We start from the raw sequence: 54,580 nt of genomic DNA on the forward strand, positions 1-54,580 counted from the left end.
GGATACGTCTCCGACGACTACTTCGAGGGCAACAAAGAAGACATCGACACTGGACTTCTCCGCTACATCGAGGGCAAACTCAAGCCCGACATTCCGGAGGACACCTACATGTCCTTCTACCCGATGTCGAAGCGTCGCGGCGAGACGCACAACTGGTACGACCTGCCGTTCGACGAGCGCCGTGAACTCATGTCTACGCACGGCGACACGGGTCGCAAGTACGCCGGGAAAATCAAGCAAGTCATCGCCTCGTCGGTCGGGTTCGACGACTGGGAGTGGGGTGTCACCCTCTTCGGCGACGATCCGACGGACATCAAGGACATCGTCTACGAGATGCGCTTCGACGAAGTGTCGAGTCTCTACGGCGAGTTCGACCGGTTCTACGTCGGCCGACGCTTCCCGCCGTCGGACCTCGGCGCGTTCCTCGCGGGTGACGCCGTCCCGACCAGCGAGTTCGGAGACGAGTCGCACCACCACGCCCACGCACACGAGGAAGGTGGTCACCACCACGGCGACGGAAGCCACCACGGTGAAGGCGGCCACCACGACCACGAAGACAGCGACACTGACGACGAGAGCACGGACGAGGACATCCGCGGGCAACTCGAAGAGCTGAACATCTACGCGGGCAAGCCGCACGGCGAAGACGTCTACGCGACGGTGCTGTACTCCGAAGCGGACGCCGACGAGTTGTTCGACGAAGTCGACGGCCTGCGCGGGAACTTCGACCACTACCCGACGCACGTCAAGACGGCCGTCTACGAGGCCAACGAGCGCGGCCGAACCGCCGTCGTCTCCATCTGGGAGACGGCATCGGCCGCCGAAACGGCCGCTGGGTTCCTCTCGGAACTCCCCGGCATCGTCGAACGCGCCGGCGAAGAGTCCGGGTTCGGGACGATGGGGATGTTCTACACGGTCAAGCCCGACTCCCGCGAAGACTTCGTCGAGAAGTTCGGCGTCGTCGGTGGCCTCCTCGACGACATGGAGGGTCACTTCGATACGGACCTGATGGTCAACCTCGAAGACGAGAACGACATGTTCATCGCCAGTCAGTGGCGCTCGCAGGAAGACGCCATGGGCTTCTTCCGGTCTGACGCCTTCCGCGACACGGTACAGTGGGGCCGTGACGTGCTGGCGGACCGACCGCGACACGTCTTCTTGGCGTAGAGATAGTACCGCGAAAACCGAACTACGATTCTTTCTTCTGTCCTATGCGAGAGCGGCGCGGACCTCTCGCAACTTCGGGCGGAACTTGTCCGTCCCGAGGAGGTACGCAAAGTAGAGCACCGCTGTCCCCATGACGAGTGACCACGCGCCGAATCCGAGGTCTCCGTGCTGGACGGTTAGCAGTGCGAACCGCTCGATGTACGCGCCGACGACGGAGAGGACAGCACTCCCAATACCGAAGACGAGCAGTTCGAGCAGGTCGGGTAGAAGTTCGACGAATGACGGTCGCATTACCTGCCTCCACATCACCGGTCGTTGTGTCTCTTTTGGTCCGGCTACGCTTCCTCGCGTTCCAGGTCGGTGTCGCGCTGTGCGGCGTATTCGCGCGCAGATTCGACCGTCTCGGTCTCTAGCAGTCGCTGGATTTTCGTCTCGAACTCAGCGTCGGTCAACTCACCGCCAGCATAGCGCTCGCGAAGCGTGTGGAGTGCGGCCTCCGGATCGACGTCTTCCACTGGAGCAGATTGCTCGGTGCCTTCCCACGAAACTCTCCCGGAGAGGTAATCCATCGCGTACGAGTACCCGAGGCCGAGAACGGCACCGACGAGGAACATCCCGACGAAGGCGGGGAACGGGTTTACACTGTTCGAAACTGCGAGTGTGGCCCCGACGACACCGATGACGATTGCGAACTGCCACGGGTGGTCGTGGACGAACCCACTCACCCCCCGCTCACGAAGAGTGTCGAGCGAATTCATATACAACCGTTGTCAGGAACGCAAAAAGCAGTTCTGGATGTGAGTGGCGTGTCAGCGGTGGTTGGGAACTGGGTGAATCAACGCCAGACTGTCGGTTGTCGGTAGTTATCGCCCGCGACGAACGTAGTCTGCGACACCGAAGACGCCGGTGAGGAGGGTCGCAACTATCCATCGCCCGGCGTCGTCACCGCGTTTCTTCGCGTCGAGGCTGACTAGCCACGCGAGGACGACGTGTGCAACTGCCGTGAGACCGAGGAACGTCCCGAGTCGCACGATTAGGCTTCGTTGCGTGCGCCTTCGGCGACGCGCTTGTCGAGGCCAGCGTCGCGAATGTCGTCGCCGCCGACGGACGAACGGAGCGAGTCCATGCCGTCGAAGCGGTCGATGCCGAAGTTGTCGGCGTAGAGGTCGGCGACGCGCTGCATCTCCTCGTCGGAGAGTTTCGGCACGTCGGATGCGGCGGCCCACTCGGTGATGTCGTCTTTGGTGCGGAAGGTGGGCGTGACTGCCGCCGTGGCGTCGAAACCGAGGAGCCACGCGATGGAGGCCTGCGCCATAGACCGTTCACCGTCGCGTTCGAGGAAGCGCAGGGTTTCGAGTTTCTCCCAGCCAGTCTCGTACCATTCGTCGGGGCGGAAGCCACGGTGGTCGCCCGCACCGAGTTCCGTCTCGGGGCGAACCTGCTCGTTCAGGAGACCCGACGAGTGTGGGACGCGAGCGATGAGGCTCGTTTCCGACCCGGTTTCGTCGATGGTGTCGAGGAAGTGGTTTCCGACCTCCTGCTCGAACATGTTCCAGACGATTTGGAGTGCGTCGAACTCCTCGGTGATGGCCATGTCACCTTCAGCGAGCCAGCCGATAGAGGGGCCGAGTGCCCAGCCAGTGGCCTCGATGAGACCTTCTTCTTTCAGTTCGTCCAGCGTTTCGAGGACGTCGGGTGTGACTTCCTCGACGTTCGCGTTGTGAAGTTGGAGCAGGTCGATGGACTCCATGCCGAGTCGCTCGAGGCTCTTTTCGGTCGCCTCGCGGACCCACTCCCCGGTGATGACCTTGGGGAGTTCGCCGTGGCCCGCCTGCGGGTTGTTGTAGAAGTCGTAGCCGATTTTCGTCGCGACAGTGACTTCGTCGCGGTAGTCTGCGAGCGCCTCGCCGACGACTTCCTCGGAGTGACCCATGCCGTACACGTCTCCAGTGTCGAAGAACGTGATTCCCTGGTCGATGGCGTGGTGAATCATCTCGATGGAGTCGTCGTCGGAGCGGTCGCCCCACCAGTCGGTCCCGACGACCCACGCACCGAAGCCAACCTCGCTGACTTCGATACCGGAGGTCCCGAGTTCGCGGTAGTGCATGGGCGGCCATTAGAATCCCGATGACTTATTGGGTGTGTTTCGTTCCCGCAAGCGAGTGCGCCCGCCACCGTTTGATTTTGTGTGGTTTTGCCCGGGTTCGAACGAAACCGCAGATTCATGACCGGCGAATACCAACTGCGCCGACAATGGATGACCTTTCCGTCCGCGTTGGGTTCGTCGTGGTGACTGAACTCACGGACGAACAGCGAGCAGCACGGGACTGGGCGAGGTCGATTTCGACGGTCGAGACTGTCTCGCTCGACGCTATCGCTGATGGAGCAATCGACCTCTCTGCGTTCGACGTGGTCTGGTGGCACTGCGAGTCGCATCTCGACGCCGAACGCCGCGAACTCGCCGCTGACTGCGCCGACGCGTTCGACACCTATCTCCGAGACGGCGGCGGTGTTCTCCTCACGCTGAACGCCCTCTCTGCGGTCGACGTGCTGGGTATCGACCCCGTCGCGCCCGACGCGGTTGGCACCGAAACGTCACCGCATCCCACTGGACTGTTGACCAAGTCGATTCACGCCGACCACCCGCTGTTCGAGGGGTTCGACACGCTCGGCGTCCACATGCAACCGCCCGAATCACCGCGTCCGTTCGCTCGCTACGACCAGATTCTCCCGGCAGAAGGGCAGATTCTGGCGAGCATCATTCACGGTGACGACTATCTCGTCGACCTCAACTCGGTCGTCGAATGGCAGCGTGGCGACGGCGCAGTGTACGGTATCGGTGCCGAGGTGTCGTTCCTCTCGCACCACGGCCACGACTTCGAGACGATGGGGTCGAACGAGCACGTGTTGCGAAACGCACTCGCGTTGCTTGGTGGCGACCCACACCGCCGTCCGACGTTCACGGACCGGCCGACCGACCCCGACGGATTCGCGGCGATGCGCGAACGCCTCGGCGACGACCACCATCGCCCCCGGTACCATCTCGCCGGCCCGGCCCACTGGGTGAACGACCCGAACGGTGTCATCCAGTACGACGGCACGTACCACATGTTCTACCAGTACAACCCCGGGGGCCCGTTCCACGGGTCGATTCACTGGGGCCACGCGACGAGCGAGGACCTGATTCACTGGGAGGACCAGCCTGTCGCACTCACTCCGGACCCCGACGGACCGGACCGAGATGGCTGTTGGTCCGGCTGTGCTGTCGTCGACGACGACGGGACGCCGACGATTCTCTACACTGGTGGGCGGGACCATCACCAACTCCCGTGTCTGGCGACGACGACCGACCCGATGCTTCGGTCGTGGGAGAAGGCCGAAGACAACCCAATCATCGAGTCAGCGCCCGCCGACATCGACATCCTCGGCACCGACGACTGGGCCGCCGAATTCCGTGACCACGCCGTCTGGAAAGTCGGTGACGACTGGTACCAACTCATCGGCTCTGCCATCGCCCACGTCGGGGGTGTCGCCCTTCTCTATCGGTCCACTGACCTCCGTGAGTGGGAGTACGTCGGCCCACTTCACTCCGGAACCGAAGGCCACGGAACCGTCTGGGAGTGCCCCGAACTCCTCGAATTCGACGAATATGACCTCCTCCACGTCTCGAACTACGACGACGTTCGGTACTTCGTCGGAACCACCGACCTCGACGCGCCCGACTTCGACGTTGACCACGAGGGACTGCTGGACTACGGCGAGTTCTACGCGCCGCAATCGACCGTCGCAGACGATGGCCGGGCGCTCTCGTGGGGGTGGGTCAAAGAGGGACGCGGCGTCAACTCGCAGTGGCAGGCTGGATGGTCTGGCATGCTCTCGCTCCCGCGAGAACTCTCAGTCGACGCGGAGGGAACACTCCACCAGCGTCCAGCACGCGAACTGGAGACGCTCCGTGGTCGCCACGTCTCGCTCGCCGACCAGTCGCTCGACGCCGGTGTCCGAACCACGCTCCCGCTCTCGGGCAACGCGTACGAACTCGATTTCGAGGTAACCGTCGACGACGGCGGTGTGTTCGAACTCGGCCTGTTCGAGTCGCCGACGAGGCTGGAGCGGACCGTGGTCCGATACGACGGTGACCGAGTCTCGGTCGACAGAGAACACAGCAGTCGCAACCACGACGTGCACCGCGACCCGCGTTCGATGCCCATCGAGGACGACTCACTGTCGCTTCGTGTCTTCGTCGATGGCTCCATCCTCGAACTGTTCGCGAACGAGAACCGCTGTCTCACGACGCGTGTCTATCCCACTCGGTCTGACGCAGACGGCGTCACTGTCGCCGCAGGAAGAGAGACAGATGAGGGGTCGGTCGAACTGTCGAACTTCGATGCGTGGGAACTCGACGCAGCGTTCGACGCCCGAAAACGAGCGTGAGTGGCGGCGTCGACTGCCGTGGGTCGAAGACCGACAGGTGAGTGACGAGGGTCGCCGAACTCGTGACGAGCGTCGCCGAACTCTAGTAGTATTCGCCGCCGCCGTCGCCGTCGCGGTCAGCCTGTTCCCACCACGATTCTGGGAGTGCTTCACGCGGAAGCGGCAGGTGTCCGTGGTCCAGCGTTCCCACGATGTCTGTCTCGGGACCGTCGAGTCCGAGACGGACAGTCGGGGCGAGTGTGCCGCCGAAGCGTCGCATCTGTTCTTCGGGTGGAAGCAAGGACACGTCGTCGAGGTTCGGCCGGTTGTAGTCGAAGTAGTTGAAGAAGGACGTGACGAGGAGTTCGTCGCCGTGGTCGTAGACGAGCCACGAGTACGACTGGAAGGGCGCATTTTCTGGGTTGGTCAGAACCATTCCGTGGCCGTTGAGCGGTTCGTACTCGCCGGTCAGGTCGTCGGCGACGAAACCATAGAGGGCGTCGTAGCCTTCCAGTCCGGGTGCGAAAGTGTGGACGTGACTGGAGATGAAGAGATAGTAGGTGCCGTCGCGGACGACGAAATGTGGGCGTTCGAGTTCCTGGTTGACGCAAACCGCGTCCAGCAGTGGTGGCCGCAGTTCGAACGCAGTCGGGTCACCCGACGGTGAGTGAGCGATTCCGATGCTGCCGTTGAACTCCTCCCAGACCGGGTCGTCGCACGCACCAGTTCCTTCGGGGACGGGCGTGTTCGCTTCGAAGAGCAGGTACGTCTCGCCGGACTCCGGGTCCTCGAAGAACCACGGGTCGCGGAAGGTGTATATCATCCCCCGCGATTGGTCTTCGCGCTCGTACCAGTCGCCGTCAGGGGTGAGGATGACGCGGTGGTCCCACGGGCCGTCGATTCGGAGTTCCGAGTCGTCGGTGTGGACGGTTCCGCCCGTCGCGAGGGCGATTCGCTGGGTGTACGTCAGTTCCTCGGCGTCGTCGTCACCGGCAGCGGTGTAGTAGAAGTATATCTCGCCGTCGTCACCGTCTGGGTCGTACATCGCCGACCCCGCCCACTGGCGTTGTCCGAGTGTACCGCCATCGAAGACACGCCCACCGGTCGTCCAGTTCTCGCCGTCGGTCGAGTAGAAATACCGGATGGTCGCAACGTCGTGGCGCTTCCCCGGAAGGAGGTCAGACGGAGACGTGAGTGCGAAGATAACGCGACAGCCGTCGATTTCTGCGACCGAACCGTCTCGATCGCGGAGCAACCACGTATCCCAGATGTGGAGTTCTTCGTCGAGTCGTTCGTCTGGTGGGTAGATGATTGGCGCGACGTTCGAGTCGTCGCGGCGGAGTCCCTCGGCGTGGGCCCGCGTCCATGCCGGGGTGTCTCGTGTGAATCCGTCACTCATAGATTGATGATTTTGCTCGGGTGGGATATGTCTCACCATTTTGCGCCGATTGTTACTACTGAGGTAGTAGTTGGATGCCATCGCTCTAAAACCCAGCTAAAATTGCCGTTTCACCGACTGTTCCGGGCGATTCACAACCGAACCCATTTGAACGCCGACAGTGAACGAAGTGGTAATGACGAAGGTCCACGTTTCGCTTCCGGACGATGCTGAGGAGGGCCTCCAGGCCTTCATCGACGACGTAGACGAACGTCTCTCTTCGGAAGAAGACACGTGTCAGGTCGTCCAGGAGACGCTCATCGACCTCTTCGGTGACCGAGAAGCGTGGGAGCGATGGCAAGATGGCGAACCCGTTTCGCCGGCCGAGCGAGTTCGACTGCAGGGCTACGACCCGTGTAACGCCACGCTCGAAGCCGAGTATTACGCGGAGAAAGACGCCGAGAAATTCAAGCGGTCGAAGTATCTCCAGTGGCTCTGGCGGCAGTTCGACACGACGCCCATGGCGGATAACGTCGATTTCGCGCTTCGGTTCCGACAGATGCTCGCCACTCACCTCTTCGAGGATGCAGGCGACAACCTCCGAATATTCAAAGACGTCACGTTCTCGTACGGCCACAACATCACCGTCGGCGACAACACCGTCATCCACGACAACGTCCACCTCGACGACCGGGGAAAACTCACGATTGGCAACCGTGTCTCCATCTCTGACGACGCACACATCTACAGTCACGCCCACGACGTCGTCGACCAGACCGAAGTCCGAAACTACCACACGAAAATCGGCGACGACGCCCGAATCACGTTCGCTGCGATGGTGAACGCTGGCACCCACATCGGCGAGAACGCCATCGTCGGCGCTCGGTCGATCGTTCAGGGCGACGTTCCGGCACACCACATCGCCGTCGGCGCACCCGCAAAGAGTGTGAAGATCAAACCCGGATTCGAAGAGGTCGCAGACCCCCTCGAAGCCGGTGACGAACGACTGGCCGACGAACGTGAGATCCCGTACGACCTTCCGGAGGACATCGACGTGTTCGACGAGTTTGGCCGGGACGTTGGTGGACCGGTCAAACCACATCGGTCGCGGTAGTCTCGGCAGTTCTCTCTCGGCGTTCGCCGCTTCTCTCAGGGCATTCGCTTCCATTGTTCGAACGCCGCTATCGACGACGGCGTCCAACTGACAGTGCCGACACACCCGGGACGTGGGCCGTGACGGGGGTGATTACTCTGTAATTTGACCGAAGAAACGATATAGCATGCTAACGTAGTTCATTGTGTGATGGACGTCTGGGGTTGGATCGTCATTTACGCCCTCGGGTTGACCTTACTCCAGCTACTGGTCTATCGATATCTCGTCAACGGTGGAGAACCGACGATGGGTGATGGAGTCGGTCGAGACTCCGACCGAATGGACCGATACGTCCACCCCGAAATCGCGTCCTCGTTCGAGGACCGTTCTCGAACCAGTGTCCAGGTCACACCGACGGGCGAGCGCATCTGCCCCGAGTGTGGTGCCACGAACGAGGCCGATACGACGTTCGACCTCTGTTGGAACTGCACGCGACGGCTGCACTGACCGAGGCCGTGTCCATTTTACGGTCCCCCGCTAATCGTTGAGTAGCATGGCCGAAAACAGTGAGCTCCACGACGAACTCGACGCGCTCGCACGCGAGCTCGAGCAGGCGATTCTCGAATTCGACGCGGTGCTCGAGCGTCACGCGTTGGTTCGACAGCGGAACCAGAGCCTCGCGTTCGATCCGAACTCAGTCGAGTTCGACGACGTACAAGAGTTGTTTTTCTAACAGTCGTCTCCCGACTTCCGTGACCCACCGTCGGTTATCCGAGCGAGTATTCTGAAAAAACCATTCGCAGTCTATGCGGATGCTTCGATGTTCTTTGCGACGACGTCCATCGTCTTCTTGAACTCGTCTTTCGGGCTAAATTCGACGAGTTCAGTCCCGGCCTCCATCGAGACGAGGTGACCTGGGGCTAAGTGATAGGCTTCGCCTGCTTCGACTGTCTCTTCGTGGTCTGCGTAGTTGACGGTCATCCGTCCTTCGAGGATGTATCCCCAGTGTGGACATTGACATCGGTCGTCTGGAAGGCCTTTCATCAACGGCGTGGTATCGAACGCAGTCTCGAAAGACTCGATGTCGACGTGCATCTCTCCCCACTCGACTTCTCGAATGGCTATTCCTTCAGCCTCGAATGCCGGCTCCAACGTCGATAGGTTGGCGTGCTGTTCCATTGGTTCTGCGGCCATGTTACATTCTCCACTTATAAGTATGTTGGTCGTGGATTTATTGCTTTCTTTGCGAGCGTTTGTGGATACATAGACACTACTGTCCGCTCTCAGTAGTTGATTCACGATTTTCACCCTCTCGGGAACGTGTCTACCTGACGAGTAACACGCAGAGCGGTTGTTCGGACGTTGTCTCGGTAGAAATGCGCCGACCGGGTGTTCACTGAACGACGTGAAGTGAACGTTGACGAGACTGTGTCTCGTCAGGAATTGAACCCCAGTCGCTCCCTCTCGGTCGCTCCTTGATTCAATTCCCTCCGGGTCGCATACACCCTCGACAGAGGCGAGCAACACGCAAAGCGGTTGCTCGCTCGTCGTCTCGGTAGAAATGCGCCGACCGGGAATTGAACCCGGGCTTCGAGCTTGGGAAGCTCGTGTCCTACCACTGGACCATCGGCGCTCGTTGCACTCGCTTCGTGCATCACACCGCTTCGCGCTGTGATACATCGGCGCGCTACGCTTCGCTTGCGCCCCGGGGCTGACGTCACTTCGTTCCGTCACCCATCGGCGCTCACTACGTTCGCCTCGTGCGTTGCCTCACTGCGTTCGCCAACACATCGGCGCTCTTTCGAAGCAAAAATCCGTAGACTGCGGGGGCACTTGAACGTAGCGTTTCACTAGACTGTCGTCTCTCGAAACTGGACGCTCGTCCACTCTCTTTCACTAACGAGTGACTATTTGGCGTCTCAGTTCTAATCGAGTTTCAATGACTGATATTGACGTTCTCTCGGAGGGCGCGCCACTCGACCTCCGGCTCTCGGACGCCGAACTCGACGCCCACCGCGACCACATCACGTCGTTCATCCGCGACACCGTCGACGCAGCAGGGGCTGACGGTGCGGTGCTTGGTCTCTCCGGCGGCATCGACTCGACACTCACCGCATTCCTCGCCGTCGAGGCCCTCGGCGAAGACGGGCTTCACGGCCTCGTCATGCCGAGTGTCGCGAATGCCGAAGATATGATGAGCGACGCAGAGGGTGTCGCCGAGATGCTCGGTATCGAGTACGATGTCGTCGAGATTCAGCCCATCGCGAAGAAGATCTTCGACACGTTCCCCGAAGCGGCGAACGACCGCATGGCCGCCGGAAACGTCTACGTCCGCACTCGCGGCGTCCTCAACTACTTCGTCGCGAACCACGAGAACCGCATCGTCCTCGGAACCGGAAACCGGGCAGAGGCGATGACGGGCTACTTCACGAAGTACGGTGACCAGGCTGTCGACTGCAACCCTATCGGCAACCTCTACAAGCAACAGGTCCGCCAACTGGCCGCTCACGTCGGCGTCCCCGAAGACCTCGTCATGCAAACGCCCTCCGCAGAGATGTGGAGTGGTCAGACAGACGAGACCGAACTCGGACTCACCTACGACGTTCTCGACGCTGTTCTCGCGCTCCACGTCGATGGTCCACTTTCGAAGTCTGCAACCGTTCGCCACCTCGACGTGACCGAAGCACAGGTCGACCGCGTCGTCGAACTCTACGAACGAAGTGCGCACAAGCGGTCGATGCCGCCCGCACCGGCCGAACTAGATCTGTAGTTACTCGGTTCGCGACGACGCGATGTCGTCGACGTTTGCGTCGTGAAGTGCGGCGAACCCGTCGGCCTCTGCACGCAAGCGAGTCTCGTCGTCCCGCTGGTCGCGAAGCCGTTCTTTGATGATTCGGAGCGACTGGTGGTCGTTGTCCGCCATCGACGTAGCGACTTCGGAGGGGTCGTTGACGATTCGTGAGACGAGTCCCATCTGGAGTGCTTCTTCGGCATCGACGACGCGACCCGAGAGAGAAAACTCCAGTGCGTGTCCCTCACCGACGATGCGTGGCAATCGGACGGTTCCGCCCCACGCACCGAAGAGTCCAATCCGGACACCTGGTTCGCCAAGTGTGGCCCGTGGCGTTGCGACTCGGACGTCGCAGGCGAGCGCGAGTTCGACGCCGCCGCCGCGGGCTGCTCCGTCGATGCCGGCGACGACGACAGAATCAGTGTTTTCGATGGTGTCTGCGACGCGTTGTCCCTGTCGGGCGAACCCCCCTGGGTCGGAGAGTTCTGCGACGCTGTCGAGGTCAGCGCCAGCGCAGAATGCGGGGCCGCTCCCGCGGAGGAGGACGACCGGTGCGTCTGCCTCCTCGATTGCTCGCTCTAGCTCGTCGAGGTCTGCCGGTCTGAGCGCGTTTCGTCGTTCTGGTCGGTCGATAGTCACGACCAGAAGGTCACCATCGTCTGTCGTCCGTATCATATCCACGTTGTGCCGTGGTTTTCCAAAGGTCTTTGGCCTCCCAACCGTAAGTCTCGGCCGATGGACGACGCCGTGCGAGCCCGTGAGGCTGCGCGTGAGGCCCTGTCGGATATCGAACCCGATGCCCTACGCGCGGCGCTGGACGAACGCCTCGACGCCGCCTCGCTGACACCGGCGGTGCTCACGTTCGTGAGCGCGCGGGCTGTCGAACCCAACGTCGACCTGAACAGCATGGCACCGCGTGCCGCCGGAGTGCAACTCATCTACGAAGGGCTTCGACTCACTCGACTGCTCGCTCGCGACGAACCGTGGAGACACCTCGACTCGTCCGAGGACGACACCGACGCCGACCTCGATATCCTCGCCGCAGACGTTCTCGTCTCGCGTGGCTTCTATCTCCTCGCTCGGACCGAGGCAGCGGACCACGCCGTCGAGACAGTTCGTGCCTTTGGACGCGACCAGACGCGACTCCGAACCGCACCAGAAGGTGAGCGTGCTGTCCTCGACAGCAACCTCGAAGTGAATATCTGCACCCTCGCAGTCGTCGCTGGAACGACCGCCGTGGGGTCGCTGCCACCAACCGCACTCGTCGAGTACGCGGCCGGATTGGCGAAGACTCAGGACGGTGACCTGCCACCCGCCGCAGAGACGGTTTCCGAAGCGACTGTCGAGCGTATCGCAGCACTCTATCAAGGGGGCGGTGGAGACGACCCGGTCACCTCGACTGCAGACCGCTAATCGACATACGCTACCACGGTTCTGCCCCGTTCCGAATCGAAACCCCTAAAGAGTAACCCGGACAACCAAGGAATGCCTGCCTGGGTAGCTTAGCGGTAAAGCGCGTCCTTGGTAAGGACGAGAGCCCGGGTTCAAATCCCGGCCTAGGCTTGACAGGTTTCCTTCATATCCCACATTCACCTTCCGTAGCGGTGGGTATCTTCTGCCTGCGAAAGCGCAGCACGAGCGCCAGCGGCGCGAGTGCGAGAACGTGGAGGTGGGCGGGAGTGGAGGGTGGGAGTCAACGCGCAGCCCGCTCTGCGGGCGAGCATGGGTGGGTAAAGGCCGCGAGCCGCGCGGCGCGGCTCGTCGGAAACGTGATTTCGCACACTCCTATCCGGGGTGGCCGCGATGAGCACGGCCCCGGACACCCACGCTCTCGGCTCCCGTAGACTAAGTGTCCGCGACGGTGGAAACGCCACGCTCGCCCGTCCTTCCGCCGGTCAGGAGACGTTCGGGGAAACACTCGACCCCGAGGAACTGCCGCTGACGGGAGAAGTCGAGTACCGTTCCGTCAGCGAAGCCAACAACGCTCGAATCGGGTCGGTTACTGACGGCATCGACGCCCTTCACGAATACATCGAGAACAAGAAGAACGCGACGCTGGTGCTGCATGAGCGCGAGAGCGACGAAGTTCGCGTTCTGCCATACAACCACCGATGGACTGAGCAGTACCGGACGATGATGTACGCGAAGCTCAAGGGCGCAGAGCGGGAACTGAATCGGATATTCGGGGAAGGACCGACCCCGGTGACGATGCTCTCGCTCACTGCTCACCAGCGCGACGAGAATGGCGACCCGCGACCACCGGGTGAGGTGCTGGCCGATCTCCTCGACGGGTGGGACAAGTTCCGGCGGGTACTCAACCGAGCCACCGAGGGCTGGCGGACGGAATACATCCGGGTCGTTGAACCGCACAAATCGGGCTATCCCCACCTTCACGTCGCGGTTTTCGGGAAAGCCGATTATTCCCTCACCGAGAAAGTCCATGACCTGTGGGTGGAAAAATACGACATCGGTGGGGCCGAAGCCCACGAAAACGCCGTGTCAGTCGCTCGGGGCCGTTCCGCGCAGGTACGGAACCCTGCCGCGTATCTGATGAAGTACCTCGGGAAAACTACCGTGCGGGAGACTGGGGAACAGCAGCAGATACCCGGATACGAGGCGTTCGCGGCGCTTCTGTGGGTGACGGGAAAGCGGCAGTTCTCAGCGTCTGCCGCGCTCTCTGAGGCGATGAAATCACCGGCGTCGGAAGGAAGCGTCGAAGGAACGTGGGAGTTCGTCGGCGTCGGATACGGTCTGAACCCCGGTAGCTACTCGGGGGACGACGCAGAGCGGTTGATGAGACATCTAGTTGGTTCCGTGTGGGAACCACCACCGGCTGCAGCAGTCATGACCGGACCGCGTCAAACGTCTATTATCGGCGGTGTTTGACTCCTGTAGCCCATTAGTTAGTAGAACAATTTACAGTACGACTCAATAAGCTACCCACAATCTGTCAAGAATGCCGTGCTGAATATAGAGGCTGAGTTCAGCACGAGGTGATGGTGTGTTACTCGTTCAGATTACGGCATCTCTGTGTGGCTTATCGGGTATTTCCATCTGCGACAGCCTGCTGGATAATTGCGGTTACTCCGATGAGAATGAGGACGATTCCTGCGAGTGTGAGACTTCCCCAGATGACCAGTTCTTGAAGGACTTGACTAGCTCGCCGTGCGAGGCTGGCCGGGGTAAACAACTGTACGGCACGAGTCCCCCCAAGAGTCGTGACGGCGAGACCAACCACAACGAACGCATATCGCTTGATGTACTCTCGGGTTATGGCAGTCCGAATTGGGAGTGTTGATTGAGCGGAGGACATTTCATTTGAGGAAGGTGTAGTGACACATAACTATTCCTCTGTATCTATCTCATCCGACGCCCAGTAGCGACGACACCGTAGCTACTCCCAACAGCAATCGAGATACCGCCAAGCACGGTGAGTAGGGGGAAGTAGTGGGTGTTACAGCCGTCACTCCAGACGAGGTAGAACCAGTGTATCCCTTTGAGGATGAACTTCGACGAGTCGGCACACTGAGCGAGGGTCATCCCCGGTGGGGTGATGAGATACCCCAGCGGAATCAACACGACCCCGAGGATGACCCCGAGTGCCGCCTTCCGCCAGTAATTCATATTCCGTGACACTGCTCGGGCTGGGAAATACGTTTCGAACAGTTGAGATATGCTCCCTCTGTATCGACCGCTCCAATCGAACCGTTTAGACCGCTCGCTCGTGACCGACTCGCGCTATGTATTCAGCACGCACGCTGAGATCTATCACTAATTGAGGATTTCATCAGTGCCACTTGCACCATTATTGCTTCGACAATTGGGGTTTGATTCTCGGAATGAGTTTCGGAATTATGTCGGCTTGAGTGGCCCATCACACCTCCGCCGTACTGCGATTCCTGATTTTCCATCACAACTCCGCCGTCATGCGGTTTCTGCGATTCGTGCTAGTTGCCATTATTCCAAATCCGAAATCGCAAGACGGCGGCCTTGTGTTTAGCCGCTTATTATCCCCCGGATTCTAAAGAATTCCCGTATGGCAGAACCAGTACGCTGCGACATCTGCGGCGAAACGCTCGACCCCCGTGGTCTCCCCGGTCACCTCCGGTTCGCTCACGGCGAAGAAGTTGCATCAACTGACGGTGGGTCGGTTCCTGCAAACAGGGAGCTGACCGACGCCGAGGTTCTCGATGCCGTTCCAGAAGCCATGCAGGAGGGGAACGCGATCACTTTCCGCAACGAGATTCGCGTCACCGACGCGCAGGCGAAGCGAGAGTTGGTGGAGGCGTTGAAGGAGCGCATCCGGGCGCAGAACACGGTGGAACTCTGATAAACGGGTGACTCAACGACATTAGCAAAAGTACGGGAGAATTGGCCCGCACCTCCTCATCACGGGCTTCTCCCGCCGACAGCAAAGGCGTTACGCCCACCGCTAGTCGGACGGTAATCGCCAACCTCCACATCGAGGACGTAGACGCAACGTGCTGCGGTGCGCTCGGCTGCCGCCGGGAGAGTCCGCTGCTTCGGGTGCGCTATCCTTCGATGGGAAAGCGGGTCGTCTGTAAATCTCACGCTATCGGCCTCTGCTTGCGGCTCTTGCGTGAGGAGAGTGACAATGATGAATAACGAAATGGAGATGACGGAGTACGTCTCGGAGAATCGTGAATTCCTCGCCCGTGTACTCGCTCACGGTGGCGAGGAGGCCCAAGGGTACGCTCTCGCGGCGCTCGCAAACGGTGGCGACGTGAAGGACATCGAGGAGATACAACGGCTGCTTGACGACCTCAAAGAGCGCGTCGGGGAATGACGCTATTAGCCGGACAACGTCTCCACGAACTGCTTTGCGTCCTCGTAGAGTTCGGGGTCGTCCTCGAAAATCGTCGTGAGGTATCTCGCCCGTCGGAAGTCGTCGAGGACGGATGGATTCTGCTGGGAGATGCGGAGAACCGCGTCCCGGAGTTCACGCTGCTCCGCGCGAATGTTCGCCACCGCGTCATAATCGAGCGACTGACCGCACCAGACGCACACGTCCTCGTGGCGCGGCGTTTCCTTGTCGCACCGGGGACAGGTGAGGGGGCCGATTGGTTCGGGTTCCTCGGTTTCGACCTCCTGTCCGTGGAGCCTCGCGTACTGGTCGTCTGCGTCACCGCCGAACCGCGCGATGTAGTGTGCCGTCGCGTCGCTCCCGCGTTTCCGTCCCTGCCGATCTTCGATGAACGCCTGACTCATCCCTCGACGCGCGAGGTACGTGGCGTTCGATTTGCGGAAGTTAGTGGGCGTGACGGGCTTGTCCACGCTTACACGCCGTGCGGCGTCCTTGAAGCAATCCAGAAATCGCCTGTAGGTCAACGGCTCCGGCTTCGAGAGCTTCGACCACAATGGCGCGTCACGGTCGTCGGTGTCGGGGTGATCGCTGAGCCACCGACGGAGGTAGGGCACGCTCGGCACGAGTGTCACCGACCGCTGACCCGTCTTCCCATCCACGAAGACCTGCAGGCCGTGGCGGTGGTCGTTCACGTCACCGACGGTGAGTTCCTTGAGTTCACCACTGCGTGCCCCTGCGTCGAACGCGACGGCGATGAGTGCAGCGTCGCGGGAGTTGCGCGACTCATCGATCATCGGGAGCACGTCAGTCTCCCACTCAAGCATCTCGGCTGGATTCGGAACCGGGTCGTGGCTGTTACTAGTTCCTGTCGGAACCCACACGATGCTCTCGGGTTTCCCCTCCTCGTCGGTGACGTGTTCGCCGAACATCCGGAGAGCCGTCCGGTAGTCGTGCTTGGTGTATTCGTTGTCGTATTCGGTCTTTATCCACGAGACGATACGTTCGGTTGCTTCTCGGTCGGTAAGCGCGTCCGCGAGACCACCGACGTTCTCGGACATGATGGTGCAGTGACGGACGAGCTTTTCGCGGCGGTAGTCGCCGTATTGCGAGTCGAGAAGGTCGAGACGACGGCTGAACTCCAGCAGCAGTTCGCGGTCGGAGTCACCGATGTCGCCCGAGTCGCGGATGCGCTTTTCGAGCGCCACGATGTTTTTGGCGGGATCGCTCATGGCGATACCATTATGTTTAGCCGTGAGATTATGAAGGTCGTGTTCACATCCCTGCCTAGGCTTTTTCTGAAACTAACTTCCTGAGCGATTCGTCTCCCCGGATTACGACACCATCGACCTACCGTCGAACTCAGGATTATACAGTCGAGAGACATCGGTTCAACCATTCGACCACACAACCTACCTGAAAAGTAACCGAACTCACAGAACATTCGGACAGTATTCCCCAAGTAACATTTTCTATATCGTCCCACGAAACGTATCTTCATCTGGTGGTGAAAATGGCCGTACAAATAACACCAGAGCGCACAGCACTACTGATAACCGACCCACAGGTAGACTTCCTGAAACCGGAGAGCGTCGTCTGGGACCACGTCGGTGAGACAGTCGAAGAGAACAACGTCGTCGACAACCTCGTCAAACTCCGCGATGCAGCACGCGAGGGTGGCATCAAGGTATTCTACTCGCCGCATTACTACGAAGCGGACGAGTACGAGAGTTGGCAGCACCTGAACACCATCGACGGGATGATGTTCGAAACTCGGATGTTCGACCGCGCGGGTTCGGGGAGCGCATTCGTCCCGGAACTGCAACCGGACGACAACACGTTCGTTTGCGCACCGCACAAGCAACTGAGCGGGTTCTGGAGTAACGACATCAACACACAACTCCGCCAGCGCGGGATCGACACCATCGTGCTCGCGGGCATGAGCGCGAACCTCTGTGTCGAGTCACACCTCCGCGACGCAGTCGAGGCAGGATTCGAGGTACTGGTGGTCACCGATGCAACCGCCGCCGCTGGGAAGGAGGCACTCCAGGCCGCCTACACCAACTACGGGTTCATCGCGCACGAGACTGCAACGACCGAGGAAGTCATGCCGAGACTCGCCCGCAAGGAACCCGCTCCAGCGGACGACTAACCGGACTGAAACAGGCCCCTCCCCCTCACCATTCTATGCGTTGACTTCACACGCCGAAACGAATTACCTGTTGGGTGACTAACTACTATTCATGACTTTCACTCGGAGAGACTGGTTACGGACCGTCGGGTCAGTGGGTATCGCTGTCGCTGTTGCAGGATGTTCGTCGGGGTCACAAGGGGGCGGTGGCGGCCAAGCTGATGAGACTGACACACCAGAACCCACCGAGACAGCGACCCAGACACCGACCGAAACGCCGACAGAAACGACAACTGAAACGGAGACACCCTCCGCAGACATCGGCGACTCTGACGAGACAGAGACCACCGAGAAGGGAAAGAACGCCGCCGCAACCGAAGAAAAAGGGACCGTGGCGACAGACAAACAGACGGACGGACTCACGTTCACTGACCACTATCACTACACGATGAACGGTGTGCAAGGTGTCGCCGGAACAGTCGCCAACGAGACTGACACGGAGTTCGAGTCGGTGACTGTCCACGCAACAGTGGATCCCGGTGATGCCGGTCCGTACTCGAGAACGCTCAAGTGGTCACTCCCCCCCGGTGAAACGCAGCGGTTCCAGTTCAAATTCGGCGACGACGCTCCCGAGACCATCGACACGTACACGATCTGGGCGACTGGTGAGAAGTAACTAAGCGTCGAATATTCCTCCTCCAAGTGATTCCACTCGTCCGACATCAAGTAGGTCGAAACATGTGGACTGAGTAGGGTCGACGAGACTGGTTAGGGTCACTGTGTGTTGGCCCCTCGAAACGCTTACGCGTGTTCTGGTCTGTGGCCAGTTTCCGGTGACTGGTCTGTGCCACCAGCGAAGTCTTTTGTGAGTTCTGGGCGGCGGACGTTCCGATTCGTGCGGAATACGTTTTCGGGGTCGTAGCGCTCTTTGACAGCGAGCAGTCGCTCGAAGTTATCACCGTAGGTGGCCTGCACGCGTTCGTCATCCTCGTCCATCGTCTGGAAATTGATGTAGTTCCCCCCTGTCGAGAAGGGGCGGAACTCCGCCCAGGCGTCGCGAACCCACTGTTTGTACTCGTCCCCGTTGGGGTCTGACGGTTCCCACATCCCAGCAGCGCCGTAGGCGAAGTGAGCGTCACGGTTGCCGACAACACCGTCGTCTGCGTCGTGGTCGTTGAGCGCGCCACCGATGTGGGCGATGACCATCTGCGCACCCGGGATGGGGCAGTCCAGCGCCAGTTTCTGCATGGTTTCGAGGAGGTCGTCGCTCAGTTCGGCGGCGAACTCGGTCTTCCAGTAGTAGTGGTTCCCCTTGGGTTGTGTCGCGTCGAGGTACGACTGAAGTTGCGTGTACGGTTGCGCTTGGAGCAGGTCTACGACCGGGTCGCCCAGCGCCCGAATCGGAGCGAGGGCCTCGTCTGTGTCGTCGAGGTCACCCGAATAGCAGATGGCCATCGCACAGATGTGTTTCCCGTGCCACTCTGGTGGGACGAACGGCGCTGCCGGTGCCCGCCGTAACAGCAGGAAAGCCGTCAGTTCCTGTGGCCCGTTGGCCGTTATCTCCTGATACGTTGCGGCGACTTCCTCGGCGCGGTCGAACGGCCAGGCGATGAGGCCGCCGTAGACGGTCGGACCGACTTCGTGGAGGCGATAGGTGAACGAGGTGACGACACCGAGATTGGCACCGGCACCTCTGACGCCCCAGAAGAGGTCGGGATCCGACTCTCGACTCGCCAGACGGACTTCGCCGTCGGCGGTGACGATTTCGACCGACTCGAGGTTGTCTACCGCCCACCCGAACCGACGGGTCAGGTAGCCGAATCCCCCGCCGAGCGTCAGGCCGGCGATACCCGTCTCGGAGACGAAGCCGAGTGGTGTGACGAGTCCATGCAGTTGCGTCTCGCGGTCTACGTCGCCGAGAATACACCCGCCCTGGGCCGTCACAGTTCGCGCCTCGGGGTCGACGATGACGCCACGAAGCGACGACATGTCGATGGTCAGGCCGCCGTCGGCAAGTGCCGTACCGGCGATGTTGTGTCCGCCACCGCGGATTGAGAGAAGCAGGTCGTGCTCGCGGGCAAAGTTCACCGCGGCGACGACGTCGGCGGTGCCGGTCGGTTGGACGACGAGTGCCGGTGTCTTTTCGACCATACCGTTCCAGATGAGTGTTGCATCTGCGTACCCCTCGTCTTCAGGGGTGAGTACTGAGCCACGCAGTTGTTGGCTGAACGATTCGAGCGCATCCTCGGACAGTGTCGTGGTCGCGCCGTCCCGTGTAATGAGTGTTGTTTCTGTCATGATCTATTCTCCTGTAGTCGGTCTGATTGGCGACTCTACAATCGTGTTAGTACGTCGCCAGCTAGCATAATGCACTATTATTTTGTTACGGACAGACTGGTCTTCTGATGGGTCAACGTCCTCTCGCTACGGGACGGGGTCTGAAGACGTGAGAACCAGGTCTACTTCGACCAGAAAATGGGGAACGATTGGCGTTACGAGTTCAGGAGCTCATGTTGACCGGTTCGACGATGAGCGTCCGGGGTCCGACGAGGGCCTTTGCCTCACCCTGTCCGTCGACGTTCTGGGTGATGAGGGCCTTGAGTTCGATGGTGTGTTCGCCCTGTCCGACGTTGGCGATGTACCAGTTGAAGCCGTTCGCGCTGCGGGTTCGGAGGAACAGTTCGATTTGCGCTTCGAGGTTCTCGAAGTCGCTCGTCTTCATGCCGAAGTCGCGGTTGCTGAAGACGACTGAGCCATCGTTTGCACGGCTGTACGAGCCATCACCACCAGTGAAATCGTTTCCGAGCGTACCATCGTCGAATGCTGGGTAGGGTACTGGTTCACCATCGAGTTCGACCCAGCACTCGACACCGGCCGAGGCCACGGACTCGTCGTTGCCTTTGGTCTTGATTTCTGTGTAGAGGCCAACTTCAGCCGTCGCACTAATGATGAGGTCGGTGTTGGTCGAAGTCTTGAAGCTGCCACTCGAGAGAAGCACAGCGTCCGATTGCGTTGCCTTCTGCGCCTTGCTAATCTCTGCGAGAGATGCATCCGCTAGATAGACCTTGTTCGCACCCGAGGCGGCGACTGCCGACGAGGAGCCGAGTCCGCCGAGGGCGAGGAGTCCGAGGCCTGCTGCCCCACCCTTGAGTGCGGTGCGGCGGTCGATTTTGAGTCTGTCGTCTGTTTCTGCGTCGTGTTGTTTCGTCATGGTTTTTCCACTGACACCACAGCCGTTCGCAGTTTTTCGGCGTCTGCTGACTTCCACGGTGGTCAAGTGCTGCGGCCAGTGCCTTTCAGGTTGGTGGGATTACACTTTGTTATGGTTGGATTTCCTGAATGTTTTGAAAGTTAGACTGTCACAAATTCCTGTTATTCGTAGTATACTGATAGTCAACTTTTCCTGAATTTCGGGAGTTGCTAGTCGCTACATTCACGCCAATAGCGTCACCAACACGAACACTCACGCACATTCAGTCGCACTCGCACTACCACTCTCTACGTATGCCAGTGTCGACTGTGTCGAGACGCCACTCAGAGACATCGACTCTCGACTGCGTGGGCGGGCAACGACGAGACGTAGAGAAAAAGCGAGAATCTACCTGTTGGCTCAGTCGAGTTGCTGCAGTCGAGCAATTCGTTTTTCCATCGGTGGGTGCGAGGCGAATAGACGCGCCAGCAGTCCGCTGCTCTGGCCGAAGATACAGAGCGCGCTCACGCTATCGTTGATTGCCGTCCGCTCGACTTGCTCGTTGACGTGTCCTATCTTCGCGAGCGCACTCGCGAGTGCGTCTGGGTTTCCAGTGTACTGGGCAGCGTCTTCGTCGGCGGCGTACTCTCTGACGCGCGAGATGACGAGGACGAAGATGGTGACGAACATCTGTGCGATGATGCTCGCAATCCAGCCGAGAATCCAGCCGACGATTCCGCCGATTGCTTCGTTGACGACGAAGTAGACGCCCCAGCCGAACAGCATGGCGATGCTCTGGCCGAGAACCATCGGAATGACGTCTCGATTCTTCAGGTGGGCGAGTTCGTGTGCGATGACGCCTTCGAGTTCGTCGTCGTCGAGTACCTGCATGAGTTCGGTTCCGAGGACGACGACGCCACTTCCTTGCCGACCGACGGCGAACGCGTTTGGCGCGCCCATCGGTGCGTACATGAGCTTCGGTTTCGGAATCCCCATCTCGTCACAGAGCGTCTCGACGGTCCGATGCACGTCTGCAAACTCGTCTTCGGGGAGTTCTTCGGCATCGATACTCCTGAGTGCGAGCCATTTCCCGAGTTTGTACTGGACACCGGCGAACAACAACGTCAGTACGACGACTGTGACGGCTGACCCGAGAAATTCCCACACTGCCGTCGCGATGAGCATGTAAAACGCGAAGAGAATCGTCCCGGAGACGGCCATTCTGAGCTTGAGTCCGGCGTGTCTCATATCAGCACGTAACACTGTTTGTTGTCTTAACAGTTTGGGGACAGTATCAACTGTGACACATCTCGATTTCGCCAGCCACGACAGACATTTACAGGCAGGGTCTGTCACGACTCGTATGGCACGGGTCTCGCTTCGGGCACATCCAACACGCTGGCGATGGGTACTCTGGGCCCTCCTCGCACTCGGGTTTCTCCTCGTCAGTTTCCATCGCGTGACGACCGCTGTTCTGGCAGACGACCTCTCACGAGCGTTCGACACGACGGGTGCAGAACTCGGATTCCTCCACGCGTCGTTCTTCTACATCTACGCTGGCTTGCAGTTACCGTCCGGAATTCTCGTCGACCGTATGGGGTCGCGCCGAGTCGCTGCCGCCGGTCTCGCTGTGATGTCGCTCGGCGTGTTCGGGTTCGCGCTCGCGCCGACGTACGGGATTTCGTTCGCCTCGCGGGCAGTGTTGGGCCTCGGTGGGAGCGTCCTCTACACGGCGACGTTACGATTCCTTGCGAACTGGTATCGCCCCGACGAGTTCGCCACGATGACCGGGTGGACGATTGCTGCGGCGGGGATGGGTGGTGTTCTCGCGACGACACCGCTGGCGATTGCCATCGACACCGCTGACTGGCGGTCGGTCCTTCTGGCCATCGGCGTCGGCGGTGTGGGTCTCGCCATCGTGACGTTCTTCGTCGTCTGTGACCGCCCGAGCGACGCCGGGTTCGCTCCCATGGACGGCGTCACCCCTTCCGCGACGAACATCGAATTTTCGACCGTCGTCACGAACACCAAACGAGTGTTGCGAGAGGGAGAGACGTGGCTGATGGGGACGATGATGTTTCTCGTCTTGGGGGTGAACTTCACGGTTCTCGGGCTGTGGGGCGTCCCGTACATCTCGGACCTCTACAACGTGACTGTCCGGACGGCGTCGATGTTCGTCTTCGTAGGCAACGTCGGGTTCTTGCTGGGGTCACCGCTCATGGGAACGCTCTCTGACCGACTGGGTCACCGAACCGAGATTATCCTCGGGTCGTGTGTCGTCTTCACGCTCGCGTACAGTCTCATCTTCCTGTTCGTGACGCCGCCGTTGCTCGTCGCTGGCGGGTTGCTCTTCGCCGCCCTGTTCGTCATGGGGGGCGTCCTCATCGCGTTCACCGTCGCCAAAGAACGACACGCTGCGACGGCGAGTGCGACTGCGACTGGTGCGATAAACAGCATGGGATACTTCGGTGCCGCCGTCTTCCCCGCAGTGATGGGATACGCGCTCGACACGTACTGGACCGGCGAGACCGTCGCCGGCGCCCGCGTCTACACCCCCGCAGGCTACCGCGTCGCGTTCGGCATCGCAACCGCCGCGGGCGTCGTCGCGGTCGTCTGCGCGTACCTTCTCCACCGGCGAGAGTCTCGCCCCGATGCGACACCGACAGGGCACGCCGATCCGACTGACTGACCACGGCGTTTCATTCGAGACGCACCTTCTCGGCTACTCTTCACCGGTGCAATGCTGTAGACCTGCCAGTTTCGCAACCGTCTCCGAAATCACTGTCTCGCGGATGTCCAGTGCCGACAGAACTGTTCGTGCTTCTGCTGGCGTCAACCCATAGCAGTCGAAGACGGCAGCATCGAGTTCTTGCTGCGTCGCCGCCAGCGCGTTGTCTATCTTCACGATGTCTCTCGGCGTTTCGTCTCTGTTCATCGCCTCCTCAGCCAGTCCGTCGCTCCACTCGTCGTCGACGTCGGCCGAGTCTTCGGTGTCGTGCATCGTCTTGACCGCGTCTTCGACGCATGCTCGCTCCCCGACTGGGACGGCCGTCTTCTGCAGGACGTGGTGGAGATGGTCGACTTTGGCTCTCGACTCGAAGAGCGCCGTCAGTGCGAGGTAGACCGCCTGTTGCAGTGTCCGAGTCGGGAACTCGACCCACAGAAGTTCGTGTTCGACGCCCCCATCGATACCGTAGATAACGATCGTCGGCTCGTCGTCTGAGCCGACGAACTCGAACGCCGAAAACTCCCGTTCCAGCACGTCTGCGTCGCGCTGAGGGTCCACTGACGAGGTGGCGGTCCACCGTTCTTCTTCATCCTCATCACCCGCACAATGGGTTACCACGTCAGCTTCGGACAGTATCGCCCCGAGACGTTGCGTCTCTGTGGCCACGTGTGCTGTGTGCTCGGTCCAGATTCGACGTATTCGGTGGCGTCTCGCCGTGAGACGCTCTGCTGTCCGGACGACCGGCGTGAGTTCTGTCGTCCCTTCGATAGGGAGGGTGCGAAGCTGCGACAACGACACTCTCGGGAACAGGTCTTGTCCCATCTTCTCGCCCGTGACGAGCGAGGTCAGATACGCCAATCGACTGTTCAGCAGTCCGAGCACGTGTTCGTAGTCGTACGTGTTGTCGGTCAACACGACCGAAATCACCGACTTGGGAAACAGCAGTCGGTCCGTCGAACGCGTGGCTATCAACCCCGTCTCACGCTTCGACGGGACTTCCCGGACGAGGAGTTTCTCGCCGTCGAGAAACCACCGTGGTGGAATGCGGAAGAACTCGGCTTCGGTGTCGACGTACCGGTGTTTCGACCGGTCGAGATGATATCTGGTGAGCGCGTCCCCCCGGGTATCTTCGGCGTAGGAATCGCTCACTTGTGTCTCCGAATGGAACTGCTCGTTCCTGATTTGCGCCTCCGTGTGAAGCGTTCGGTGGTAGAGTTGGTAGCCGACGGTCAGGTCGGCTATCTCGCCCAATTCGACCATGTCTTCGCCCATCTTCGTGCTAATCGCGCTCTCGGCCGTCCCGACGTACGGATTGACGTGATACGCCGGCGGGCCAACGTCCGCCGACCGAATCGTCCGCGTCTCGCTGAACGCTCCGGACGCCTCGATATCACCCACGCGAATCAGTGCCTCGTTCAATCCCTCTGACTCCTTTGTTGTCGGTGGCGCGTTCGTCTCGACGATGACGGCGATGCTGTTCTGTCCGACGCCAGTAAACGCCGTCTCTGGGACGAACGCGATTTTCTCTAGCCGAGCGGTAGACAGCATGACGCGACGCAACTCCCGGGCACCGGGAATAGACAGCCACGTATTCGGCGTGACCATCCCAAGCCGTCCGGTCGTCACCGCGAACGACCGTTCGAGGAAGTACCGATAGAGGTCTGGTTGCCCGGCGTGGTAGTCGTACGTCTGCTGGAGGAACTGTGTGGTGGCGTCCGCCCCGTCGGTTACCCACGGAGGATTGCCGACGACGCAGTCGAATCCCTCGCCCTCACCGAGGACGTGCCAGAACTGCAGCGGCCAGTAGAACGGTGTCGTCTCGTCGACGACGGACGACGGCAATCGGTTCGATTCGAGAAACGTCTCGAACGCTACGTCGAGGCCCTGCCGTATTTTCGACGTTACTTCTTCCGCCCGTCTGAGTGGGGTCGGGTCGTCTGGTGTGTCGAGAAACGTCGTGCGGGCCACACAAACCGTCTGCATCTCGCCTTCGTATCGTTCTCGAAGGTGAGTTCGAACCTGCTCGTCGGGGAGTCCGACGAGCGCATCTCCCCACCCGAGATTCGCGTCCAGCGCAGGGAAGACGCAGTCGCTGGTCAGTGGGTCGTCGCTGGAGGTGATATGTGAGTCGTGCTCGATGGCTTCGAGCCAGATATTGAGTTTCGCAACGGTGAGGGCGTGCCGGTCGAGGTCAATTCCGTGGAGGTGTCGCAGGACGATTCGAGCAGCCACCGACCCCTCCCGATGCGCGGTACAGTGTTCGTCTTCAGTGTACCCGAGCATCCGCTGGAGCGTTTCGAGGCGTTCGATTGCGTCGTCGCCTGCCGAACTCGTCTGTGACGATTCGTCCGAACACTCTCGTCGTGGCTGCTGTTCGTCCGAACACTCTCGTCGTGACTGCCGTTCGTCGTCGAGTACCTCGTACAGGCGGTCGTATTCGTCGCGGATGGTGTCGTACGCTGCGACGAGAAACGACCCCGTCCCACAGGCGGGGTCCAGCACGCTGAACTCGGTGAACGCTGCTGTTGCGTCCTCGGCGTCGTCCCACGACTCGTCCGCGACTGCCGTTTCTACCCGGGTCGAGAGTCGTCGTATCTGCACGCCGACTGTGTCCTCGACGACAGACTCCGAGACGTAGTTCGGTGTGTAGTAGATTCCTCGCCCCTCGCGTCCATCGGCCAGATACTGCTCGTAGATTCGGCCGAAGATATCCGCGTCGATCTGTGTGTAGTCGTAGTCCGTGACTCCCGGCCCTGCCGGTCTGTCTCGCGTTTCGACACCGAGAACCCTCCGAAGCGTCTGATACAACGCCGCCGTGTTCGACTCGACGAGTTCGATGTCTGCGGCGTCGAATCGCGTGATGACTCCTGCGTCGGGGTGTGAATCGACCCAGGCGTCTACGTCCGCGAAGAACGCATCGAGTGCTGCTCGTTCTCCGTCGTTTTCTCGAGCGGTTTCGTGTTTCAGCCACGTGTCTCGAATCCAGTCGGCGTCGGCGACACCGTACGAACTGAGCGTCTGGATGTAGACGAACGTGCTGAGAAGTGCGGCGGCCCTGCCTCTCTGTCTCCGGTCTTCGTCGTCGGTGGCACTGACGTCATCGGTGGCGCTAACGGCGGCGACGTCCGTCACCCATCGGTCGAACTGGTCGAACAAATCCGGCTTCACCGTCAGTCTCCCGCACGTCCGCCGCGTGGTCCAGTCTCGGTGGAGCGTCTCGAATCGGGTGTCGAGCGGTCCACCCGAGGTGCGTGGTGGTCCGGTGAAGAACTCATGACTCACACCTCTGGTGCACGACTGATTAATCGTGTGGTCAGTTCCGGACGACGGTGCTCGAATCGGTCGAAAACGTCAGCTCGGGTCGTACTGGGCCAGCACGAACGGAAACTCGCTTCCGATTTCGTCGTCGACGACGAACTCCCCGACGACCTCGAACCCAACCCGATCCAGCATCTCGTACGTCTCTTCGATGCTCGGGAAACTCCACTGCATCTCGACGCCGGTGTCGAGCCAGTCGGGATTCGACCCTTCCCACGCGTCGCCGCCGACAGTCGCGAGGAGATAGCCACGGGGGCTGAGCACCCGTGCGAACTCCGAAATCACCTGCTCGTGTTCGTCTACCGGGATGTGGATGAGCGAGTAGAAGGCGCAGATGCCATCGAACGAGTCACGCACGAAGGGAAGTGCGGTCATGTCGCCCTGAACGAGCGTCGCCCCCCTGACGTTCGTTCGCGCGAGTCGCAACTGCGAGGCGGAGAAGTCGAGACCGACGGTGTCGAACTCCGAAGCCAACGTGTTCATCACTGGGACACCCTGTCCACATCCTGCATCGAGGACGCGATCTCGTGGGTCGAGGCGGTCGGTGAGTTCGGTAAGCACCCACTCTGGGTCGTCGTTTCGCCTGTCGAAGTACTCCTCGGCGAGGGAATCGTATCCGTCTCGGACCGTTCGTCGTTGCTCTGTCATCGAAAAGCCAAGTCACGTTCAGACGCGACGCCAGCGGGTAAATGTCTTCTCCCGAGCAGCAACGCTCGACGGAGTCTGTCGGTGGCGTAAAAACGTGGAAAACGCGTCTGTCTACCGAAGGTCCCGAACGAAGCGTTCGGGGACGTGGTCGACGAGGTGGTCGGGAATCGCCGCCACGAGCCGTTCCGCAATCGTGACCATCGGTTTGCGCAGGAGTACGTAGACGCCAGAGACGGCGACTGCACCGATGACGACTGTCTGGACCATGCCGTCGAAGACGACGACGGGCGGGACGGCGAACGCGAGGGCCAACGCGAGATCTTCGGGGGACCCATCGTATCGGACCCAGCGCTTCGGCGCAAGCCAGCGACCGTTCCAGTGGTCGTAGACTGCGCGCTCAGAGGTGCCAAGCCACGGTTTGAGTTCGAGGCCGCCGCCGAAGATGTCGGACGCCGAGTGCAGCGCCGCAGCACTGATGAACAGCGCCACGGCGAGCGTCGTCGTCGTCGGGTTCAACGCGGCGATTGCGACTGCCGGCACAGCGAGTGCGCTGAAGTACACTGGGAAGTGAAGCGTCTTTCTGTGACCAGCGTAGAGGTCAAAGTCAGGAAACAGGCCGCCGAGTGCGGCCGCGAGAACCGGCAGTATGCCGGCCTCAGGGACCAACGCCCACACTGCGGTGCCGAGGGCGACACCCGCGAGGGCGTGTGTGGTGGCCATCATCGAAGGTGCGTATGTAATCTGGAGGAAAAACGATGTCGGTAGTCGTGCTAGCACGAGTCACTGTGTCGTTCACCACGCACACACCCGTCCGACTGTCGCGGGGGCTATCTTTTAGCCACCGGGTGTGTATATGTGTACCATGAAGTTCGTTATCGTGGGATACGGTCGCGTCGGGTCACGAACTGCTCGCGTCCTTCGCGAGGAGGGCCACGACGTCACTGTCGTCGACAACAACGACAAGAAAGTAGACCGCGCACTCGATGAGGGATTCGAGGCGATTTTCGGCGACGGCGGGACCGAGAGCGTCCTCAAATCGGCAGGTATCGAAACTGCCGACGCCGTCGGTGGTCTCACTGGCGACCCGAACATCAACTTCGCCGCCTGCATGCTCGGAAAGGAGTTCGGCTGTCGCTCGGTCATGCGAATTAGCGAAGATTACCGGCAGGAGATTTACGAGCGCTACGCCGACGACGTCGACGAAATCGTCTACCCAGAGCGCCTCGGCGCGGCCGGTGCCAAGACGGCCCTCCTCGGTGGTGACTTCAACGCCCTCGGCGACCTGACCGACCAACTCCGTCTCGCGACGTTCAACGTCCCCGAAGATGCGCCAATCGTCGGCGAACACGTCGCAAGCATCGACCTCGGTGCTGACGGCCGAGTGTACGCACACGGACGACAGCGAGAACCGATGACGATTCCGCTTCCGGGGACAGTCGTCGAACCGGGTGACCAACTCGCACTCCTCACCGAGCGTGACGCCCTCGACCGCGTGCGCTCGGCGTTGCTTGGGTGACCGACGGAGTTCGAGATACTGGACGACTTCTTCGACTTCTTTCTGAGACGAGAGACGACGCCACACGAGAGACGACGCCACAGGTCACGCGCGTGTCGCAGAAAAGTCCGACGCCCTGGTGGTGACGCCGAACGCCGTGCCGGGGGAGCCAGAACGGCTATGGTGGTGTGCCGGGCGCGCGGGTGGGAGGATGGGAACTGAGGCCGAATGTGCGCGCCCAGACGACGGATATGTAGCATGGACTATAAACCTGTGTCAGACAGGAGTCGCACGCTGCTGCTCCAGCCCCTGTTCGTGACGTGTCTCTGGGATGGCTCCGGTCTGGTGTCACCCGCTAGTAGACGAGTTTTCCTTCGATGAATCGCCGGACTCGGTCGTCAGATGGCGCGTCGAACACGCGGTCTGTCGGCCCCGATTCGATACAGGTTCCATCGAGGAGGACGGCCGTCCGGTCGGAGACTCGTTGTGCCTGCTGCATGTCGTGGGTGGCCAACGCGACGGCGATACCCCGGTCTCTCGCTTCACGCATCGCAGACTCGATGGCCGCGGTGTTTCGCGGGTCGAGGTTCGACGTGGGTTCGTCCAGAAGCAACACGTCCGGGTCGGGTGCGAGTGCGCGGGCGATGGCGACTCGCTGTGCTTCACCGGCAGACAGTGACCGAGCATCCCGGTCGAGTTTGTCGCGCATACCAACCGTCTCTAACGCGCGCTCGACCGTTGGTGAGGGGTCTGTGTCCCCAAACACGTCCCCGACGGTTCGGCGGAGCCGCGCCCGCCACGACTGCCGAACCCGAAGTCCGTACGAGACGTTGTCAGCGACAGACGACGAGAACAGACTCCGGGTCTGGAAGCCCATCCCGATGCGGCGTCTGGCGGCGAGTCGTTGCTCGTCGGGCATCGCCCACACGTCCTCGCCACCGAATTCGACCGTTCCAGCGTTCGGTCGCTCGAACAGCGCGAGCAGTCGAAAGAGCGTAGTTTTTCCCGTCCCTGACGGGCCGACGACGGCCAATATCTCGCCGGGTTCGACGGCTATCGAGACATCTTCTAGGATTGCGCCGTCACCGTACCCGTGAGTGAGTCCTCGGGCTGTGAGGCTCGTCTGGGTCGTCGTTCGCTCGCCGCCCGGCGACTGACCGACGGAGTGGTTGCTGTCGGTCATCGGTACTCACCACCGGGTGTTCTGTCACGGAATCGTGCGCCGAGCGCGTTCACGAAGAGCACGAGTGCGAGCAGGATGACACCGAGCGCGATACCCGTCTCGATGTTCCCCTTCCTCGCTTCGACGGTAATCGCCGTCGTGAGCGTCCGCGTGAACGAGATGTCGTCAGAGAAGACGATGTTGCCGCCGACGATGAGCACTGACCCGACTTCGCTGATGGCTCGACCATAGGCGGCCAGGAGGGCGGTTACGATGCCGTACCGCGCTTCACGGATGACGAGCAGTCCCACGTCGGCAGGGGTGGCGCCCGTCGCGAAGGCGGCGTCTCTGAGGTCCTGTGGGACCGACTGAATCGCAGACAGTGCGACACTCACGAGGACAGGGAGCGCGAGAACTGTCTGTGAGAGAATCATCGCCTCGGGCGTAAACAGGAGTTCGAACTCACCGAGTGGCCCGGACCGCGAGAGCAACAAGAGGACGATGAGTCCGACGACGACGCTGGGAAACCCCATCCCCGTCGAGATGATGGAGGTGACGATGGACTTGCCACGGAAGTCACGGAACCCGACGGCGAGGGCCGCAGGTAAGCCGATTGCGGCGCTGAGGAAGACTGCCACCGTACTCACGTAGAGTGAGACGAACGTGATGCTGACGAGATAGGTCAGGTTCAGGTCGCCAAGGCCTAACACGAGCGAAGGTGGGTGCGGACTGGACTAAAAGTCCTCGGGGACGTTCTCATCGACCCACTGCTCGAACTGTGCGTCCGAGACAGACGCCGACGTGTTGCCGCCGTCGTACTCCGCTGGGACGTACTGGTCGAACTGCGGCGACTCAGACAGCGCGTTCGGGAAGAACAACTGCGACCCGTCGACGGTGTAGTTGCTGATCATCTCTTGGCCCTCGGGACTCGTCAGGAACCCGGCGTAGGCCATCGCCAGCGGGTAGTTCACGTCGGGGTACTTCGCCGGATTCACCGGGATGACGCCGTAGGGGTTCTTCAGGATGGCCGGTCCGCCTTCGAGCGGCCCCTGAACGAGAATCTGGAGGTCGATGTTGCTCTTCGTGGCGAGATACGTCCCGCGGTCCGAGAGCGTGTACGCACCGGACTGGTCTGCCTGCACGAGTGTGTCGCCCATGCCCTTGCCAATCTCGCGGTACCATTTTCCAGCGGGCGAGACACCTGCGGCCTCCCAGACGAGCAGTTCTTTCTTGTTCGTCCCGCTGTCGTCACCGCGTGAGACGAACGTCGAGTCAGATTCAGCGATGGCCGCGAAGGCGTCGGTGGCGCTGGACACTCCCTGTATTCCAGCGGGGTCGTCTGCCGGGCCGACGATGACGAAATCGTTGAACATCACGTCGCGTCGGTTGACGCCGTAGCCGTCTTTGAGGAACTGGTCTTCGGCACCTCGCGCGTGGACGAGAATCACGTCGGCGTCGCCATTTCTGGCCGTCTCAATCGCTGCGCCCGTCCCCTGCGGGATGGTCTTCACACGAGCGTTGAACTTCTCTTCGAATACGGGATTGAGGGCGTCGAGGAGGCCCGTGTCGTAGGTACTCGTCGTGGTTGCGAGCGTCAACTCCTGTTTCGTGCCGCTCGAACCGCCGTCCGAGTCTCCACCGGACGCAGTCGTCTCGCCTCCGTCCGCCTGCGCTGGGTTCGAATCACCTGTACAGCCACTCAGTCCAAAGATTGCACCGACGCCGGCCGCTTGCAAGAAGCGTCGTCGCTGAATCGCCATGCTACCCTCCTATGGCGAGTGAAAGTTAACTGTTTCTCACTTGGTGTAATTGATTATGGTTTCATATCAACCACATGTTGTTAATTTGAATCTGGTACTGGTTGCGTCTGGTGCCGGTTGTGTATTGTACCGGTTGCGTCTGGTACTGGTTGCGTCTGGTGCCCGTTATGTTGCGTTGCGTCGGATTCTTTTCGACCGGATGCGTCGTCTTCAGTATGACATGGGAGTCACTGTTCGCCCGCGCCGCCGAGTACGAGACGACAGACGCCGATATCTCCGACGCACTTCGTGCCCGCCGAGGCGACGATGCCTGACAGCGACCCCAAACCGACACGCGTCGTCGCCGACGCCGACGTTCTTGTCTCGGACCTCCTCGTCGGCGGTGCGTCCCGGGATGCGCTCGACCACCTCCGCCAACACTCGTGGACGACGCTCGTCGCCAGCGAGCCACTTCTCGACGACGCGGAGGCAATCATCACCACGCTCGCAGACGAGTCGCTCGCCGCCGACTGGCGCGAGAAAGTCGAATCGTGGGTCGAACTCGTCGACCACCCCGACGGCGACCAACCAGCGCTCGCGTCCGCCTATCGCAGTGGTGCGATGCATCTCCTCACCTTCGACGACCGACTCACCTCTGCGAAGACCGGTGCCGCACTGGGCGGCCGATTTCCTATCAGTATCCGCCATCCGAAGGCGTTCGCGACGCTCTTCTCACCGGCGAGTCTCTACGCGGAAGTCGCAGACGGCGAGTACCCCGGCCCGGACCGCGACCCGCGAGCCTGACGGGAGGACTAACTACTCGCTCAGCATCACCTGTGTCACGGCGTAAACTGCGATGACCGTCACCAGACCGAATCCGACTGCGACGCCGACGCTCTCCGAAGCCCCCTGAAAGAACACCGCGATGGCGGCGAAGACGGCGACTCCGTACCCTCCTGCCGCACCGGCGGCGATGGTCTTCGTGCGATTCATACCCTTCTAGACGTCGCAGCGCAGGGTGGTCTCACGCCCTCGAAATGGAGGTCGTTGATACACGCTGCCGGAATCGAGCCCTCGCTAATCGGTCGTTATTCTCGGACGTGACACCCCAACTCTTCGAGTCTCGTCGTCGCCGCCTCCACGTCTGCGTCTTTCACCAGCACGTGGTCGGTCGAATACGCGGAGATGGCGAATATCGAGATGTCTTCGTCGGCGAGCGCGGTGGCCACCGCCGCCAGAAAGCCGACGAGTTCGAACGGGAGGACCATCTCGAAGGTGAGGCGCTTCCACCCGCGTTCGGCTTCGATAACGTTCGAGTCGTCGATGGTACCCGTTTCGGCGATGACTGTCGTCTCGGTTTCGTCTCGAATCGTTGCGAACGCGGACGACTCGGGGCGTTCGGTCTTGTAGACGGTGTACGTCGCCTCGGAGACGGTGACCGTGCCGCCGTCGAGGAAGTCGGTGGAGTCCATACAGAGAGTGTCGCACCTGTCTGTGTAAACGATACGTTTGGTGTCTGTTTCTGCTCCTGTGTGGCGGTACTCGTGAACCACATTGGCCACGAAATGAACCTCCCGGTCACCATACGAACCCCCTGTCAGCAAGCGCACGATTGGACGAACGTCGACAGCGAGCTCGTTCGGCAGGCTTCGATTGGAAGCAATTGGTTGATACCGTCGTCTAATATTGAATGTCACCAAATATTGCGCGAATCATTATGCGCTCAGAAAGCGTTCTTTCGATTGAGGTGAACAAATGATGAGTTCCATCTCAGAACGTTCCAATCAGTACATGTTGAAGTGGCCGCTCCTGTTCGCGGTCGCGGTTATCGTCGGCAAGACGGTCATCGAAACGGCTGGCGTCATCGCCGGTGGGGCGGTCGGTCTGCCCGAACCGGCACTCCCTATCATCGCCCTCCTGCTCGCGTCGGCCATCGCCCTCGGCCTCGTCTGGTGGTCCGGGTGGTGGCGTGACTCCGGCTTCGTCACGACCGTGCGAAATCTCCCTGCCCTGACGGTGCCGTTCCTTATCCTGTTCCCCATCGTGATTTACTTCGGCGTGGTCGAGATGGACGGCCCAGTCTTCGGATTCCTCCTCCTGCTGTTCTTCCTCACTGGGCTCTCCGAAGAGGTGTTCTACCGTGGATTCCTCCTCCGATTGTTCCTGCCGCGCGGCCGGGTCTACGCGGTGGTCGTCACGGCGGTCCTGTTCGGGCTGAGCCACCTGCCGCAGTTGCTTCAGGGGCTGACACTCACCGACAACGCCATCCAAATCACTCAGGCCATCATCTTCGGCCTGCTCTACGGGGCTGTCCGCCTCCGAATCGACAGCATCTGGCCGCTCGTGTTCATGCACATGCTATTCGACGTGAGCGCTGCGATAGGTGGGGTGTTCGGGCCCACCGCGGTCCGGACCATCTCCGACATCCCGCTCGCCCTCTGGCTGGTCATTCTCGTCCCGAGCCTCATCGCGGCGGGCTACTACCTCTGGAAGCCGAGTACGGCGACAATCGACGGCCATCCAATCTCCGAACAGCCCGAACAGCCCGAACCGACAGTCGGTGGTGGAGCGCGACCGGGATAATCGCTCGACGGACGCTTCGCGCCCGACGACGTACGCCTCGCTACCGCTCGGCGTACCACGTCGCAAACTTCGCTAACGCCCGCCCACGGTGCGAGATACCGTTTTTCTCCGACGCGGTCATCTCTGCGAACGTCTTCCCGTCGTGTTCGAAGATAGGGTCGTAGCCGAACCCGCCCTCACCACGCGGTGGGACGATTCGGCCGTTGACGACGCCTTCGAACAGTTTCACGGGGAGGGCTTCGGTCTCTTCTACACCCTGTTCTGCGCCGCGGGCGGCGGCGACGGTCCGGTCGTCTCTGTCGACGGGGTCCGGACTCGCCTCGAACGGGTCGCCGTCACAGTACGCGAGAATGCATCGGAAGGACGCGCGGCGGGGTTCGTCGAGTTCGGCGGCCGCGAGTCGGTACACCGTCTCGACGCCGAGGGTGTCTTCGGCGTACGACGAGTACGGGCCGGGGAAGCCGCCGAAGCCGTCGATGAAGAGGCCGGCGTCGTCGACGAGCACGGGTTCGTCGGCGTAGCGGAAGGCTTCGCGTGCGCCGTGGGCGGCGATAGCGCCGAGTTCCGGTGCCTGAATCTCCGTGTAGTCGAAGTCGAGTTGGGTAACGTCGTCGTCGAGATAGTCGAGGGCCTCGCGGACCTTGCCCTCGTTCGTCGTGACGTATCTGAGCATACCCGCTCATCTGCGGGCGGGCGTCGAAAAGTCGTCGGTGTGGCCGTGGCGCGTCAGGAGCGCACAGTCTCTCTCAGTCGACGATGACTTCGACTGGGCCTTCGTCTGCTTCGTCTTCCATCTCTTTTTCTTCACGCTTCTGGCGCTCGTTCCAGAGCAGTCCGCCGGCGACGAGGAGGACGACCCACGACCGCCAGCTTGCGAGATTCAGGGTGTAGCCGATGCCGAACGGCTTCTCGACGAGCATTCCCTTGCCGGGTTGCCAGTACGACGAGAGGAGGCGACCTGCGCTCGGGCGCTCGAAGTTGTAGGGGATACCGAAGAGCGTTCCACTTTGTGGTTTGTCTGCCATACGTGATTGGTACGCCCGCTGACGATAAATCGTTTTGGCCTGCCGACTGGTTCCGACTACCCTGACTACCGGTATCGACCACGGGATTCGACTTCGCGGAGTCGGTCGATTACCTCCGTAGACCCGACAGATTCGTAGCCTGCTTCGAGTGCGTCGAGGAGCGGACCGGCGTCGTCCGCGGTTCCTTCGACGCTCTGGGCGAAGACGTGGAGGTCCATCGCCTGGTCTTCGACGTGGCCGGTGTGGAAGCCGAGCCCGAAATCGATGAGGTGAACCTGCGTCTCACCATCCGGACCGATTCCGACGCGGACGTTCCGTGTCGTCGGGTCGCCGTGGACGATGCCCGCGTCGTGGATGCGCGCGAGATACTCGCCCACGACGCGAACCGCCTCGGGTTCGAGTCGCTCTGCGAGGTCTGAGTCACCGACGTTCTGGAACGTGATGACGCCCTCGACGGGGTCGATATCTTGGATGACTGGCGTCCGAACGCCGGCGCGGCGAGCGTCGCTCGTCAACCGCGCTTCGGCCTTCGTCCGCTCTCTCCGGAGTCTGTCGTCGAGCTTCGGGTGTCGGTACGTCTTCGGGACGCGACGTTTTACGACCTCGTCTGGACCGATATCGACTGTCGCTTCGGCCCCGCGAATCGCCCCGTCGTCGGTGAAGGCGCGAGCCACCGATTCGTCGGTGCCGCGCCACGTCACGTCGACCTGGTCCGGGCGGAAGTTCGGGTCCACGGCGGAGTCTCCGACTGCGAGGGTGTCGCCTGCGGCGAACATCCGCGCCCCGCAGAGTGCAATCATCCCCGCGTTATCGCCGAGGAAGCGCGGTTCGGGTGCGTGGAACTTCGCGCCGCGCTGGTCGCACATCTCGGCAAGCATCTCGCGGAGACGGGCGTTGTTTCCGACGCCCCCACCGAGGACAAGTTCGTCCGTTCCCGTGAGCGACAGTGCGCGCTCGGCGACTTCTGTGAGCATGCCGAAGATGGTCTCTTGCAACCCGGCAGAGATATCTTCGACTGGCGTCCCGGCGTCTGCTTCGTCCTTCGCGGCGCTCATGATGCCGGAAAACGAGAAGTCCATCCCTTTGACGACGTACGGAAGTTCGACGTAGTCGCCGTCTTTCGCCGCCGCTTCGACCTTTGGACCGCCGGGGTGTTTCCACCCGACGTGGCGGGTGAACTTGTCGATAGAGTTGCCGACGCCGGTGTCCATCGTCTCACCGAGGACGCGGTAGCGGCCGTTGTGATACCCGAGCAGGTGAGCGTTCGCTCCCGAGGCGTTCAGACAGACTGGTGAGTCGAATCCCGACTGGTAGCGACCGATTTCGAGGTGTGCGACCATGTGGTTGACGCCGACGAGCGGCACGTCCAGCGTCTGCGCCACAGAACGGGCCGCAGTGCCGACGATGCGGAGACACGGCCCCAGCCCCGGACCGCGAGAGAACGCGACAGCATCGACGACAGGGCCGTCACCGGTGTGTCTGTCGGCGGCGTGCGCGAGGGCGGTTTCGACGACTTCGGGGATGGCGTTCCCCATGTGTTCGGCCGCTTCGCGTGGGTGGATGCCGCCGCTGTCCGGCTGGTACGGGTTCGATTCGATGAAGATGTGGTCGGCAGTGGGGTCGGGCGTCCGGTCGGTCGCGGACGTGAGCGCGGCGGAGTCGTCCGTCTCGAAAATCGCTGCGCTCGCGGCCCACGCAGTACCTTCGATTCCGAGAATGCGCATCGAGAGTTGGTTGAAAACGGCGATTCGAAACCGGAATTAGGCCTCTTCGGCCTCGGCTTCGACGTCGGCGTCGGCGTCAGTGATCTTGTTGCGTTCGAGCATGTGTTCCTGTTCGACGTCGCGGGCGAACTCGGGGCTCTCGTAGACCTTCGCGTAGCCTGCGGTCTTGCGCATGCCGAACTTCGTGTCGAGTTCGTGGACGACGACTTCGTCGGAGTCCTTGTTCAGTTTTGCCGCGAGAGAGTCGCGAACCGACAGACGGGAGGGCGTCGCTTCCTCGTGGACGATCTCGAAGCGAACGTCCGAGCGGTGCAACATGGGGTTCTCCTCCTCGGAGATGATTTCGATTTCCATGGTTAGTTACCCGTAAATGCCCGCGAAGCAAGTAAAAGGATTTCGAAGGGAGAGGAGTGCCGACGAGTCAGGCCTCGATGGGAGCAAGAACTGCCGCAGTATCGCCGTCGAATCGGGCGAGGAGGTCACGCATCTCCGTTTTCGCGGCCTCATCGACGGTGAGACGGACCATTCCTTCGTCTGGTTGCCCGTAGACGACTGTCGACCCGAGCGGTGCGGCGAGGACCGCCGGGAGGGTCGCGAGGTCCTCTTCGCCCTCGACGAGGATGGTCGTGGGTTCGTCTGCATCGAGGGCGTCTCGGAGCGCCGCGACGAGCGCACGGGAAATCGTGCCGGGGTCGTTGGTGACTTCGACGAGTCGGCCGGTTTCGACCGCACGACGAATCTCGTCGCTGACGGCTTCTCGTTTGGTCTTTCCGTCGATAACCGCGACGTCAGGTGGTCGGCCGGCGCGACGGAGGTAGAAGGTGACGACGTCGCCAACGGCGACGAGTGGGGCGGTCGATTCCTCGCTCGATGCGTCTGCGAGGAGCGCCTCGGCCTCTGTGTAGACCGGGCCGAACGGCTCTTTGAACGCTGCGCGGAGCGCCGTCGGCAGGGTGAGCATTCTCAGCGGACCTTGAGCGCGTAGCCGCCGGGTTCGGTGACGTTCATCTCGGTGGCGATTTCGCTCTGTTCGGGGTGGGTGATGACGACGTAGCCCGCCCAGTCTTCGGTGAGACTGCTCGACCCGCAGTTCTCACACGTCTGCTTGTCGGGTTCGTTGACGAAGTGGCACTCTCGGCAGGCGAGACGCTTTTTCGCCATCAGTTACCCTCCGCCGAAGCCTCGCTCTGCTGGCGCTTCTTCTCGAGCCAGCCGTGCTTGCCGAGCCCCGGCTGTTTGGCCGTCAGGCCAATCTTCGAGTCACGCGGGTTGCGCTCGTCGATGCTCTTGGTGACGATGCGAGCGCGCACCTCGTCGTCGACGGCCAACGTCTGGTTGGACTCGGTCGACGCGAGTTGCTGGTTCTCGCCGTCGTAGGCGAGGTACTCGTCGGAAATCTGCGAAACGTGGAGCAAGCCGTCGACCGGGCCGATGCCGACGAAGGCACCGAACTCGACGACTTCGACGACGATTCCGTCGACGACCTCCTGCATGTCTGGGTCGTAGGTAATCGCGTCGAACTCGGCTTCGTAGTAGACGCCGGGGCGGTTGGGCAGTACGGTGCCCTCGCCAACGTCGTGGACGTTCACGACGCTCACGACGCTCCCAACGTCTTCGTCCATCCGTCCTTCCAGTTTGTCCTGCAACAGCCGCTTGACCCGCTCGGGCGTCACATCGCCCAGGTGGCGTGGCGGGACTTCGACTGTGTCTTTGAGTCGTACCCGTTTGTACATAGTTTCGTTAAGGTTCCGTGACCGCCAGCGTGGCGTGCCCCCGGATGCCGATGACGGGAATCCCGCATTCGAGCACCCTGTCACGGAGGGGCTTGTCGTTCGTGACGACGTAGTCGGCGTCGCCTGATTCGGCGAGTTCGACGACTGCGTCGTCGGCGTACGATTCGTCCGTTTCGACCGCACGGCACCGCGTCGCCAGGTCCGCACCCACGCTCGCGGCGACGGCCTCCGTCCCGCCGCCCGTCGAGAGCTTTTCGAGCTCGTCGAGGACGGCCGTGGGGACGACGAGGTCCACGTCGGCCGCGAGTAACCGGTCGAGTTCGTCGAACACGCGAACGTCGAGTTCGACCGGCATCATGAGTGCGTTCGTGTCCATAACGACTACGGTGGCGGTCACGTCACTTGAGCGTCCCGATACCGATGAGGCGCCAGCGCGCACCGACACGGCGGTTGATTGCTATCTTCGCTCCTTCTGCCGCACAGACTGGGCGCTTGAGCTTAACTTCTGCCTCGCCGCTGCGTGCACTCGTTACGGCACCGACAGTGGTCGCGGTGCCGACGGTGAGCATCAGCGGTTCGCCAGTCGAAATCTCGTCGACGCTGTCGTCTTCGCTGCCGACGACACGGTCGAGCAAGTCGACGTCCATCGTGAACTCCTCGCGCGTCGGCGGGAGGGTTCCGGGCTTGCCGGCGACCTGCCCTGCGAGCGCGTCGCCTTTCGTGACGCTGGGGTCGAGGCCGGTTCCGACACCACAGAGCCCGCCGGGTCGAACTTCGTCGACCATGTTGCCGCCCGCTTGGAGCGACCGAATCTCGGTCGTGATGGAGCGCCACTCGGTCTGGCCTTCTTCGTCGACTTCGCGGCCGGGTCGGAGTTCGAGTTCGTCGCCGTCTTCGAGTTTGCCGGCGACGACGCTGCCGCCGATGACACCTCCGTTGAGGCCTTCCCAGGTCGTTCCCGGGCGGTTGATGTCGAAGCTGCGTGCGACGAACATGCGACTGTCTTCGCTCTCGTCGCGCTCGGGCGTCGGGATGTTCTCCTCGATGGCGTCGATGAGCACGTCGAGGTTGACCTCCTGCTGGGCGCTGATGGGGACGATTGGCGCGTCTTCGGCGACCGTTCCCTTCACGAACTCCTTGATCTGCTCGTAGTTCTCCATCGCCCGGTCGCGGTCGACGAGGTCGACTTTGTTCTGGGCGATGACGATGTTCTCGATACCGATGATATCGAGCGCCATCAGGTGCTCTGCGGTCTGCGCCTGGGGGACATCTTCGGTGGCGCTGACGAGAAGCACTGCGCCGTCCATGATGGCCGCCCCAGAGAGCATCGTCGCCATGAGCGTCTCGTGGCCGGGCGCGTCGACGAACGAGACGGTTCGAAGAACCTCCGTCTCGGTTCCGTCTTCGGCCGTCTCTTCGACTGTGTAGCACTCCGGTGCATCGACACCGGGAATCTTACGGAACGTCGCGTCGGCGTACCCGAGTCGGATGGAGATACCGCGCTTCATCTCCTCCGAGTGTTGGTCCGTCCACGACCCAGACAACGCTTGGACGAGCGTCGTCTTTCCGTGGTCGACGTGACCGACGAGTCCGATGTTCACCTCCGGTTGTTGTGGGTTTTTCGTCACCATTGACCTCCTGAGAGTAATCTTGGGTAGACTTGGCCCCGAACGACTGATAAAGGTGCTGTTCTCGGGGCACCGGCGCTGTGGCTACGTCGGGCGGTCACACACGTCGTGGGGGTGTCTCCGGTGTCGGTCAGGTGTGGCTCATTCCACGACGGCACCGTCGTGTGTCACTCCTTGCAACGTGCGTCGGTGGCGTTTCGCGACGTCCACGCGGTGACGTTACTCGGCTCCACGCGGTGCCGTTACAGGACTCCACACGGTGCCGTTACTCGACTGCTTTGACGAGCGACCGAAGTTCGTCTCGGTAGGCGTCTGGCGTGAGTCCGAGGTCGATATCGACCGACACCTCGATGGCCGAGGTAGGTTCTTTCGTCACGCCCAGATCGAGGTTCTCACCGGGGTGTGCGCCGCCAGCGATGAGAATCGACCCATCGTGTTCCCAGACGGCGAGGAGTCCACTCACACCGAGATTCTTCCCCTCGATGTCGATTTGCTTCTCGTCGGACAGCGGGAAAGTGATTCCCTCGAACGGGAACGCGGCACTGTAGTTGGTCACACGCGCGTTCTCGCCCGTCTCGACGGTCAACGACCCCGACGATTGCTGTTCGATGTCGACGAGGCCGGCCGATTCTAACTGTGCTTCGTACTGCGAACGCGCCTGCGACTCGACTTGCTCGACGACCGGGTCGAGTACGGCGTCGGGAATCTGTGCGAGACTCGGGTCGAGCGTCACGCGCGTCGCGAAGAACATCGAGAACTGGCCTTCGGCCTGTCCGAGCGTCTTCTCTTTCAACTCCGTCGCCAGCGCTTCGTCTTCGAAGACGAGCGTCCGAAACGCTGCCGAGACACTCACTGGCCCGAACGACTTCTCGAACGCCGGGTCGCGAGTCTGCTCGTCGACCTGAACCCATCCGCCCGCGTCGAGTTTCGACTCGGGAACCTTCGGTGGCCCGCGTGCGGCGCTCGCGGTGCTCCCCGAACTGCACCCTGCGAGGCCTGCAAGCCCAGCGCTTGCGGCCGCACCGAGGTACGTCCGTCTCCCTATCCGACGGTCAGAGTCGTCCTGCCCGGTCATCGCTCGGAGTTGCTTCGTCATCATTCAAATAGGTATGGGACGGTGACAGTCTCCTCTATTGATGCGACTGGCTCTTCTATTCTGACGCGACGAACCCTACTCGTCCCGCTTCGTTGCGCGAAGTCGCATCGTTTGCCCGTAGAGGAGCAGGCCGATGCCCGCGAGCGCAGTCATCCCGCGCAGGTACTCGTCCCAGTGCCTGTTCGGTCCGTTGTATCGCCACCCGCCCGACGTGTAGAACCGCCCTTCGTACTCGACGAGTTCGTGGGTCTCCCGCCAGTATTTCCACCCGGCGATGGGGTCACTCGTGCGGACGGTTCCTGACTCGAACAGTCGTTGGAACTCCGACGGGAACGTCTCAGCGTTCAGTGCAGCGATGTGCATCGCAGTCCGGTTCGAGATGGGTTCGAGTCGTAACTCCACAGAACCGTTGTCGAGTGACTCGTGGTGGAGTCTGTAGAACGCGTCGTCTTTCGGATAGTACGCGACCTGATAGTGACCACAGAATGCAAGCATCTCGGCGCAGTTGACTCGTTCACGCTCGACGACTCTTGGGCCCTCTGCCCGCACCTGAGAGACGGTCTGACACAGGGGCTCGTCGTCGACACAGGCCAGGACGTTGTCGGAGTAGGTTGCGTGCTGGGCCCACTGCGAGTCGGGAGAGACTTCGACCACCTCGTATCGGTACGTCGGGACGATGGCACCCATCGGTGCGAAGACGGCGGTGAAGACCAGTCCGATGCCGAGGGCGACGACCAACAGAGCGCGGTTACGGGGGGAGGCCGAGACGGGGAATCGCATCGCCACTCGCTATGGTAACCAGCGTATAAAGTTCGGTGGCTGACATGTCCCGATTCGTTCGACCGCCGAACGAGAGCGAGGCTTTTCACCCTCCATTCCCGATATCGTGTCGTGCCCGTACCGGTGTCGTCGCCGTCGGAATTCGCCTTCGAACTGGCACTCTGTGCCCACCTCGAAGAGACGACAGATTGGCTTCCTGCTCGGCAACTCGGTGCCTCCGTCTTCTCACAGGGGAGTCGCATCATCGACGTGTGCGCCGTCGTCCCCGGCCCCGCCGCCGACTTCGATGCCCGAACCCGAATCACGTCGAGCGCGATTCCTGCTCCGGCAATCGAGAGCAGTGTCGGCGTCGGCCGTTCGGTCTTCTGGCGCGACGCCTTCGACTGTCACCCCGCCCGTGCCCGACGCGCGACAGAGCGTGCCGTCGAAGTCGGCTTCTTCGAATCCGAGCGTCGTCGTGGCCGGGAGTACGTCCGCCGCGCCACTCGCTATCCCGACGACTGGTTCGCTCGTCTCGTCGGCATCGAGAACAAACCCGACCTCGGCGAACCCGGTGACCTCCTGCGACAACTCCGCCTCGACGTGAGTCTCGCACTGTTCGACGAAGTCGTCCTCGCCACTGAGAGTTACGTCACCGGTGCACACCTCAATCGCATCCCCAAAGAAGTCGGAGTCTGGCGATTCGACCCCGAATCAGGCGACCGAGAAGTCGTCCGCGAGGCCACGCCACTCGCCGCCGACGCGACGGGAGTCGAACCCGTCGAATACGAGTCGCTCCACACCGACGTGGCGTTCGTCACACCGGCCGAGAAACGAACTGCTCGCCTGCAACTCGCAGAGCGCACCTACGGCAAAGGCTGGCGGCGCTACGACCTGCCGGGATGCGAACACGCGACTGTCGATGCCGATGGCCGACCCGTCTGTTCGCACTTCGGGCGCGTCGTCGACCCCGGGTCCGAGTGCGGGAGTGACTGTTCGGCGTTCGCCCCGGCAGACCCGCCAGCATTCGACCGCGAACGCCTCCGCGACGCCCGGAGCGACTGGGTCGCGGACCCGAGAGGCGTCGCTCGCAGGCAGTCAGGATTAGACCGGTTTTCGTAATGAGACCGGTTTTCGGAGGCTAAAATTACTCTGCGTCGGCACGTTGCTCCATGTAGTTCCAGTAAGTGACGAGGAGTGCACCGACGATGGCGACGAGGACGACGTAAATGACGGGCGTAACGAGGTCTATCTGCCCTGTATCGACGTAAGTCACGACGAGCGTCAGGACGCCGATACCGACGCCTGCCACCAAGAGCGACCTGAACGCCCGGTCACCGACGACAGTCCGGGGGTTCACGCGTCGTCTCCCGTGTGGTTCGCGAGCATCCAGAGCGACCCGATACCGATACCGGCCGAAAGGACGAACACGACGCCGAGTTGCGCCTCGGTGAGCGGGCGCGGAGAGAAGAGCGCGAACCCGGCGGCAGTCGCGAGTCCGATGGCGAACACCGAGGTGGCTCTCTCGGCTGTCGAGAGTGCGAGGGCCATACGACACCCTCCTCACGCATCGTGGAAAAACGTACGGTTGGCGAGAACGCCGCGAGTCCCTACAACTCGTACACTTCACCGTCAGTCGCCAGCGGTTCTTCGAACGCCTCGTCGGCCGGGTAGTAGTGGGCGACGTGGACGAGACGGGTCACGTCGGCGTTCAGGTCTTCGCCGAGCGAAATCGCCCCTTCTCGGGTCATGTGTTTCGTGCCGAAGGTCCGTGGCACCCCGTTTTCGTCGTGGTCGGTGCCGCCGGCAGGGTGGTACTCACACAGCGAGGCGGGCACGAGCGCCTCCGCGAGGAGGAGGTCCGGATTGGCCAGTACCTCACGCGACTCCTCGGGAATCGCGTAGGTCGAATCGCTGGAGATAGCGAGTTTCGCACCCGTTTCGGGGTCTTCGATGGCGACGCCGTAGCACAGAAGCGGCGGATGGACGACGGGGACGAACGTCACGTCGAACCCGCAGGTACGGAACGATTCGAACGGTGTCTGGTCGTGGACGTCGATGCGACCCAGATAGTCGAACTTCGAGCGAATCGTGTCTGCGACGCTCTCGCCGGTCGCAGGGTCGACCTCGTCGGTCGCGTGAACGTCGAGGTGGTCGAGGAGGCGGTAGACGTTGCCCAACCCGTCGAGATGGTCGAAGTGAATGTGGGTGACGAGGGCCGCATCGGGGAGCGGCGTCTCCTGTGTGAGAAACTGGTGACGGAAGTCGGGACTGAAGTCGACGAGGAGCGACTCGCCGGTTCGCTCGTTTTCGACGTGGACCGAAAAGCGCGTCCGCTCGATACCGCGTTCGCGGGCCTCGATACAGGTGTCGCAGTCACACCCGACGGTCGGTGTCCCGGTGGTATCGCCCGTCCCGAGGAGGGTCACACGCATCTGTTCAAAGATGAGAGATGGCGGGGCTTAAACGTGGCCGACGACGGCGACCTCCTCCTCAGTGGTCGTCCAGTTGGCGACAGGGCAGGTCGGCTTCACGCGTGCAGTTCGATACGATACCGACTAGCCGGTCAGAATATCGAGGATAGGACTACTCGGTGAAAAATCGAGTGCGAGATTACTGCGCAGCGCCGGCGTCTTTCTGCGTCTCGCCTTCGTGTTCGTCGGCGTGGTCGTGGTCGTGTTCGCCGTCGTGACTGTGGTCGTGGTCGTGGTCGTGGTCGTCGTGATTGTGGTCGTGTCCATCGCCCGACCCGGCGACGAGTTCCGACGAGTCCGACATCATATCGAGGTTCTTCAGGTTGTCACGCTCTTCGAAGTCTTCGACGGCCTCCAGCAGGTCGTCTTGGGTGAGTTCCATTCGCTCTTCGGTGAGCGCTTCGAGGACGGCCTCACGCAGCACCATCCGGAGGTCAGACCCGGTGAGGCCTTCGGTCACGTCGGCGATTGCGTCGGGGTCGAACTCGTCGATGTCCATCCGGTTCGTGATGACGCGCAGGATGTCCGAACGCATCCCTCGGTCCGGTTTGGGGAAGTTGACGATTTCGTCGAAGCGTCGCCATGCGGCGGAGTCGAGCTGGTCGGGGTGGTTCGTCGCCCCGATGAGGATGACCTCGTCGCGAATCAGCGAGATGTCGTCGATGCTCTTGAGAAGCGTGTTGACGGCGCGTTTGAGCGCGGCGTGTTCGTCCGACCGGCGCGTCTTGGCGACCGAGTCGAACTCGTCGATAAAGAGGATACACGGCGAGAGTCGTTTGGCGACTTCGAACGTCTTCTCGACGTTCTTGGCCGTCTCACCGAGATACTGGCTCGTAATCATCGAAAGCTTGACTTCGACGAAGGGGAGGCCAAGTTCGTGCGCGAGAGCGCGGGTGACAGTCGTCTTTCCGGTTCCCGGCGGGCCGACGAACAGAATCTTCCCGATTTCACGAAGGCCAATCTGCGCGAGGTACTCGCGGTGCTCGATGGCCTTCATGAGTTTCTGTATCTCGCCTTCCTGGTCCGAGGTCAACACGAGGTCGTCGAGCGTCATCTCGATTTCCTCGGGTGCGCGAACCTGCACGAGGTCCAGCATCTCGGCGTCGTCTTCGTCGTCGAAGTACTCGTCGAGGAGGCTGTCGATCCAGACGCGGTCGGCGTGGATGGGGCGCGTCTGGTCACGCGCTTCTTCGTGCGTTACATCCACGTCGTCGCGGCCCTCGACGGCCTTCGCAATCGTCGGGTTCGTCACCAACATGTCGTAGTCGGCGCGTTTGACGAACCACTCCAGCGCCATCTCGGGTTGCGTCAAAGAGAGGCGGCCGGAGAACTCCTCACGTTGGGTGAACATGAGGTCCGAAATTGCGTCCCACGGATGTTCGACTCCTGTCGCCTTCCGCGCGATCGAATCGGTAACAACGAGCGGTCGCTCGATGCCGCCCGTCGACGAATCGTCTTCGTCGTCGGCGTCCGTCCAGAAGACGCGCCGAAATCGCGGAGGAAGGTCGTTCTCGTCAAGCGTTCGGTCGTCGGTGTAAAGGTGGGCCGTCAGCAGAAACTCGACAACCTCGAGCGCCCGTTCACTCATCCGCGAAGAATTGCCGGGCGAGACGCATAAGAGCGTCGGACTCGTCGTCGGCGCGTGCCGAGTTACCAGTGACCTTCGTGAACGTGGTTCGGGCGGCTTTCGCCGTGGAACCAACCACTATTCTGGCGGCCTGTCGGCACAACAGTCTCGCAAAACAACTCTTTTCGACGGCTTGTGAGTTCTAAACTATTTATGGTGTTTGAACTCTGAAGTTGTGGCATGTCAGAACCAGTCATTGCTGCTGCGTACCGGACCCCTTTCGGAAAGGCAGGCGGCGTCTTCGAAGACGTTCGAAGTGAAGACCTGTCTATCGCTCTCATCGACCACATCCTCGACGAACACGACGTCGACCCGGACGACGTAGAGGACCTGATGTGGGGCGTCGCCCAGCAGCGAACCGAACAGGACAACAACGTCGCGCGCGTCATCGCCCTCCTCTCCAATCTCGGCGAGAGTGTGCCCGCAACGTCCATCAACCGCTGGTGTGCCTCGTCGATGCAGGCGATTATCTCCGCATCGGACGCCATCGCTGCCGGCAACCGCGAGTGCATCATCGCCGGCGGTGTCGAGAGCATGTCGCGCATTCCGATGGATGGCGACTCCTACCAGTACCTCCATCCAGAACTGAGCGAGCAGTACAACGTCTTCCAACTCCAGATGGGGATGACCGCCGAAAAGGTCGCAGAAGAGTACGACGTCTCCCGCGAGGCACAGGACGAGTTCGCAGTCCGCAGCCATCGGCGCGCCGCCGACGCGACGGACTCCGGACGCTTCGACGACGAAATCGTCCCCATCGAGACCGACGACGGCGTCGTCACCGAAGACGAAGGTATCCGCCGCGACACCTCGCTCGAAGTCCTCGCTGGTCTCTCGCCCGCGTTCTCCGGCGATGGCTCGGTCACCGCAGGTAACTCCTCCCAGATTACCGACGGCGCGGCCGCCGTTCTCGTCACGTCCCGTGAGTTCGCGGACGAACACGGCCTCGACGTGCTCGCGTCCGTCGGCACCAACAACGTCGCCGGTGTCGACCCAACCGTCATGGGTATCGGTCCGGTTCCGGCCACGCGTGGCCTCCTCGAACGCGCCGGCAGCGACATCGACGACTACGGCCTCGTCGAAATCAACGAAGCGTTCGCCAGTCAGTGTGAGTACTCCCGCCGCGAACTCGGCATCGACGAAGACATACTCAACGTCAACGGCGGCGCAATCGCCCTCGGCCACCCACTCGGTGCCTCCGGCGCACGCCTGCCCGTGACGCTCATCCACGAGATGGTCAAGCGCGACGTGGACCGTGGCCTCGCCTCGCTCTGTGTCGGATTCGGACAGGGCGCGGCAATCGAGTTCAGTCGGTAAGACTTCGGCGAATATTTTTGGTCCACCGTGTGACGCGGTGCGTCTCACGAGCCTTCGTTCGCTCTCGCTCACGAAGACAGATTTTTGCGGGGTGAGCGTGAGCGAGTCTCGGAAAAAGGTGACAGTTGCGCGGCAATCGGGTTCAGCAGATACGATAGCCGGCTCTCTGTATCGCGTCAATTCTTCGAAAAGGTGTCTTGGAGGGGCAGGCACACGGGTCGGTCGACATGTTCAGAGCAGGGGCGTGTCTCTACGTCAGCGGTTCGACCGTTTCGGCGTCCCACCACCTCGCACAGACCAGGTTGGGCATCCCAGTCTGACGACCTGCCGGTGTTTATTGTCAGAGGCACCCCGGCCTTTCTGGGTATGAACACACAACGGTTTAACTCGTTGCCTAACATATTCGGCACTCTCCCGTTCTCGTCGTGAGCACTTCTCTCTAACCGAGTCACAACTACGGAAAAACGACACTGCATGTTCGGTGTCGACGCATCGAGCAGTTCTCGTTGGTGCCGCTCCCGAGAACGAACGCCCCGTCTCGTTCGGCAATCGACCGACTCGACGACCCCACTCGACTGATTTCCGTTGACGGTATCCACAAACGTCACAGCTGTGGGTACGTCTCTCCTCTCGAAGGGGCGGCCCGAACGTCGCGCCTAATCGTCTGCCGGTGCGGCCCCACTCACGCCATCGACTGCTGACTCCGGCACGACGCCGTCTTCGCTCCATCCGCGAATCTCGTAGTACTCCGAGAGCGCGTGGGGGAATCCGGGGATGTCGAAGGGAAGCACGTCGTCGCTCCGGTCGAATCCGCGCTGGTTGTTGAAGTGGCGTTCGAGGGTGACGATGCGCTCACCGATTTCTTGGAGGTGGTCGTAGTCGGTGTCGAGCAGGTGACCGAGCAGGTCCTCGTCGATGAAGTCACGCGAGAACTTGCAGACGACGCCGCTGTCGAGGACGGCGTTGTGGTTCTCTTTCTCGACGAGGCGCTGTGGTTTGCCGTCGAATCCTTCCGGTTTCATCGCCTTCGATTTGTGCACGTAGGGGTACTCGATGGCGTAGAACGAGGCGTACATGTGGTCGGCCCCGCGGTTCGACGTGGCGAACGAGAGCCCCTGTCCGTGGAGATGACGGCCGTCGTGGGCCGGGAACTCCATGCCTTTGACCGTCCAGTCGTGGACGCCGAGTTCGCTGGCGACGCGGTGGGTCCCTTCTGCGAGGATGTCGCCGATGCCCTCGCGGTAGCCGATTTGTTCGACCAGTTCGTGGATGAGGTCGACGTTTCCGAACTCGTCTTCGGCCATCAGGTAGGCCGCGATGGTGTCGCCGGCGGAGATGGTGTCGAGTCCGAGGATGTCACAGAGTTCGTTGGACTTCATCACGGCCACGACGTCGTCGACGTCACAGTTCGACCCGAACGCCATCGACGTCTCGTACTCTGGGCCTTCTGTCTCGACGCCCGACTCTTCGTCACGCGTCGGGAGTTTGCACGCGAAGGCACACTGCGAGCAGGTTCCTTTTTTGTACTTCTTCGACTCCACGGCGTCGCCGTTGATTCCCTCGATGCCATCGAACTGGCGTTCGGTGAAGTATCGCGTCGGGAGTGCCTCGACTGAGTTCGCGTAGTCGGCACCGGCGTTCGTCCCCTGTCGCTTCATCGCGTGGTCCGAGGTTGCTGCTTCGCGGTGGACGTCCATCGCCTCGCTGGGGAACTCGATTTCCACGTCGGGAGCCGCGTCACCCTCGAATGTGACGACCTTCAGATTCTTCGCGCCCATGACCGCGCCGAGCCCACCGCGGCCGAACGCCCGTGATTCGGTCGTCATCACAGACGCGAATCGGACGAGATTCTCTCCGGCCGGTCCGATACAGACGAGTTGTTCGGCATCGAGTCCCCACTCCGTCTTTGCGTGTTCGGTGATTTCTGGAACTTCCGCCTGCTCGAGTTCGGGCACCGCTTCGAACTCCACGCCGTCGGGGCGGACGTGCACCGCGAGCAGTTCGTCCGCAACGCCTGAGAACTCGATGGCGCTGTAGCCCGTGCCGACGAGGTGTCGCGAGAGGAACCCCCCGGCGTTCGACGAGACGATGCCGTTCGTCAGGGGTGAGACGCCCGTCATGTTCACCCGGCCGGTGAAACTCATCCGAGACTGTTGCATCGGCCCGGCGGCGAGGACGAGTCGGTTCTCCGGGCCGAGTGGGTCGGCGTCGAACGGCACGCCGTCGTGGACGAGTTTCGTCCCGACGCCTCGGCCGCCAAGGTACGATTCGAGGATGTGGTCGATTTCACTCGTGTCGGCTGTCCGCGCCTCCAGATCGACCGAACACAGTGGACCCTCCGTGTGTCGCATGGTCGTTCTTCGACGAGCACCTGAATAACCGTTCGTGTCGGGTTCAGCGCTCACTCACACGGCAACAATCCGACTGATTTCCTGTTTTCTCCGACTGATTTCCCTGCATAATTCGAGTGATTTCTTGGAGTATCCGGCTGAATCCCTGTATTCTGTGGCCAACTATCATGGTCCTTCATCTGACTTTCGTCACGTTCATACTGGAGAGGTGAAGACTAGTCTGACGATGAATCTCTCGACGACTGTACTGACGGGGGTGGTGACGGTACTGGCGGCCGCCGGTGCCGTTTCGGTGGGATTCGTGCCGAGACCCGACCTCGGGGCCCCTGTTTGGTACGTTCTCGTCGCGGTAACGGTGGGATACTGGGCCGTCTTCCTGCGATGGGCCCGAAGCGAACGACAATAGACAGGGGGACTGCAGTCTTACTCGGGGTGGACGAGCTTCTCTGCGGCCCGGACGTCTTCTCGCTTTCCGATGATAGTGATACGGTCGCCTTCCTGTAGCGTGAAGTCAGCCTCCGGCACGTTCGTCTCCCCGTTTCGGGAAACCAGCGTGATGAGACACCCACTGGGGAGTTCGGGGCCGACTTCTCGGATGGTCCGACCGACGATTTTCTCGGCCGTGACTTCGACTTCCTGCACGTCACCAGAGCGGCCGATTTCGCCCATCCAGTTGGACATCGAGGGGCGTTCGATGTAGTTGTCCAGCGCCTGTGCGGTGGCGATGGTCGACGCGATGGTCCGGACACCCAGCTCTTCGAACGCTTCGACGTTGTCCGGGTTGTTGGCCCGCGCGAGGACCTTCTCCGGGTCGAACTTCGAGTTGGCGAGTTGCGACACCAGCAAGTTCACGTCGTCGTCACCGGTGGCGGCGACGACGACTTTCGCATTGCCAGCGCCGGCCGACCGGAGGACATCCGTGTCGGTGCCGTCGCCGTGATGGACGGTGAACCCCTGATTGCGGGCGATTTGGACTACTTCCTGGTCCTGTTCGATGAGGACCACGTTCTCTCCACGGTCTGCGAGGCGTTCGGCGAGCGCACGGCCCACCTTTCCACCTCCGATGACGAGTACACGCATTGGAATGACGTCGAGGTATTCTGCTATTTGTCGGGCGAGGCCTGCTTCGAAGAGGACTGTCGTGAGGATGACGAGGAAGACGGTTCCGACCAGAATCGAGGCGCTCTCGTTCAAGACGGCGGCCTGTTGGGTCATCCCCTCGGCGGCGAGTCGCGTTGCCTCTTCACGGAACGCGATGGCGAACAGTGTCGCGACCGACGCGGGGATGATACCGCGTGGGCCGACGAAACTCATGAAGAGCTTCTCGCCTCTCGTAAAGCGGTCACCCGCCGTCGAGACGAAGACGAGAAGCGGCCGGATGACGAGGGCGACGGCCACGACGATGGCGATGCCACCCAATCCGAGCGAGAGGAGACTCTCGAACTCGAGCAACGCCGCGAGGGCGATGAAGACGAACGAGAGGACGAGCAGCGTAATGTCGCCTTTGAACGCCGAAATCTCTTCTTCGTACGGGACGTCGGCGTTGCCGAGGAGGATACCCGCAGTCGCGACGGCGGCGATGCCTGCCTCGGTGGCGACGAAGTCTGCCGCTGCATACGAGACGAGCGCCCCCGCGAGGACGAGCAACCGGGCGTTCTGCGGAGCGTTCCCGGGTGAGAGGTCCACGTACTGGAGCGCGTAGTACAGTGTCCCGGCGACGATTGCACCGACGACGACGCCGACACCGAGTCGCTCGGCGAACAGCGTCACGAGTGCGTTGGGACTATTGACACCTTCGATGATAGCCTCGAAGATGACGACGGCGACGATGGCCGCCGTCACGTCGTTGACGATTCCTTCGGTGTCCAGTGCAGTCCCGACTCGGTCACGCACCGGGACGACTTCGAGGATAGGTGCGATGACCGTCGGCCCGGTTGCGACCAACAGTGCGCCGACGAGGAAGGAGACTGCCCACGGCGCACCGAGTGCGTAGTGGACGACGAGTCCCGTCCCGATGAAAGCGATGACGGCACCAACTGTTACGAGTCTGAACGTCGCTGCGGGTGCCTCTCGGAGTTTGTCGATTCGAAGGTGGAACGCACCTTCGAAGACGATGATTGCCACTGAGAGACCGACGATAGCTTGCAGTGCGTTTCCGAACGAATCGGGTGAGATGATGCCGAGCACCTCGGGGCCGAGCAAGATGCCCGACGCGATGAGGAACACGACACTTGGAACCCGGAATCGGTCCGAAAGCACCTGCGAGATGACGCCGATACCTATGATTGCGGCAACGAGCGGGATGAGATTCGCTCCTCCTGCTGCGGCCACTTATCTCGCCTCCATTGATTCGGTTCATGTGGCCACGGAAGATAAAACCATACATCTCGGTTGGCATTTCCGGCGGATTGTAGAAACGTTCGTGTATAATTTCGCAGAAAAAGTTTAATGTATTCGATTCTACTGGGTCGCGGTCTGACTGCTCCCGCTTCTGTCTTCAGCGCCGTCGTCGGACTCGTCGTAGATGAGCTGGACTTCGTCGGCGTACCGGTCGAGGATGTTGCGCCGTTTCTTCTTCATCGTCGGCGTCATCAGGTCGTTGTCCTCGGTGAACTCTTCGGGCACGACGCGGAACTGCTTGATCTGTTCGTACGTCTCGAATTTCTCGTTGGCCTCGTCGACTTCCTGTTGGATGCGCGCTTTGACTCGCTCGTCGCGGCAGATGGCCTTGGGGTCGTCAGGGAGGTCGATTCCTTCGGCGTCGGCCCACTTCTGGAGCCCCTCGAAACTCGGGACGATGAGCGCGGAGATGAACCGGTGGCCGTCTCCGAGCACCATACATTGTTCGACGATAGACGACGAGGCGTAGGCGTCTTCGATGGGGCCGGGTGCGACGTTCTTGCCCGTCGAGAGGACGAGAATCTGTTTGGCCCGTTCGCGGAACGTGATGAAGCCATCTGGCCGGAGTTCGACGACGTCGCCGGTGCGGAACCAGCGGTTTCCATCGTCGTCTTCGACGAAGGCCGCTTCGGTCTCCTCGGGTCGGTTCCAGTACCCGCTGGTGACGTTCGGCCCGCGGACGAGGAGTTCGCCAATCTCACCGCCCGCAGCGCCGAGTTGGTCGCCGACGACGGTCGTATCCAGTTTTACCTCGACGTTCTGCAGCGGGTACCCAATCGTCCCTATTTTCGGCTCTTCTGGTGGGTTGACTGTGATGACGGGCGACGTTTCGGTGAGGCCGTAACCCTCGTAGATTGGGAGGCCCATCGCGTGATAGAGCGCACAGAGTTCCGCCGAGAGACTGCCGCCACCACTGATGAAGAAGTCGAGATTGCCGCCGATTGCATCGCGAACCTGTTGGAAGACGAGTCGGTCGGCGATTCGGTGTTTCAGCGTGAGTCCAAGCCCGGGCGACTCCGTCGTGTGGTACGTCTGGCCGACGTCAACGGCCCATTCGAAGATACGCTGTTTGACGGGTGACTCGCTGGCCTGCGTTCGAATCGCGTCGTAGAGTTTTTCGTATACTCTGGGGACGCTCGTCGCACTCGTCGGTCGAACGAGTTGGAAGTCTTCACGAAGCGTGTCTGGACTCTCCGCGTACGCGACCGAGCCACCTGCTGCGAACACGAGGAAGTGGCCCGCCATCCGTTCGAAGACGTGTGCGAGCGGGAGGAACGAGAGGCCAACTGTGTTGGTACCGAAGACCGGCAAGTCACCCTTGTCGGGGCGGGGGCCGAACCGTCGGTACGCCTCGTTGACGTTCGACCGGAAGTTCCAGTGGGTGAGTTGGACACCCTTCGGTTGGCCCGTGGTTCCGGAGGTGTAGATGAGGCTCGCGAGGTCATCCGGGTCGCGTTCGTCCAGCCACGACTCGTACGCCGTGTCGTCGTAGACTGCCTCGCCGCGTTTGTACAGTTCGCCGAGCGTCAGGATGTCGTCTCGGTCCTCGTAGCCGTCGTACTCGTCGAAGACGACGATGAACTCCAGGTCGAGGGCGTCCTCGACGGCGACCACGCGGTCCAACAGCTCCTGATTTTCGACGACGACGGCGTCCGCACCGGGGTCCGAAAGCAGGTACTCGACCTGACTCTCCGACGACGATGTGTAGACCGTCGTGACGACACCGCCAGCACCGAGGACGGCGAAGTCGGTCTGTGCCCACTCCATTCGCGTGTGTGCAAAGATGCCGACACG

The 54,580-nt window shown here is 61.4% G+C and carries 57 protein-coding genes and 2 tRNA genes (2 of these 59 running past the window's edge); 20 read left to right on the forward strand and 39 right to left on the reverse strand.

Annotation, left to right across the window (positions count from 1 at the left end):
• Window positions 1-1,167, forward strand: partial view of a heme-binding protein gene (locus ACK3SC_RS10555; RefSeq protein ID WP_416840137.1) — the 3' portion only. The gene continues 333 nt to the left of window position 1, outside the view; only the last 1,167 of its 1,500 coding nucleotides appear in the window; the start codon falls outside the window, past its left edge; the stop codon is at window positions 1,165-1,167.
• A gap of 42 nt (window positions 1,168-1,209) precedes the next feature.
• Here ACK3SC_RS10555 and ACK3SC_RS10560 read toward each other — a convergent pair whose 3' ends face one another.
• From ACK3SC_RS10560 to ACK3SC_RS10575, 4 genes are all read right to left on the reverse strand, one after another.
• Window positions 1,210-1,458: a hypothetical protein gene (locus ACK3SC_RS10560; RefSeq protein WP_416840138.1), complete on the reverse strand. Its 249-nt coding sequence runs from the start codon at window positions 1,456-1,458 to the stop codon at window positions 1,210-1,212.
• Between the two features lie 44 nt (window positions 1,459-1,502).
• A complete protein-coding gene (locus ACK3SC_RS10565; protein WP_416840139.1) occupies window positions 1,503-1,925 on the reverse strand; it encodes an SHOCT domain-containing protein in 423 nt (140 codons plus the stop codon).
• A gap of 105 nt (window positions 1,926-2,030) precedes the next feature.
• Window positions 2,031-2,198, reverse strand: a complete 168-nt coding sequence (locus ACK3SC_RS10570) for a hypothetical protein (RefSeq protein ID WP_416841247.1) — start codon at window positions 2,196-2,198, stop codon at window positions 2,031-2,033.
• 2 nt (window positions 2,199-2,200) lie between these two features.
• A complete protein-coding gene (locus ACK3SC_RS10575; protein ID WP_416840140.1) occupies window positions 2,201-3,274 on the reverse strand; it encodes an aldo/keto reductase in 1,074 nt (357 codons plus the stop codon).
• 146 nt (window positions 3,275-3,420) lie between these two features.
• Here ACK3SC_RS10575 and ACK3SC_RS10580 point away from each other — a divergent pair, with 146 nt between their 5' ends.
• Complete coding sequence (locus ACK3SC_RS10580) at window positions 3,421-5,598, forward strand: GH32 C-terminal domain-containing protein (protein ID WP_416840141.1); 2,178 nt, start codon at window positions 3,421-3,423, stop codon at window positions 5,596-5,598.
• Between the two features lie 82 nt (window positions 5,599-5,680).
• Here ACK3SC_RS10580 and ACK3SC_RS10585 read toward each other — a convergent pair whose 3' ends face one another.
• Window positions 5,681-6,976 carry a glycoside hydrolase family 68 protein gene (locus ACK3SC_RS10585; protein WP_416840142.1) on the reverse strand — a complete coding sequence of 432 codons (1,296 nt, stop codon included), beginning with the start codon at window positions 6,974-6,976 and terminating at the stop codon, window positions 5,681-5,683.
• A 175-nt stretch (window positions 6,977-7,151) separates the two neighbouring features.
• Between ACK3SC_RS10585 and ACK3SC_RS10590 the strand changes: the two genes are divergently transcribed.
• The 3 genes from ACK3SC_RS10590 (at window position 7,152) to ACK3SC_RS10600 (ending at window position 8,781) form a co-directional block, all read left to right on the forward strand.
• Window positions 7,152-8,069: an acyltransferase gene (locus ACK3SC_RS10590; protein WP_416840143.1), complete on the forward strand. Its 918-nt coding sequence runs from the start codon at window positions 7,152-7,154 to the stop codon at window positions 8,067-8,069.
• A 189-nt stretch (window positions 8,070-8,258) separates the two neighbouring features.
• Window positions 8,259-8,555 carry a hypothetical protein gene (locus tag ACK3SC_RS10595; RefSeq protein ID WP_416840144.1) on the forward strand — a complete coding sequence of 99 codons (297 nt, stop codon included), beginning with the start codon at window positions 8,259-8,261 and terminating at the stop codon, window positions 8,553-8,555.
• Window positions 8,556-8,601: 46 nt separating this feature from the next.
• Window positions 8,602-8,781, forward strand: a complete 180-nt coding sequence (locus ACK3SC_RS10600; RefSeq protein ID WP_416840145.1) for a hypothetical protein — start codon at window positions 8,602-8,604, stop codon at window positions 8,779-8,781.
• 71 nt (window positions 8,782-8,852) lie between these two features.
• Here the strand turns inward: ACK3SC_RS10600 and ACK3SC_RS10605 are convergent, their stop codons facing one another.
• Window positions 8,853-9,242: a cupin domain-containing protein gene (locus tag ACK3SC_RS10605; protein WP_416840146.1), complete on the reverse strand. Its 390-nt coding sequence runs from the start codon at window positions 9,240-9,242 to the stop codon at window positions 8,853-8,855.
• A gap of 368 nt (window positions 9,243-9,610) precedes the next feature.
• Window positions 9,611-9,681, reverse strand: a tRNA-Gly gene (locus ACK3SC_RS10610).
• A 306-nt stretch (window positions 9,682-9,987) separates the two neighbouring features.
• On the opposite strand from ACK3SC_RS10610, the gene ACK3SC_RS10615 reads away from it, so the two are divergent.
• Window positions 9,988-10,818, forward strand: coding sequence for an NAD+ synthase (locus tag ACK3SC_RS10615; protein ID WP_416840147.1), 831 nt, complete (start codon window positions 9,988-9,990; stop codon window positions 10,816-10,818).
• Here ACK3SC_RS10615 and ACK3SC_RS10620 read toward each other — a convergent pair whose 3' ends face one another.
• Complete coding sequence (locus tag ACK3SC_RS10620) at window positions 10,819-11,514, reverse strand: enoyl-CoA hydratase/isomerase family protein (protein ID WP_416840148.1); 696 nt, start codon at window positions 11,512-11,514, stop codon at window positions 10,819-10,821.
• Between the two features lie 60 nt (window positions 11,515-11,574).
• Here ACK3SC_RS10620 and ACK3SC_RS10625 point away from each other — a divergent pair, with 60 nt between their 5' ends.
• From ACK3SC_RS10625 to ACK3SC_RS10635, 3 genes are all read left to right on the forward strand, one after another.
• The gene (locus ACK3SC_RS10625; protein ID WP_416840149.1) at window positions 11,575-12,252 is read left to right on the forward strand and encodes a hypothetical protein; all 678 of its coding nucleotides are present in this window, start codon (window positions 11,575-11,577) and stop codon (window positions 12,250-12,252) included.
• Window positions 12,253-12,330: 78 nt separating this feature from the next.
• A tRNA-Thr gene (locus tag ACK3SC_RS10630) sits at window positions 12,331-12,402 on the forward strand.
• Window positions 12,403-12,642: 240 nt separating this feature from the next.
• Window positions 12,643-13,725: a hypothetical protein gene (locus ACK3SC_RS10635; RefSeq protein WP_416840150.1), complete on the forward strand. Its 1,083-nt coding sequence runs from the start codon at window positions 12,643-12,645 to the stop codon at window positions 13,723-13,725.
• 471 nt (window positions 13,726-14,196) lie between these two features.
• On the opposite strand, the gene ACK3SC_RS10640 is transcribed toward ACK3SC_RS10635, so the two are convergent.
• Window positions 14,197-14,463 (reverse strand): hypothetical protein, encoded by a 267-nt coding sequence (locus ACK3SC_RS10640; protein WP_416840151.1) that lies wholly within the window; start codon window positions 14,461-14,463, stop codon window positions 14,197-14,199.
• A 412-nt stretch (window positions 14,464-14,875) separates the two neighbouring features.
• Between ACK3SC_RS10640 and ACK3SC_RS10645 the strand changes: the two genes are divergently transcribed.
• Window positions 14,876-15,169, forward strand: a complete 294-nt coding sequence (locus tag ACK3SC_RS10645; protein ID WP_416840152.1) for a hypothetical protein — start codon at window positions 14,876-14,878, stop codon at window positions 15,167-15,169.
• Window positions 15,170-15,454: 285 nt separating this feature from the next.
• A complete protein-coding gene (locus ACK3SC_RS10650; RefSeq protein WP_416840153.1) occupies window positions 15,455-15,646 on the forward strand; it encodes a hypothetical protein in 192 nt (63 codons plus the stop codon).
• A 5-nt stretch (window positions 15,647-15,651) separates the two neighbouring features.
• Here ACK3SC_RS10650 and ACK3SC_RS10655 read toward each other — a convergent pair whose 3' ends face one another.
• Complete coding sequence (locus ACK3SC_RS10655; RefSeq protein WP_416840154.1) at window positions 15,652-16,893, reverse strand: tyrosine-type recombinase/integrase; 1,242 nt, start codon at window positions 16,891-16,893, stop codon at window positions 15,652-15,654.
• A 281-nt stretch (window positions 16,894-17,174) separates the two neighbouring features.
• Here ACK3SC_RS10655 and ACK3SC_RS10660 point away from each other — a divergent pair, with 281 nt between their 5' ends.
• Together ACK3SC_RS10660 and ACK3SC_RS10665 are read left to right on the forward strand one after the other, a co-directional pair.
• Window positions 17,175-17,813, forward strand: coding sequence for a cysteine hydrolase family protein (locus ACK3SC_RS10660; RefSeq protein WP_416840155.1), 639 nt, complete (start codon window positions 17,175-17,177; stop codon window positions 17,811-17,813).
• A 91-nt stretch (window positions 17,814-17,904) separates the two neighbouring features.
• Window positions 17,905-18,468, forward strand: a complete 564-nt coding sequence (locus ACK3SC_RS10665) for a hypothetical protein (protein WP_416840156.1) — start codon at window positions 17,905-17,907, stop codon at window positions 18,466-18,468.
• Between the two features lie 125 nt (window positions 18,469-18,593).
• Here the strand turns inward: ACK3SC_RS10665 and ACK3SC_RS10670 are convergent, their stop codons facing one another.
• From ACK3SC_RS10670 to ACK3SC_RS10680, 3 genes are all read right to left on the reverse strand, one after another.
• Window positions 18,594-20,090, reverse strand: a complete 1,497-nt coding sequence (locus tag ACK3SC_RS10670) for an FAD-binding oxidoreductase (protein WP_416840157.1) — start codon at window positions 20,088-20,090, stop codon at window positions 18,594-18,596.
• Window positions 20,091-20,292: 202 nt separating this feature from the next.
• Window positions 20,293-21,003: a hypothetical protein gene (locus tag ACK3SC_RS10675; RefSeq protein WP_416840158.1), complete on the reverse strand. Its 711-nt coding sequence runs from the start codon at window positions 21,001-21,003 to the stop codon at window positions 20,293-20,295.
• Window positions 21,004-21,402: 399 nt separating this feature from the next.
• Complete coding sequence (locus ACK3SC_RS10680; RefSeq protein ID WP_416840159.1) at window positions 21,403-22,230, reverse strand: M48 family metalloprotease; 828 nt, start codon at window positions 22,228-22,230, stop codon at window positions 21,403-21,405.
• Window positions 22,231-22,345: 115 nt separating this feature from the next.
• On the opposite strand from ACK3SC_RS10680, the gene ACK3SC_RS10685 reads away from it, so the two are divergent.
• Complete coding sequence (locus ACK3SC_RS10685) at window positions 22,346-23,671, forward strand: MFS transporter (protein WP_416840160.1); 1,326 nt, start codon at window positions 22,346-22,348, stop codon at window positions 23,669-23,671.
• Between the two features lie 33 nt (window positions 23,672-23,704).
• On the opposite strand, the gene ACK3SC_RS10690 is transcribed toward ACK3SC_RS10685, so the two are convergent.
• The 3 genes from ACK3SC_RS10690 to ACK3SC_RS10700 form a co-directional block, all read right to left on the reverse strand.
• Entirely contained in the window at window positions 23,705-26,992 is a 3,288-nt protein-coding gene (locus tag ACK3SC_RS10690; protein WP_416840161.1) for an Eco57I restriction-modification methylase domain-containing protein, read from the reverse strand.
• A 69-nt stretch (window positions 26,993-27,061) separates the two neighbouring features.
• On the reverse strand, window positions 27,062-27,676 hold the full coding sequence (locus tag ACK3SC_RS10695; RefSeq protein WP_416840162.1) for a class I SAM-dependent methyltransferase: 615 nt from the start codon (window positions 27,674-27,676) through the stop codon (window positions 27,062-27,064).
• 111 nt (window positions 27,677-27,787) lie between these two features.
• Window positions 27,788-28,399 (reverse strand): metal-dependent hydrolase, encoded by a 612-nt coding sequence (locus tag ACK3SC_RS10700; RefSeq protein WP_416840163.1) that lies wholly within the window; start codon window positions 28,397-28,399, stop codon window positions 27,788-27,790.
• A gap of 139 nt (window positions 28,400-28,538) precedes the next feature.
• Between ACK3SC_RS10700 and ACK3SC_RS10705 the strand changes: the two genes are divergently transcribed.
• Window positions 28,539-29,192, forward strand: a complete 654-nt coding sequence (locus ACK3SC_RS10705; RefSeq protein WP_416840164.1) for a potassium channel family protein — start codon at window positions 28,539-28,541, stop codon at window positions 29,190-29,192.
• Window positions 29,193-29,526: 334 nt separating this feature from the next.
• On the opposite strand, the gene ACK3SC_RS10710 is transcribed toward ACK3SC_RS10705, so the two are convergent.
• Genes ACK3SC_RS10710 through ACK3SC_RS10720 form a run of 3 tightly spaced genes read right to left on the reverse strand, consistent with a single transcriptional unit; the run spans window position 29,527 to window position 32,093 of the window.
• Window positions 29,527-30,354, reverse strand: coding sequence for a phosphate ABC transporter ATP-binding protein (locus tag ACK3SC_RS10710; RefSeq protein ID WP_416840165.1), 828 nt, complete (start codon window positions 30,352-30,354; stop codon window positions 29,527-29,529).
• Window positions 30,351-31,043 (reverse strand): ABC transporter permease, encoded by a 693-nt coding sequence (locus ACK3SC_RS10715; protein WP_416840166.1) that lies wholly within the window; start codon window positions 31,041-31,043, stop codon window positions 30,351-30,353. The genes ACK3SC_RS10710 and ACK3SC_RS10715 overlap by 4 nt, the downstream gene beginning before the upstream one ends.
• 24 nt (window positions 31,044-31,067) lie before the next feature.
• Window positions 31,068-32,093, reverse strand: coding sequence for a substrate-binding domain-containing protein (locus ACK3SC_RS10720; protein ID WP_416840167.1), 1,026 nt, complete (start codon window positions 32,091-32,093; stop codon window positions 31,068-31,070).
• 306 nt (window positions 32,094-32,399) lie between these two features.
• Here ACK3SC_RS10720 and ACK3SC_RS10725 point away from each other — a divergent pair, with 306 nt between their 5' ends.
• Window positions 32,400-32,876 carry a PIN domain-containing protein gene (locus ACK3SC_RS10725; protein ID WP_416840168.1) on the forward strand — a complete coding sequence of 159 codons (477 nt, stop codon included), beginning with the start codon at window positions 32,400-32,402 and terminating at the stop codon, window positions 32,874-32,876.
• Window positions 32,877-32,888: 12 nt separating this feature from the next.
• On the opposite strand, the gene ACK3SC_RS10730 is transcribed toward ACK3SC_RS10725, so the two are convergent.
• On the reverse strand, window positions 32,889-33,065 hold the full coding sequence (locus ACK3SC_RS10730; protein ID WP_416840169.1) for a hypothetical protein: 177 nt from the start codon (window positions 33,063-33,065) through the stop codon (window positions 32,889-32,891).
• 95 nt (window positions 33,066-33,160) lie between these two features.
• Window positions 33,161-33,544: an ACT domain-containing protein gene (locus ACK3SC_RS10735; protein WP_416840170.1), complete on the reverse strand. Its 384-nt coding sequence runs from the start codon at window positions 33,542-33,544 to the stop codon at window positions 33,161-33,163.
• A 286-nt stretch (window positions 33,545-33,830) separates the two neighbouring features.
• Between ACK3SC_RS10735 and ACK3SC_RS10740 the strand changes: the two genes are divergently transcribed.
• Window positions 33,831-34,655: a CPBP family intramembrane glutamic endopeptidase gene (locus tag ACK3SC_RS10740; RefSeq protein ID WP_416840171.1), complete on the forward strand. Its 825-nt coding sequence runs from the start codon at window positions 33,831-33,833 to the stop codon at window positions 34,653-34,655.
• Window positions 34,656-34,695: 40 nt separating this feature from the next.
• Here the strand turns inward: ACK3SC_RS10740 and ACK3SC_RS10745 are convergent, their stop codons facing one another.
• The 11 genes from ACK3SC_RS10745 to ACK3SC_RS10795 all read right to left on the reverse strand — a co-directional run bounded on the left by ACK3SC_RS10745 (window position 34,696) and on the right by ACK3SC_RS10795 (window position 42,641).
• Window positions 34,696-35,328, reverse strand: coding sequence for a non-canonical purine NTP pyrophosphatase (locus ACK3SC_RS10745; RefSeq protein WP_416840172.1), 633 nt, complete (start codon window positions 35,326-35,328; stop codon window positions 34,696-34,698).
• Window positions 35,329-35,401: 73 nt separating this feature from the next.
• Window positions 35,402-35,680, reverse strand: coding sequence for a DUF5808 domain-containing protein (locus ACK3SC_RS10750; RefSeq protein ID WP_151112051.1), 279 nt, complete (start codon window positions 35,678-35,680; stop codon window positions 35,402-35,404).
• 65 nt (window positions 35,681-35,745) lie between these two features.
• Window positions 35,746-37,404, reverse strand: coding sequence for a bifunctional N(6)-L-threonylcarbamoyladenine synthase/serine/threonine protein kinase (locus ACK3SC_RS10755; RefSeq protein WP_416840173.1), 1,659 nt, complete (start codon window positions 37,402-37,404; stop codon window positions 35,746-35,748).
• Between the two features lie 36 nt (window positions 37,405-37,440).
• Window positions 37,441-37,758 (reverse strand): 30S ribosomal protein S24e, encoded by a 318-nt coding sequence (locus ACK3SC_RS10760; RefSeq protein WP_416840174.1) that lies wholly within the window; start codon window positions 37,756-37,758, stop codon window positions 37,441-37,443.
• 67 nt (window positions 37,759-37,825) lie between these two features.
• Entirely contained in the window at window positions 37,826-38,365 is a 540-nt protein-coding gene (locus tag ACK3SC_RS10765) for a GTP-dependent dephospho-CoA kinase family protein (RefSeq protein ID WP_416840175.1), read from the reverse strand.
• 2 nt (window positions 38,366-38,367) lie between these two features.
• Complete coding sequence (gene spt4 / locus ACK3SC_RS10770) at window positions 38,368-38,565, reverse strand: transcription elongation factor subunit Spt4 (protein WP_416840176.1); 198 nt, start codon at window positions 38,563-38,565, stop codon at window positions 38,368-38,370.
• Window positions 38,565-39,137 carry a DNA-directed RNA polymerase gene (locus tag ACK3SC_RS10775; RefSeq protein WP_058570934.1) on the reverse strand — a complete coding sequence of 191 codons (573 nt, stop codon included), beginning with the start codon at window positions 39,135-39,137 and terminating at the stop codon, window positions 38,565-38,567. The genes spt4 and ACK3SC_RS10775 overlap by 1 nt, the downstream gene beginning before the upstream one ends.
• A gap of 7 nt (window positions 39,138-39,144) precedes the next feature.
• Window positions 39,145-39,513: a DUF188 domain-containing protein gene (locus ACK3SC_RS10780; RefSeq protein WP_416840177.1), complete on the reverse strand. Its 369-nt coding sequence runs from the start codon at window positions 39,511-39,513 to the stop codon at window positions 39,145-39,147.
• 22 nt (window positions 39,514-39,535) lie between these two features.
• Window positions 39,536-40,768, reverse strand: a complete 1,233-nt coding sequence (locus ACK3SC_RS10785) for a translation initiation factor IF-2 subunit gamma (RefSeq protein ID WP_416840178.1) — start codon at window positions 40,766-40,768, stop codon at window positions 39,536-39,538.
• A 262-nt stretch (window positions 40,769-41,030) separates the two neighbouring features.
• Window positions 41,031-41,840 (reverse strand): hypothetical protein, encoded by an 810-nt coding sequence (locus ACK3SC_RS10790; protein ID WP_416841214.1) that lies wholly within the window; start codon window positions 41,838-41,840, stop codon window positions 41,031-41,033.
• A gap of 96 nt (window positions 41,841-41,936) precedes the next feature.
• Complete coding sequence (locus ACK3SC_RS10795) at window positions 41,937-42,641, reverse strand: hypothetical protein (protein ID WP_416840179.1); 705 nt, start codon at window positions 42,639-42,641, stop codon at window positions 41,937-41,939.
• Window positions 42,642-42,752: 111 nt separating this feature from the next.
• Here ACK3SC_RS10795 and ACK3SC_RS10800 point away from each other — a divergent pair, with 111 nt between their 5' ends.
• Window positions 42,753-43,742 carry a DUF5787 family protein gene (locus tag ACK3SC_RS10800; protein WP_416840180.1) on the forward strand — a complete coding sequence of 330 codons (990 nt, stop codon included), beginning with the start codon at window positions 42,753-42,755 and terminating at the stop codon, window positions 43,740-43,742.
• Window positions 43,743-43,767: 25 nt separating this feature from the next.
• Here the strand turns inward: ACK3SC_RS10800 and ACK3SC_RS10805 are convergent, their stop codons facing one another.
• The 4 genes from ACK3SC_RS10805 to ACK3SC_RS10820 form a co-directional block, all read right to left on the reverse strand.
• Window positions 43,768-43,980 carry a hypothetical protein gene (locus ACK3SC_RS10805; RefSeq protein ID WP_416840181.1) on the reverse strand — a complete coding sequence of 71 codons (213 nt, stop codon included), beginning with the start codon at window positions 43,978-43,980 and terminating at the stop codon, window positions 43,768-43,770.
• A complete protein-coding gene (locus tag ACK3SC_RS10810) occupies window positions 43,977-44,171 on the reverse strand; it encodes a hypothetical protein (RefSeq protein WP_416840182.1) in 195 nt (64 codons plus the stop codon). The genes ACK3SC_RS10805 and ACK3SC_RS10810 overlap by 4 nt, the downstream gene beginning before the upstream one ends.
• 59 nt (window positions 44,172-44,230) lie before the next feature.
• Window positions 44,231-45,055 carry an MBL fold metallo-hydrolase gene (locus ACK3SC_RS10815; protein ID WP_416840183.1) on the reverse strand — a complete coding sequence of 275 codons (825 nt, stop codon included), beginning with the start codon at window positions 45,053-45,055 and terminating at the stop codon, window positions 44,231-44,233.
• Window positions 45,056-45,233: 178 nt separating this feature from the next.
• Window positions 45,234-46,682, reverse strand: coding sequence for an ATP-binding protein (locus ACK3SC_RS10820; RefSeq protein WP_416840184.1), 1,449 nt, complete (start codon window positions 46,680-46,682; stop codon window positions 45,234-45,236).
• Between the two features lie 219 nt (window positions 46,683-46,901).
• Between ACK3SC_RS10820 and ACK3SC_RS10825 the strand changes: the two genes are divergently transcribed.
• Window positions 46,902-48,035, forward strand: coding sequence for a thiolase family protein (locus ACK3SC_RS10825; RefSeq protein ID WP_416840185.1), 1,134 nt, complete (start codon window positions 46,902-46,904; stop codon window positions 48,033-48,035).
• Window positions 48,036-48,691: 656 nt separating this feature from the next.
• On the opposite strand, the gene ACK3SC_RS10830 is transcribed toward ACK3SC_RS10825, so the two are convergent.
• On the reverse strand, window positions 48,692-50,386 hold the full coding sequence (locus ACK3SC_RS10830; RefSeq protein ID WP_416840186.1) for an aldehyde ferredoxin oxidoreductase family protein: 1,695 nt from the start codon (window positions 50,384-50,386) through the stop codon (window positions 48,692-48,694).
• A gap of 226 nt (window positions 50,387-50,612) precedes the next feature.
• On the opposite strand from ACK3SC_RS10830, the gene ACK3SC_RS10835 reads away from it, so the two are divergent.
• Entirely contained in the window at window positions 50,613-50,792 is a 180-nt protein-coding gene (locus ACK3SC_RS10835) for a hypothetical protein (protein ID WP_416840187.1), read from the forward strand.
• 17 nt (window positions 50,793-50,809) lie between these two features.
• Here ACK3SC_RS10835 and ACK3SC_RS10840 read toward each other — a convergent pair whose 3' ends face one another.
• A complete protein-coding gene (locus tag ACK3SC_RS10840) occupies window positions 50,810-52,717 on the reverse strand; it encodes a cation:proton antiporter (protein WP_416840188.1) in 1,908 nt (635 codons plus the stop codon).
• A 129-nt stretch (window positions 52,718-52,846) separates the two neighbouring features.
• Window positions 52,847-54,580: the 3' portion of an AMP-dependent synthetase/ligase gene (locus ACK3SC_RS10845; protein ID WP_416840189.1), read on the reverse strand. It continues 270 nt past the right edge of the window; 1,734 of the gene's 2,004 nt are visible here — the last part of the coding sequence; the start codon falls outside the window, past its right edge — the gene reads right to left on this strand; the stop codon is at window positions 52,847-52,849.

Source organism: Haloferax sp. DFSO52, assembly GCF_048158745.1.
GTDB lineage: Archaea > Halobacteriota > Halobacteria > Halobacteriales > Haloferacaceae > Haloferax.

Bases quoted from the DNA above. Each gene is read 5' to 3' on its own strand.
- ACK3SC_RS10560 (WP_416840138.1), bottom strand. From the start codon at position 1,458: ATGCGACCGTCATTCGTCGAACTTCTACCCGACCTGCTCGAACTGCTC.
- ACK3SC_RS10565 (WP_416840139.1), bottom strand. From the start codon at position 1,925: ATGAATTCGCTCGACACTCTTCGTGAGCGGGGGGTGAGTGGGTTCGTC.
- ACK3SC_RS10575 (WP_416840140.1), bottom strand. From the start codon at position 3,274: ATGCACTACCGCGAACTCGGGACCTCCGGTATCGAAGTCAGCGAGGTT.
- ACK3SC_RS10580 (WP_416840141.1), top strand. From the start codon at position 3,421: ATGGATGACCTTTCCGTCCGCGTTGGGTTCGTCGTGGTGACTGAACTC.
- ACK3SC_RS10585 (WP_416840142.1), bottom strand. From the start codon at position 6,976: ATGAGTGACGGATTCACACGAGACACCCCGGCATGGACGCGGGCCCAC.
- ACK3SC_RS10590 (WP_416840143.1), top strand. From the start codon at position 7,152: ATGACGAAGGTCCACGTTTCGCTTCCGGACGATGCTGAGGAGGGCCTC.
- ACK3SC_RS10595 (WP_416840144.1), top strand. From the start codon at position 8,259: ATGGACGTCTGGGGTTGGATCGTCATTTACGCCCTCGGGTTGACCTTA.
- ACK3SC_RS10600 (WP_416840145.1), top strand. From the start codon at position 8,602: ATGGCCGAAAACAGTGAGCTCCACGACGAACTCGACGCGCTCGCACGC.
- ACK3SC_RS10605 (WP_416840146.1), bottom strand. From the start codon at position 9,242: ATGGCCGCAGAACCAATGGAACAGCACGCCAACCTATCGACGTTGGAG.
- ACK3SC_RS10615 (WP_416840147.1), top strand. From the start codon at position 9,988: ATGACTGATATTGACGTTCTCTCGGAGGGCGCGCCACTCGACCTCCGG.
- ACK3SC_RS10620 (WP_416840148.1), bottom strand. From the start codon at position 11,514: ATGATACGGACGACAGACGATGGTGACCTTCTGGTCGTGACTATCGAC.
- ACK3SC_RS10625 (WP_416840149.1), top strand. From the start codon at position 11,575: ATGGACGACGCCGTGCGAGCCCGTGAGGCTGCGCGTGAGGCCCTGTCG.
- ACK3SC_RS10635 (WP_416840150.1), top strand. From the start codon at position 12,643: ATGAGCACGGCCCCGGACACCCACGCTCTCGGCTCCCGTAGACTAAGT.
- ACK3SC_RS10640 (WP_416840151.1), bottom strand. From the start codon at position 14,463: ATGAATTACTGGCGGAAGGCGGCACTCGGGGTCATCCTCGGGGTCGTG.
- ACK3SC_RS10645 (WP_416840152.1), top strand. From the start codon at position 14,876: ATGGCAGAACCAGTACGCTGCGACATCTGCGGCGAAACGCTCGACCCC.
- ACK3SC_RS10650 (WP_416840153.1), top strand. From the start codon at position 15,455: ATGATGAATAACGAAATGGAGATGACGGAGTACGTCTCGGAGAATCGT.
- ACK3SC_RS10655 (WP_416840154.1), bottom strand. From the start codon at position 16,893: ATGAGCGATCCCGCCAAAAACATCGTGGCGCTCGAAAAGCGCATCCGC.
- ACK3SC_RS10660 (WP_416840155.1), top strand. From the start codon at position 17,175: ATGGCCGTACAAATAACACCAGAGCGCACAGCACTACTGATAACCGAC.
- ACK3SC_RS10665 (WP_416840156.1), top strand. From the start codon at position 17,905: ATGACTTTCACTCGGAGAGACTGGTTACGGACCGTCGGGTCAGTGGGT.
- ACK3SC_RS10670 (WP_416840157.1), bottom strand. From the start codon at position 20,090: ATGACAGAAACAACACTCATTACACGGGACGGCGCGACCACGACACTG.
- ACK3SC_RS10675 (WP_416840158.1), bottom strand. From the start codon at position 21,003: ATGACGAAACAACACGACGCAGAAACAGACGACAGACTCAAAATCGAC.
- ACK3SC_RS10680 (WP_416840159.1), bottom strand. From the start codon at position 22,230: ATGAGACACGCCGGACTCAAGCTCAGAATGGCCGTCTCCGGGACGATT.
- ACK3SC_RS10685 (WP_416840160.1), top strand. From the start codon at position 22,346: ATGGCACGGGTCTCGCTTCGGGCACATCCAACACGCTGGCGATGGGTA.
- ACK3SC_RS10695 (WP_416840162.1), bottom strand. From the start codon at position 27,676: ATGACAGAGCAACGACGAACGGTCCGAGACGGATACGATTCCCTCGCC.
- ACK3SC_RS10700 (WP_416840163.1), bottom strand. From the start codon at position 28,399: ATGATGGCCACCACACACGCCCTCGCGGGTGTCGCCCTCGGCACCGCA.
- ACK3SC_RS10705 (WP_416840164.1), top strand. From the start codon at position 28,539: ATGAAGTTCGTTATCGTGGGATACGGTCGCGTCGGGTCACGAACTGCT.
- ACK3SC_RS10710 (WP_416840165.1), bottom strand. From the start codon at position 30,354: ATGACCGACAGCAACCACTCCGTCGGTCAGTCGCCGGGCGGCGAGCGA.
- ACK3SC_RS10720 (WP_416840167.1), bottom strand. From the start codon at position 32,093: ATGGCGATTCAGCGACGACGCTTCTTGCAAGCGGCCGGCGTCGGTGCA.
- ACK3SC_RS10725 (WP_416840168.1), top strand. From the start codon at position 32,400: ATGCCTGACAGCGACCCCAAACCGACACGCGTCGTCGCCGACGCCGAC.
- ACK3SC_RS10730 (WP_416840169.1), bottom strand. From the start codon at position 33,065: ATGAATCGCACGAAGACCATCGCCGCCGGTGCGGCAGGAGGGTACGGA.
- ACK3SC_RS10735 (WP_416840170.1), bottom strand. From the start codon at position 33,544: ATGGACTCCACCGACTTCCTCGACGGCGGCACGGTCACCGTCTCCGAG.
- ACK3SC_RS10740 (WP_416840171.1), top strand. From the start codon at position 33,831: ATGAGTTCCATCTCAGAACGTTCCAATCAGTACATGTTGAAGTGGCCG.
- ACK3SC_RS10745 (WP_416840172.1), bottom strand. From the start codon at position 35,328: ATGCTCAGATACGTCACGACGAACGAGGGCAAGGTCCGCGAGGCCCTC.
- ACK3SC_RS10750 (WP_151112051.1), bottom strand. From the start codon at position 35,680: ATGGCAGACAAACCACAAAGTGGAACGCTCTTCGGTATCCCCTACAAC.
- ACK3SC_RS10755 (WP_416840173.1), bottom strand. From the start codon at position 37,404: ATGCGCATTCTCGGAATCGAAGGTACTGCGTGGGCCGCGAGCGCAGCG.
- ACK3SC_RS10760 (WP_416840174.1), bottom strand. From the start codon at position 37,758: ATGGAAATCGAAATCATCTCCGAGGAGGAGAACCCCATGTTGCACCGC.
- ACK3SC_RS10765 (WP_416840175.1), bottom strand. From the start codon at position 38,365: ATGCTCACCCTGCCGACGGCGCTCCGCGCAGCGTTCAAAGAGCCGTTC.
- spt4 (WP_416840176.1), bottom strand. From the start codon at position 38,565: ATGGCGAAAAAGCGTCTCGCCTGCCGAGAGTGCCACTTCGTCAACGAA.
- ACK3SC_RS10775 (WP_058570934.1), bottom strand. From the start codon at position 39,137: ATGTACAAACGGGTACGACTCAAAGACACAGTCGAAGTCCCGCCACGC.
- ACK3SC_RS10780 (WP_416840177.1), bottom strand. From the start codon at position 39,513: ATGGACACGAACGCACTCATGATGCCGGTCGAACTCGACGTTCGCGTG.
- ACK3SC_RS10785 (WP_416840178.1), bottom strand. From the start codon at position 40,768: ATGGTGACGAAAAACCCACAACAACCGGAGGTGAACATCGGACTCGTC.
- ACK3SC_RS10790 (WP_416841214.1), bottom strand. From the start codon at position 41,840: ATGACCGGGCAGGACGACTCTGACCGTCGGATAGGGAGACGGACGTAC.
- ACK3SC_RS10795 (WP_416840179.1), bottom strand. From the start codon at position 42,641: ATGCGATTCCCCGTCTCGGCCTCCCCCCGTAACCGCGCTCTGTTGGTC.
- ACK3SC_RS10810 (WP_416840182.1), bottom strand. From the start codon at position 44,171: ATGGCCCTCGCACTCTCGACAGCCGAGAGAGCCACCTCGGTGTTCGCC.
- ACK3SC_RS10815 (WP_416840183.1), bottom strand. From the start codon at position 45,055: ATGCGTGTGACCCTCCTCGGGACGGGCGATACCACCGGGACACCGACC.
- ACK3SC_RS10820 (WP_416840184.1), bottom strand. From the start codon at position 46,682: ATGAGTGAACGGGCGCTCGAGGTTGTCGAGTTTCTGCTGACGGCCCAC.
- ACK3SC_RS10825 (WP_416840185.1), top strand. From the start codon at position 46,902: ATGTCAGAACCAGTCATTGCTGCTGCGTACCGGACCCCTTTCGGAAAG.
- ACK3SC_RS10830 (WP_416840186.1), bottom strand. From the start codon at position 50,386: ATGCGACACACGGAGGGTCCACTGTGTTCGGTCGATCTGGAGGCGCGG.
- ACK3SC_RS10835 (WP_416840187.1), top strand. From the start codon at position 50,613: ATGAATCTCTCGACGACTGTACTGACGGGGGTGGTGACGGTACTGGCG.